The 51,159-nt window shown below is 42.9% G+C and carries 48 protein-coding genes, 16 tRNA genes and 1 rRNA gene (1 of these 65 cut by a window edge); 55 read left to right on the top strand and 10 right to left on the bottom strand.

What is annotated here, in order from left to right; all coding sequences use genetic code 11:
• Positions 1–143: 143 nt before the first annotated feature.
• The 26 genes from rrf to ACXAFV_RS21425 all read left to right on the top strand — a co-directional run bounded on the left by rrf (position 144) and on the right by ACXAFV_RS21425 (position 13,340).
• Positions 144–260: ribosomal RNA gene (gene rrf, locus ACXAFV_RS21550) — 5S ribosomal RNA — on the top strand.
• A 9-nt stretch (positions 261–269) separates the two neighbouring features.
• Positions 270–344 (top strand) — tRNA-Asn (locus tag ACXAFV_RS21545).
• A 3-nt stretch (positions 345–347) separates the two neighbouring features.
• Positions 348–439, top strand: a tRNA-Ser gene (locus ACXAFV_RS21540).
• Between the two features lie 14 nt (positions 440–453).
• Positions 454–528, top strand: a tRNA-Glu gene (locus ACXAFV_RS21535).
• Between the two features lie 44 nt (positions 529–572).
• Positions 573–648 (top strand) — tRNA-Val (locus ACXAFV_RS21530).
• Between the two features lie 111 nt (positions 649–759).
• A tRNA-Met gene (locus ACXAFV_RS21525) sits at positions 760–833 on the top strand.
• 7 nt (positions 834–840) lie between these two features.
• Positions 841–917: transfer RNA gene (locus ACXAFV_RS21520), tRNA-Asp, on the top strand.
• A gap of 176 nt (positions 918–1,093) precedes the next feature.
• Positions 1,094–1,169, top strand: a tRNA-Phe gene (locus ACXAFV_RS21515).
• Positions 1,170–1,270: 101 nt separating this feature from the next.
• Positions 1,271–1,346 (top strand) — tRNA-Thr (locus tag ACXAFV_RS21510).
• A 10-nt stretch (positions 1,347–1,356) separates the two neighbouring features.
• A tRNA-Tyr gene (locus tag ACXAFV_RS21505) sits at positions 1,357–1,440 on the top strand.
• Positions 1,441–1,536: 96 nt separating this feature from the next.
• Positions 1,537–1,610, top strand: a tRNA-Trp gene (locus ACXAFV_RS21500).
• Between the two features lie 11 nt (positions 1,611–1,621).
• Positions 1,622–1,697: transfer RNA gene (locus ACXAFV_RS21495), tRNA-His, on the top strand.
• A 39-nt stretch (positions 1,698–1,736) separates the two neighbouring features.
• Positions 1,737–1,808, top strand: a tRNA-Gln gene (locus ACXAFV_RS21490).
• A 7-nt stretch (positions 1,809–1,815) separates the two neighbouring features.
• A tRNA-Gly gene (locus ACXAFV_RS21485) sits at positions 1,816–1,890 on the top strand.
• 7 nt (positions 1,891–1,897) lie between these two features.
• Positions 1,898–1,971, top strand: a tRNA-Cys gene (locus tag ACXAFV_RS21480).
• Between the two features lie 7 nt (positions 1,972–1,978).
• Positions 1,979–2,063 (top strand) — tRNA-Leu (locus ACXAFV_RS21475).
• 3 nt (positions 2,064–2,066) lie between these two features.
• Positions 2,067–2,140, top strand: a tRNA-Gly gene (locus tag ACXAFV_RS21470).
• 643 nt (positions 2,141–2,783) lie between these two features.
• Positions 2,784–3,731, top strand: coding sequence for a carbohydrate ABC transporter permease (locus tag ACXAFV_RS21465; protein ID WP_475129484.1), 948 nt, complete (start codon positions 2,784–2,786; stop codon positions 3,729–3,731).
• Positions 3,731–4,558 (top strand): carbohydrate ABC transporter permease, encoded by an 828-nt coding sequence (locus tag ACXAFV_RS21460; protein WP_475129483.1) that lies wholly within the window; start codon positions 3,731–3,733, stop codon positions 4,556–4,558. The genes ACXAFV_RS21465 and ACXAFV_RS21460 overlap by 1 nt, the downstream gene beginning before the upstream one ends.
• A 70-nt stretch (positions 4,559–4,628) precedes the next feature.
• The gene (locus tag ACXAFV_RS21455; protein ID WP_475129482.1) at positions 4,629–5,906 is read left to right on the top strand and encodes an ABC transporter substrate-binding protein; all 1,278 of its coding nucleotides are present in this window, start codon (positions 4,629–4,631) and stop codon (positions 5,904–5,906) included.
• Between the two features lie 250 nt (positions 5,907–6,156).
• Positions 6,157–7,968: a sensor histidine kinase gene (locus ACXAFV_RS21450; RefSeq protein WP_475129480.1), complete on the top strand. Its 1,812-nt coding sequence runs from the start codon at positions 6,157–6,159 to the stop codon at positions 7,966–7,968.
• Positions 7,949–9,523 (top strand): response regulator, encoded by a 1,575-nt coding sequence (locus tag ACXAFV_RS21445; RefSeq protein WP_475129479.1) that lies wholly within the window; start codon positions 7,949–7,951, stop codon positions 9,521–9,523. Before ACXAFV_RS21450 ends, ACXAFV_RS21445 begins: the two co-directional genes overlap by 20 nt.
• 13 nt (positions 9,524–9,536) lie before the next feature.
• A complete protein-coding gene (locus ACXAFV_RS21440; protein ID WP_475129477.1) occupies positions 9,537–10,262 on the top strand; it encodes a ThuA domain-containing protein in 726 nt (241 codons plus the stop codon).
• 13 nt (positions 10,263–10,275) lie between these two features.
• Complete coding sequence (locus ACXAFV_RS21435) at positions 10,276–11,301, top strand: Gfo/Idh/MocA family protein (RefSeq protein WP_475129476.1); 1,026 nt, start codon at positions 10,276–10,278, stop codon at positions 11,299–11,301.
• 17 nt (positions 11,302–11,318) lie between these two features.
• Positions 11,319–12,371 carry a Gfo/Idh/MocA family protein gene (locus ACXAFV_RS21430; RefSeq protein ID WP_475129475.1) on the top strand — a complete coding sequence of 351 codons (1,053 nt, stop codon included), beginning with the start codon at positions 11,319–11,321 and terminating at the stop codon, positions 12,369–12,371.
• Entirely contained in the window at positions 12,372–13,340 is a 969-nt protein-coding gene (locus tag ACXAFV_RS21425) for a sugar phosphate isomerase/epimerase family protein (protein WP_475129473.1), read from the top strand.
• A gap of 286 nt (positions 13,341–13,626) precedes the next feature.
• On the opposite strand, the gene ACXAFV_RS21420 is transcribed toward ACXAFV_RS21425, so the two are convergent.
• Complete coding sequence (locus tag ACXAFV_RS21420; protein ID WP_475129471.1) at positions 13,627–14,298, bottom strand: B3/B4 domain-containing protein; 672 nt, start codon at positions 14,296–14,298, stop codon at positions 13,627–13,629.
• Positions 14,299–14,404: 106 nt separating this feature from the next.
• Here ACXAFV_RS21420 and queG point away from each other — a divergent pair, with 106 nt between their 5' ends.
• The 13 genes from queG (at position 14,405) to proC (ending at position 25,833) form a co-directional block, all read left to right on the top strand.
• Positions 14,405–15,547: a tRNA epoxyqueuosine(34) reductase QueG gene (gene queG, locus ACXAFV_RS21415; protein ID WP_475129469.1), complete on the top strand. Its 1,143-nt coding sequence runs from the start codon at positions 14,405–14,407 to the stop codon at positions 15,545–15,547.
• Between the two features lie 90 nt (positions 15,548–15,637).
• On the top strand, positions 15,638–16,510 hold the full coding sequence (locus tag ACXAFV_RS21410; protein WP_475129499.1) for an amidase domain-containing protein: 873 nt from the start codon (positions 15,638–15,640) through the stop codon (positions 16,508–16,510).
• A gap of 64 nt (positions 16,511–16,574) precedes the next feature.
• Entirely contained in the window at positions 16,575–17,063 is a 489-nt protein-coding gene (trmL, locus tag ACXAFV_RS21405; protein WP_475129467.1) for a tRNA (uridine(34)/cytosine(34)/5-carboxymethylaminomethyluridine(34)-2'-O)-methyltransferase TrmL, read from the top strand.
• Positions 17,064–17,154: 91 nt separating this feature from the next.
• On the top strand, positions 17,155–17,904 hold the full coding sequence (gene nfsA / locus ACXAFV_RS21400) for an oxygen-insensitive NADPH nitroreductase (protein ID WP_475129465.1): 750 nt from the start codon (positions 17,155–17,157) through the stop codon (positions 17,902–17,904).
• Between the two features lie 583 nt (positions 17,905–18,487).
• Complete coding sequence (locus tag ACXAFV_RS21395) at positions 18,488–20,383, top strand: PrkA family serine protein kinase (protein WP_446245841.1); 1,896 nt, start codon at positions 18,488–18,490, stop codon at positions 20,381–20,383.
• A 99-nt stretch (positions 20,384–20,482) separates the two neighbouring features.
• The gene (locus ACXAFV_RS21390) at positions 20,483–20,677 is read left to right on the top strand and encodes a hypothetical protein (RefSeq protein WP_475129464.1); all 195 of its coding nucleotides are present in this window, start codon (positions 20,483–20,485) and stop codon (positions 20,675–20,677) included.
• Positions 20,678–20,764: 87 nt separating this feature from the next.
• Positions 20,765–20,935 (top strand): multidrug ABC transporter ATPase, encoded by a 171-nt coding sequence (locus tag ACXAFV_RS21385; RefSeq protein WP_475129463.1) that lies wholly within the window; start codon positions 20,765–20,767, stop codon positions 20,933–20,935.
• Positions 20,936–21,301: 366 nt separating this feature from the next.
• The gene (gene yhbH, locus ACXAFV_RS21380; RefSeq protein ID WP_475129496.1) at positions 21,302–22,462 is read left to right on the top strand and encodes a sporulation protein YhbH; all 1,161 of its coding nucleotides are present in this window, start codon (positions 21,302–21,304) and stop codon (positions 22,460–22,462) included.
• 150 nt (positions 22,463–22,612) lie between these two features.
• Positions 22,613–23,104: an STAS domain-containing protein gene (locus ACXAFV_RS21375; RefSeq protein ID WP_475129461.1), complete on the top strand. Its 492-nt coding sequence runs from the start codon at positions 22,613–22,615 to the stop codon at positions 23,102–23,104.
• A gap of 151 nt (positions 23,105–23,255) precedes the next feature.
• Entirely contained in the window at positions 23,256–23,555 is a 300-nt protein-coding gene (locus ACXAFV_RS21370) for a YciI family protein (protein WP_475129460.1), read from the top strand.
• A 22-nt stretch (positions 23,556–23,577) separates the two neighbouring features.
• Positions 23,578–24,594, top strand: a complete 1,017-nt coding sequence (locus ACXAFV_RS21365; RefSeq protein WP_475129458.1) for a phosphotransferase enzyme family protein — start codon at positions 23,578–23,580, stop codon at positions 24,592–24,594.
• Between the two features lie 6 nt (positions 24,595–24,600).
• Complete coding sequence (locus ACXAFV_RS21360; protein ID WP_475129456.1) at positions 24,601–24,804, top strand: hypothetical protein; 204 nt, start codon at positions 24,601–24,603, stop codon at positions 24,802–24,804.
• 222 nt (positions 24,805–25,026) lie between these two features.
• Positions 25,027–25,833, top strand: coding sequence for a pyrroline-5-carboxylate reductase (gene proC, locus ACXAFV_RS21355; protein ID WP_475129454.1), 807 nt, complete (start codon positions 25,027–25,029; stop codon positions 25,831–25,833).
• 57 nt (positions 25,834–25,890) lie between these two features.
• Here proC and ACXAFV_RS21350 read toward each other — a convergent pair whose 3' ends face one another.
• From ACXAFV_RS21350 to ACXAFV_RS21340, 3 genes are all read right to left on the bottom strand, one after another.
• Positions 25,891–26,550: an SIMPL domain-containing protein gene (locus ACXAFV_RS21350; RefSeq protein ID WP_475129494.1), complete on the bottom strand. Its 660-nt coding sequence runs from the start codon at positions 26,548–26,550 to the stop codon at positions 25,891–25,893.
• Positions 26,551–26,559: 9 nt separating this feature from the next.
• Complete coding sequence (locus ACXAFV_RS21345; RefSeq protein ID WP_475129453.1) at positions 26,560–26,925, bottom strand: hypothetical protein; 366 nt, start codon at positions 26,923–26,925, stop codon at positions 26,560–26,562.
• Between the two features lie 93 nt (positions 26,926–27,018).
• Complete coding sequence (locus ACXAFV_RS21340; protein ID WP_475129451.1) at positions 27,019–27,969, bottom strand: L-lactate dehydrogenase; 951 nt, start codon at positions 27,967–27,969, stop codon at positions 27,019–27,021.
• Positions 27,970–28,313: 344 nt separating this feature from the next.
• Here ACXAFV_RS21340 and ACXAFV_RS21335 point away from each other — a divergent pair, with 344 nt between their 5' ends.
• Both ACXAFV_RS21335 and ACXAFV_RS21330 read left to right on the top strand, forming a co-directional pair.
• On the top strand, positions 28,314–28,853 hold the full coding sequence (locus ACXAFV_RS21335) for a GNAT family N-acetyltransferase (RefSeq protein WP_475129493.1): 540 nt from the start codon (positions 28,314–28,316) through the stop codon (positions 28,851–28,853).
• Between the two features lie 298 nt (positions 28,854–29,151).
• Positions 29,152–29,706: a histidine phosphatase family protein gene (locus tag ACXAFV_RS21330; RefSeq protein WP_475129449.1), complete on the top strand. Its 555-nt coding sequence runs from the start codon at positions 29,152–29,154 to the stop codon at positions 29,704–29,706.
• A 229-nt stretch (positions 29,707–29,935) separates the two neighbouring features.
• Here ACXAFV_RS21330 and ACXAFV_RS21325 read toward each other — a convergent pair whose 3' ends face one another.
• Positions 29,936–31,237, bottom strand: coding sequence for an NCS2 family permease (locus tag ACXAFV_RS21325; protein ID WP_475129447.1), 1,302 nt, complete (start codon positions 31,235–31,237; stop codon positions 29,936–29,938).
• A gap of 192 nt (positions 31,238–31,429) precedes the next feature.
• Between ACXAFV_RS21325 and ACXAFV_RS21320 the strand changes: the two genes are divergently transcribed.
• Positions 31,430–33,076, top strand: a complete 1,647-nt coding sequence (locus ACXAFV_RS21320; RefSeq protein WP_475129445.1) for a M20/M25/M40 family metallo-hydrolase — start codon at positions 31,430–31,432, stop codon at positions 33,074–33,076.
• A 49-nt stretch (positions 33,077–33,125) separates the two neighbouring features.
• On the opposite strand, the gene ACXAFV_RS21315 is transcribed toward ACXAFV_RS21320, so the two are convergent.
• Entirely contained in the window at positions 33,126–33,737 is a 612-nt protein-coding gene (locus ACXAFV_RS21315) for a nitroreductase family protein (protein ID WP_475129443.1), read from the bottom strand.
• A 149-nt stretch (positions 33,738–33,886) separates the two neighbouring features.
• Between ACXAFV_RS21315 and ACXAFV_RS21310 the strand changes: the two genes are divergently transcribed.
• The gene (locus ACXAFV_RS21310) at positions 33,887–34,207 is read left to right on the top strand and encodes a winged helix-turn-helix transcriptional regulator (protein WP_475129441.1); all 321 of its coding nucleotides are present in this window, start codon (positions 33,887–33,889) and stop codon (positions 34,205–34,207) included.
• A gap of 43 nt (positions 34,208–34,250) precedes the next feature.
• Here ACXAFV_RS21310 and ACXAFV_RS21305 read toward each other — a convergent pair whose 3' ends face one another.
• Complete coding sequence (locus ACXAFV_RS21305) at positions 34,251–34,388, bottom strand: hypothetical protein (protein ID WP_475129438.1); 138 nt, start codon at positions 34,386–34,388, stop codon at positions 34,251–34,253.
• Positions 34,389–34,515: 127 nt separating this feature from the next.
• Here ACXAFV_RS21305 and ACXAFV_RS21300 point away from each other — a divergent pair, with 127 nt between their 5' ends.
• The 7 genes from ACXAFV_RS21300 (at position 34,516) to wrbA (ending at position 43,403) form a co-directional block, all read left to right on the top strand.
• Positions 34,516–35,475 (top strand): LacI family DNA-binding transcriptional regulator, encoded by a 960-nt coding sequence (locus tag ACXAFV_RS21300; RefSeq protein WP_475129436.1) that lies wholly within the window; start codon positions 34,516–34,518, stop codon positions 35,473–35,475.
• 315 nt (positions 35,476–35,790) lie between these two features.
• Entirely contained in the window at positions 35,791–36,252 is a 462-nt protein-coding gene (gene mscL, locus ACXAFV_RS21295) for a large conductance mechanosensitive channel protein MscL (RefSeq protein ID WP_475129434.1), read from the top strand.
• 91 nt (positions 36,253–36,343) lie between these two features.
• On the top strand, positions 36,344–37,276 hold the full coding sequence (locus ACXAFV_RS21290) for an ATP-grasp domain-containing protein (RefSeq protein WP_475129432.1): 933 nt from the start codon (positions 36,344–36,346) through the stop codon (positions 37,274–37,276).
• A gap of 727 nt (positions 37,277–38,003) precedes the next feature.
• On the top strand, positions 38,004–40,274 hold the full coding sequence (helD, locus tag ACXAFV_RS21285) for an RNA polymerase recycling motor HelD (RefSeq protein WP_475129430.1): 2,271 nt from the start codon (positions 38,004–38,006) through the stop codon (positions 40,272–40,274).
• Positions 40,275–40,421: 147 nt separating this feature from the next.
• Positions 40,422–41,393: a sensor domain-containing diguanylate cyclase gene (locus ACXAFV_RS21280; protein ID WP_475129428.1), complete on the top strand. Its 972-nt coding sequence runs from the start codon at positions 40,422–40,424 to the stop codon at positions 41,391–41,393.
• Between the two features lie 142 nt (positions 41,394–41,535).
• A complete protein-coding gene (locus ACXAFV_RS21275) occupies positions 41,536–42,366 on the top strand; it encodes an aldo/keto reductase (protein ID WP_475129426.1) in 831 nt (276 codons plus the stop codon).
• 422 nt (positions 42,367–42,788) lie between these two features.
• Positions 42,789–43,403, top strand: coding sequence for an NAD(P)H:quinone oxidoreductase (gene wrbA / locus ACXAFV_RS21270; protein ID WP_475129425.1), 615 nt, complete (start codon positions 42,789–42,791; stop codon positions 43,401–43,403).
• Between the two features lie 78 nt (positions 43,404–43,481).
• Here the strand turns inward: wrbA and ACXAFV_RS21265 are convergent, their stop codons facing one another.
• Positions 43,482–44,366 carry an RluA family pseudouridine synthase gene (locus ACXAFV_RS21265; protein WP_475129423.1) on the bottom strand — a complete coding sequence of 295 codons (885 nt, stop codon included), beginning with the start codon at positions 44,364–44,366 and terminating at the stop codon, positions 43,482–43,484.
• 176 nt (positions 44,367–44,542) lie between these two features.
• Between ACXAFV_RS21265 and ACXAFV_RS21260 the strand changes: the two genes are divergently transcribed.
• The gene (locus tag ACXAFV_RS21260; RefSeq protein ID WP_475129421.1) at positions 44,543–44,938 is read left to right on the top strand and encodes a YhcU family protein; all 396 of its coding nucleotides are present in this window, start codon (positions 44,543–44,545) and stop codon (positions 44,936–44,938) included.
• Between the two features lie 560 nt (positions 44,939–45,498).
• Here ACXAFV_RS21260 and ACXAFV_RS21255 read toward each other — a convergent pair.
• Both ACXAFV_RS21255 and ACXAFV_RS21250 read right to left on the bottom strand, forming a co-directional pair.
• A complete protein-coding gene (locus tag ACXAFV_RS21255) occupies positions 45,499–45,966 on the bottom strand; it encodes a thioredoxin family protein (protein ID WP_475129419.1) in 468 nt (155 codons plus the stop codon).
• 1 nt (position 45,967) lies between these two features.
• On the bottom strand, positions 45,968–46,393 hold the full coding sequence (locus ACXAFV_RS21250) for a disulfide oxidoreductase (protein WP_475129416.1): 426 nt from the start codon (positions 46,391–46,393) through the stop codon (positions 45,968–45,970).
• Between the two features lie 313 nt (positions 46,394–46,706).
• Between ACXAFV_RS21250 and ACXAFV_RS21245 the strand changes: the two genes are divergently transcribed.
• The 4 genes from ACXAFV_RS21245 to ACXAFV_RS21230 all read left to right on the top strand — a co-directional run.
• Positions 46,707–48,248, top strand: a complete 1,542-nt coding sequence (locus ACXAFV_RS21245) for a GNAT family N-acetyltransferase (RefSeq protein WP_475129414.1) — start codon at positions 46,707–46,709, stop codon at positions 48,246–48,248.
• Positions 48,249–48,393: 145 nt separating this feature from the next.
• Positions 48,394–48,867, top strand: coding sequence for a hypothetical protein (locus ACXAFV_RS21240; protein ID WP_475129412.1), 474 nt, complete (start codon positions 48,394–48,396; stop codon positions 48,865–48,867).
• 161 nt (positions 48,868–49,028) lie between these two features.
• Positions 49,029–50,762 carry a phospho-sugar mutase gene (locus ACXAFV_RS21235; protein ID WP_475129410.1) on the top strand — a complete coding sequence of 578 codons (1,734 nt, stop codon included), beginning with the start codon at positions 49,029–49,031 and terminating at the stop codon, positions 50,760–50,762.
• 124 nt (positions 50,763–50,886) lie between these two features.
• Positions 50,887–51,159 carry the 5' portion of an SDR family oxidoreductase gene (locus ACXAFV_RS21230; RefSeq protein ID WP_475129409.1) on the top strand. 450 nt of this gene lie beyond the right edge of the window, so the window shows 273 of its 723 coding nt (coding positions 1–273); it begins with the start codon at positions 50,887–50,889; its stop codon lies off the right edge, out of view.

The following is a 51,159-nucleotide window of genomic DNA, read 5'->3' as shown; positions in this document are numbered from 1 at the left end:
ACGGCAATACCGGTAATCTTGACATCAATCTTTATCTAGTTTTCAGAGAATAAAATTCTCTTTAAAAGTACAAAAAAAGTCTTGAAAAATATTTGAAAGACGATATAATAGTACTTGTCCCTAAAAAAGACATCATACATATGTCTGGTGATTATGGCGAAGAGGTCACACCCGTTCCCATGCCGAACACGGAAGTTAAGCTCTTCAGCGCCGATGGTAGTTGGGGGATCTCCCCCTGTGAGAGTAGGACGTCGCCAGGCTAAAATCGTTCCGCAGTAGCTCAGTGGTAGAGCTATCGGCTGTTAACCGATCGGTCGCAAGTTCGAATCTTGCCTGCGGAGCCATATGGAGAGCTGTCCGAGTGGTCGAAGGAGCACGATTGGAAATCGTGTAGACGGTCAACGCTGTCTCAAGGGTTCAAATCCCTTGCTCTCCGCCATAACATATTTACCTGGCCCGTTGGTCAAGCGGTTAAGACACCGCCCTTTCACGGCGGTAACACGGGTTCGAATCCCGTACGGGTCACCAAAGAAGATTTTTCGCCTAAGTGAAAAAAACTTACCATACAAATTGGAGGATTAGCTCAGCTGGGAGAGCATCTGCCTTACAAGCAGAGGGTCGGCGGTTCGATCCCGTCATCCTCCACCATGCTTTTTTACGAAGCGAAGCGGAGTAAAATAAGCGTCCACAATCTTTGCGTAGCGTAGTGAAAACTTCTTTCCTTACTACAAGGAAAACGCTTAATAAAATTATTATCGTCGCGGGGTGGAGCAGTTCGGTAGCTCGTCGGGCTCATAACCCGAAGGTCGCAGGTTCAAATCCTGTCCCCGCAATACCATTGGTCTGGTAGTTCAGTTGGTTAGAATGCCTGCCTGTCACGCAGGAGGTCGCGGGTTCGAGTCCCGTCCAGACCGCCATTTTTCTTGAAATGTTTTAAAATGTTATAGCTCAGTAGCTCAGTTGGAAGAGCACGGTGAAAAATCTTCATCCGATTAATCATCAGCGTACAGCTCGAGCAGCAACTTGAATAATCCTTCTGAGAGCTGGACGATGGACAATTGGATGCTCACTTTAGGAACGAAAAAATTATTATGGCTCAGTAGCTCAGTTGGTAGAGCAATGGACTGAAAATCCATGTGTCGGCGGTTCGATTCCGTCCTGAGCCACCATGTTTTTTTACGAAGCATAGCGGAGTAAAATAAACGTCTTTAATGTTTACCATCTATACAATGATAAGTTTTTTAGCCGAAACTTGATCAGCATTTTACGTGCCGGTGTAGCTCAACTGGTAGAGCAACTGACTTGTAATCAGTAGGTTGGGGGTTCAAGTCCTCTTGCCGGCACCACTGAACAGATGGAGGGGTAGCGAAGTGGCTAAACGCGGCGGACTGTAAATCCGCTCCTTCGGGTTCGGCAGTTCGAATCTGCCCCCCTCCACCAAGCTTTTTTACGAAGCGTCAGCGGAGTAAAATAAGCATCCTTAAAAATTGCGTAGCGAAGCATTAAGCTTTCAAGCGAAGAGAAACAAATTTTCATAGGGGCATAGTTTAACGGTAGAACGAAGGTCTCCAAAACCTTTGGTGTGGGTTCGATTCCTACTGCCCCTGCCAATATGATCATGGCGATTGTGGCGAAGTGGTTAACGCACCGGATTGTGGTTCCGGCATTCGTGGGTTCGATTCCCATCAGTCGCCCCATAAAAGTCACACTATAAAATTCGTGACATATACTAACAATGGGCTATAGCCAAGCGGTAAGGCATCGCACTTTGACTGCGACATGCGTTGGTTCGAATCCAGCTAGCCCAGTAGTATTGCGGAAGTAGTTCAGTGGTAGAACACCACCTTGCCAAGGTGGGGGTCGCGGGTTCGAATCCCGTCTTCCGCTCCATTCATATGGCGCCATAGCCAAGTGGTAAGGCAGAGGTCTGCAAAACCTTTATCACCGGTTCAAATCCGGTTGGCGCCTCCATATGAATGCCGGTGTGGCGGAATAGGCAGACGCGCACGACTCAAAATCGTGTTCCTCACGGAGTGCCGGTTCGACCCCGGCCACCGGTACCATCTGCGGGTGTAGTTTAATGGTAAAACCTCAGCCTTCCAAGCTGATGTCGTGGGTTCGATTCCCATCACCCGCTCCAATCATACATACGATAGACTTTCTCTTTGTGAGGAAGTCTTTTTTGTTTTTCATGATATTGTAAAGAAGCGGTCTGTGATTCTTGGGAAGAAAGCTGCTGGGCTCCATTTCTTTTTATAAAAATTCTAAGTAGCGCAATAAACAGGAATTTGGCGCAATAAATAGAATTTCTGCGCGATTATCGAAAAAGTGGCGCAATAAATGAGATTCCTGCGCAATTATTAGGAAACCTGCGCAATTATTTATGTACCAAGAGAATCCTGTCTGGCAGCAGGCCGAATTTTCACTCTGACACATCGAAACTATAGAATGTTGTTCCTCTATTGTTACGATTCAGACGTTTTCAACTACTTTTTAACAAAAAATCTTTATTCTTCGTCCCTCAACATTAACGATCTACCATCTAATTCGAAAACAACCATCTTCAACTCGACACCACCTATACTCCTCCAAAGCCATCAATAAACCAGTCCACTTCACACCACAAATTCCAGATAACCAAAAACCCTAATAACGAATCCTTACAATAACCAATAAAATCATATAGTCAAAATATTGCACCATCTTTGTCAATTTTGTTGACCTATTTAAAATTAAAACCCCTTTATACTATAAGAAAGCGGTTACATAACAAAGGGGTGGTGATGCGTGTGGAACCAACGTTAAAGACTGGACCAGTAAGTACCCAAGCACAGATCAAGGCAGTGTCAAAGAAGAAGTTTAAATATAAGAGTTTGTTGACGTACGCTGCCTTTGTAGGGCCCGCACTACTCTTTTTCCTAGTGATTCAGATTCTTCCCTTTTTAATGGGAGTCTATTATTCTTTCACTTCCTGGAATGGAGTCAGTTCTGTAGTAGAGTGGGTAGGGTTTGACAATTATAAGCAGATTTTCACGAATGACAAAACGTTTTTTAATTCTTTTATGTTTACGACGAAATTTATGTTTGCTGCCGTTATCATCAGTAATTTAATCGGTTTTGGGTTTGCTTTGCTTTTAAATGCGGCACTTAAAACACGTAATATCCTGAGAACGGTGTTTTTTATTCCAAATGTCATCGGCGGGTTATTATTAGGGTTCATCTGGCAGTTCATCTTTGTTAAAGGATTTGCTTCTGTTGGGAACATGACGGATATCGCATTCTTCAAAATGCCATGGCTTGGTGATGAGAAGACGGCATTCTGGGGAATTGTTATCGTGTTTGCCTGGCAGATCAGCGGTTATATGATGGTCATTTACGTAGCAGCCTTGCAAGGGGTGGATAACTCCCTGTTGGAAGCTGCCAAGATGGACGGTGCATCGAATTGGACGCTCCTGACAAAGATTATTATTCCATTGATCCTTCCGGCATTCACAATTTGCTTCTTCCTGACGATTTCGATGGCCTTCAAGATATTTGATTTGAATATCTCGCTGACCGGGGGAGGGCCATTTAATTCCACTCAGTCTGTAGCGATCAACATTTATCAGGAAGCATTCCAGAATAACCGTTATGGTCTTGGAACGGCGAAGTCCATTTTATTCTTTGTTGTCGTAGCAATCTTTACGACGTTCCAAGTCATGCTGACGAAGAAGAAGGAGGTTGAGGCTTAATGGGCAATCGCTATACAAAGAAGACATTTGTACTTGAGATTATCGGGATATTGCTTGGTCTCATCTTCTTGATTCCCTTTTACTTTGTTTTTATCAATTCTGTTAAGCCGTTTGCAGCCATCCTCATTGATGCAGCAGCATGGCCGAAGGAATTTATGTTTTCGAACTATGCAAAGGTGTGGGACGTCATCAACTTCCCTAGGGCATTCTGGAATTCACTTGTCATCACTGTAGCAAGCAACATCGGCTTAGTGGTGATCAGTTCAATGGCTGCCTGGAAAATGGTCCGGACTCCGGGCAAGTTCAGTAAGATTCTATTTGTTATTTTTGTATCAGCGATGGTCATCCCTTTCCAGACGGTGATGATTCCGCTTATGAAACTCGGAGGTGCTTTGAACCTGACGAACAGCATACCAGGGTTGATTATCATGTACTTTGGTTTTGGAGTACCATTATCCCTGTTCTTGTTTCATGGTTTTGTGAAGACAGTGCCTGTTGAGATTGAAGAGTCGGCCATGATTGATGGATGCAGCCAGTTTGGTGTGTTTTGGAGAATTGTATTTCCTCTCCTTAAGCCGATAACCGTTACAGTCATCATACTTAATACGCTTTGGATATGGAATGATTACCTGCTGCCGCTCCTTGTTTTACAGGATGCTGAGCTGCGTACGATTCCACTTGCTGCAAGTTCATTCTTTGCACAATATACAAAGCAGTGGGATATGGGGCTTGCGGCATTGGTGCTGGGCATTGCACCGATCATCGTATTCTTCCTGTTTTTACAAAAACATATCATTAAAGGAATTGCTTCAGGTTCTATTAAGTAGATATAAAGGTTCTGTTATTCCTACAGGACTTTATATACAATAAATTTATATCAGGGAGGTCAAACCAATTATGAAACGCATTCTTTTACTTCTTACATCTTTCGTTCTTGTATTTGGTATCATCGCAGGGTGTTCTTCAAAAGATACGTCATCAGGAGGTGACGGTGATTCTAAGTCAGGCGATGACGTAGTCACTCTTAACTTGTTCCAATTCAAAGTGGAAATTGCTGATCAGCTTCAAGAGATGATCAAGGAATTCGAAGCAGAACATCCAAACATCAAGGTGAAGCTTGAAACAGTCGGAGGCGGTGCCGATTACGGTGCTGCACTTAAAGCGAAGTTTGCTTCCGGGGAAGAGCCGGATATTTTCAACAACGGTGGTTTTAAAGAGTTAGAACTTTGGCAGGAGAAGTTAGCGGATCTTTCAGGTGAGCCATGGGTGGAGCATGTTCTGCCTATCGGTAAAGTTCCAATGACGGCTGAAGACGGCAAGCTTTATGGTATGCCGGTCAATCTTGAAGGATACGGATTTGTGTACAATAAAGATTTGTTTGAAAAAGCAGGCATCAAAGAAGCTCCAAAGACAATTGATGAATTGAAAGACGCTTCCAAGAAGCTTGAAAAAGCAGGAATCACTCCATTCTCGGCTGGATACGGAGAGTGGTGGGTAATCGGTCAGCATTTACTGAACATTCCTTTCGCTCAGCAGGAAGATCCTGAAGCATTCATCGCAGGATTATACGATGGTTCTGAAAAAATCGTCGGTAATGAAAAGTTCAAGCAATTCAAGGAAGTACTTGATACTGAGCTTAAATATGCAAATGATAATCCACTAACAACAGATTACAACACTCAGGTAACGCTTTTCGCTTCTGGTGAAACAGCGATGCTTCAACAAGGTAACTGGACAGAGAATATGATCACGGAAATCAATCCAGAAATCAATATGGGCTTCCTTCCTATTGCCTTGAACAATGAAGAAAGTGCAAACAGTCTACCAGTTGGTGTTCCGAATAACTGGGTATTAAACAAAAACTCAGAGCACCTTGAAGAAGCAAAAACATTCTTGAACTGGATGGTGTCTTCTGAAACAGGAAAACGTTATATCACAGAAGAATTCGCGTTCATCCCGGCATTTGATAACATCGAGCCTGCTGGACTTGGTGACCTTGGTACGTCAATCCTTGACTACTCTAAAGAAGAGAAAACAATTCCTTGGACTTGGTTCAGATGGCCGGATGGAGCAAATAAAGAATTTGCTGCTGCCATCCAGGAATATGCTGCAGGAAAAATCGACTATGATACTTTACTAGAGAGATTCCAGCAATCCTGGGATAACTTGAAGTAAAACAGAATAAACGGAAGCATGTCTGTAAAGGCATGCTTTCTGTTTATTCTAAAAAGTACTTTACGGGAGGTACGATCGAGGAGGCTCACAGATCACCACCAAAATGCGAAGTCCTGCTTGCACGGAAATCAACTGCGATGGTCAAAGAGCTTTCTTGTTTGAAATATTTCATTATTTTGAAAAAACACTTCATGTATGTACAAGTTGGTATTATACTAAGGATAAGCAAAAAGTGGAGGTACCTTTCCTCATGTTAAAGAACAGTATCCGGAATAAGCTGATTGTGCTCCTTATGATCACCACCATTGTACCTTTCGGCAGCTCCATTGTGATTACATATTTGTACACCAAGAATTCGATAGAAGATCAGGTGGTGGCGGAGAGCAGGAACTTGTTATATCAGGGGAAGATTAATCTAGAGAGCTATATTAATGAATTAAATGATTTGACTTTATCCCTCTATAATAATCCTGATTTTATCAACTACATGAGAAACCCGGGTCAGGGGGATGATTACCTGACGATCGGGATTGTGAAAAATGTTGTGCAAACGATTTTATACACTGCGGATACGATCAACGGGGTAAGGATTTCGTTTGCGGAAGAGGACAGAGTCATCTCAGCTACTAAACGTTCAAACGTCGTTTTTTCAAGTGAAAAGAACGAGACAGACCAAGAAGCATTTCTAAGTGCGGAACGCAGTCCGTACAATATGTATATTGAACCGGCTTTTCCTCAGCAGGAGAATGAAATCAAGCGTACAAGAAATATCATCACGATCCACAGGGCGTTCAGGAATATTCCTGATGATGAGGTTCTCGCCTACATATCCCTTGAGATATCCCCGGAGAAAATCATTGATTTAAGCCGGAATTTATATACGGAAGAGACCGAAGAATTTTATCTTCTGACACCTCAGGGTGAAATGATATACAGCTCCGACCTTGATGTGTCGGATGATCAAAATAACCAGAAGTGGATCAAACGCATCGTTGAGGGTAAAGAACTTGCAGGGACGCTTGAATGGAAAGAAGATGATTTCAACGGGGTGATCATGTATGATCAGCTGCCTGTATCGGCAGGGGGGTGGATCCTTGCGAAGCGGGTCAGTTATTTGAACCTTTACGAAAGCGCCTTCAGTGTCGCGAAAATCAATATTCTATTTGGTATCCTTGGATTGACGCTGGTCGTGCTTGCCACATTGTTCGTGTCATTCAAGATCACATCGCCGATCCGGGTTCTTCTAAAGAATATCCAGCAAGTGGAAAAAGGGAATATGAATGTACAGTTCCCGTCGTTCGGTCCAGATGAAATCGGTTTGCTGGGATTCAGGTTCCAACAGATGATCGAACGGATCAATACGTTGATCAATCGTGAATATAAGCTCGAGCTTGAGAATAAGAACAACCAATTAAAAGTGCTGCAATCCCAAATAAACCCTCACTTTTTATATAATGCACTTCAATCCATCGGAACGGTGGCGTTGAAGAATAAAGTGCCGCAAGTTTATACCCTCATTACCTATCTCTCGAAAATCATGAGGTACGGAATGAATATGGAAGAAGATATGGTTCCGCTCGATAAGGAAATCAGTTATACAAAGGCATTTCTTCTTCTTCAAAAAGAGCGGTTCGGGGAGAATCTTGACTATACTATAAAAGTGGATGAACGGGTAACGGACGCTGCCGTCCCTAAGATGATCCTCCAGCCGATCATTGAAAACTATTTCAAGCATGGTTTTGATATCCGTGATGGGATAGGCAGGATCGAGCTTGTCTGCATGAGTGAAGATGATCAGCTCGTCATCACCATAAAGGACAATGGCATTGGGGTGACCCAAGAACGATTAGAGGAAGTATATGCACATTTCAGAGCTGCTGCCTTAAATAAAATCGGGGATGCCACGAATATCGGATTAAAGAACGTATTTGTACGCTTGAAGCTTTATTATGATGATAACGCAGTGTTACTCCTTGAAAATCCTGACGAAGGAGGCTTTAAGGTCACCATGAAGCTGCCAATAAAGATGGAAGGTGAAGCGGATGAAAGCAATCATCATTGACGACGAAAAACATGTGCGTGAAGGGTTACTTTTATTAGCTGAGTGGGATCAATACGGAATTCATACTATCCTTGAAGCAGAAGATGGCGAGCAGGCAAAGAAACTGATCACCGAGCACCGGCCGGAAATTATCTTCACGGATATGAGGATGCCGAAGCTTGATGGTATCAGTCTCTTAAAGTGGCTGCATTCTTCCGATATCAAAAGCAAAACGATTGTCGTGAGCGGATATGATGATTTTGAGTATATGCGAAATGCGATTTTTTATAAAAGCTTTGATTATATCCTCAAGCCGATTGAACCGGATGTGTTGAATGACACATTGGAGAAAGCGGTCAATGAATGGAAGGAACAGGTGCGCTCGAGAAAATACCTGGTGGAAGAAAACAGGGTAATAAATGAAGTGAAGCCGCTTTATTGGGACCGGTTGTTTTCAAACCTGTGCAATGCTGAAGTCATTCCTGAAGCAGCGGAGGAAAAGATTGAAAATGAATTCGGTGTTGTATTCAGTAAACTGCAAAAGACAGCTGCACTCATTCCGATCAAGCCGATTGTCATGAAATCATTTCAGGGAGACAAAGATCTTGCCTTCTTCACGTTGACGAATATTTGCAATGAGCTGCTGAGAAAACATAATGACGGAGTTTGTTTCAGGAACATCCATAAAGATGAAGAGCTCGTCATTCTCTTTTGGAACGATAAGAACGTTACATTTCTACTGGATGAACTTTATTCGTTGATTTATCAATTCAGCAAAATCTGCATCACGATCTCTTTAGGGGAGAAATCATTGAACCTGAAGGAAACTTATACTTCCTCTCTGGAAGTGTATATGAAACATGATTTAAGAAAGTCGGATAAAATCATCACGTCTGGTGGAAAAACTAAACCGCTGCTGCACTTATTAGACTATTCCAATGACTTGAAATGGACGATCCGTACAGGCAGTCCTGCTGCGGTTGAATCCTCACTCCAGCAAATCTTTCAGACTTTGGAAAACAGGCATACGCTTTCCCTGGAGCAGATTGAGATTTGGGAAAATCAATTTGAACTGCTCCGGAATAATTGGTTGAAAGAATATGAGATTGAGAGTCGGTCCTCTTTTTACAACGGAGTGGATTATTGGAGTGAAGAGGGGGCATTTTCACTTCAGAAATTCAAAGAAGAAAAAATGAAAGAATTTAACGAATTGGTCGAAACCTTAACTACGAAGAAATATCAGAAAGAGAAAAACAATATGCAGAGAATCGAAGAGTATTTGCAGCAGCATTATCAGGAAGATGTGACCCTGCAGGAAATAGCCGATACATTCTTCCTGAGCAGGGAATACATTTCAAGGAAATTCAAACAGGAATACAAGCTGACGATCACGGATTATTTAACGAATATCCGCCTGGAAAAAGCTATGAAACTATTAGAAAACCCTTATCTCAAAATATATGAAGTTGCCTATGGGGTTGGGTATGTAAATGAAAAATACTTCAGCAAGGTGTTCAAAAAGCAAGTAGGGATTACGCCAAATGAATTCAGGCAGTCCCTGCTAAAACATAACTGATGGAGGTCAAATCATGATAAACGTTACAGTATGGAATGAGAATCGTCATGAACAAAAAAGCGAAAAGGTGCGCGAAGTGTATCCGGAGGGAATTCACGGAACGATTGCGTCATTCCTTGGTGAGGAATCCTTCAACGTCAGGACCGCAACATTGGATGAAGAGCAGCACGGGCTGACAGATGAGGTATTGAATTCAACGGATGTCCTCCTTTGGTGGGGGCACATCGCCCATGATGAGGTCTCGGATGATGTAGTTGAAAAAGTGAAGCAGCGCGTCCTTGACGGGATGGGACTGATTGTCCTCCATTCCGGCCATTTCTCTAAAATTTTCAAAGAGCTGATGGGAACATCCTGTGACCTGAAATGGAGAGAAGCCGATGAAAAAGAACGCATCTGGATTGTCGACCCGAGTCATCCGATCACAGCCGGTCTGGGGGAATACATCGAGCTTGAAAAAGAAGAGATGTACGGGGAGCATTTTGATATCCCGGCACCCGATCAATTGGTGATGGTGAGCTGGTTCGAAGGCGGGGAAGTGTTCAGAAGCGGATGTACCTATCAGCGCGGGAACGGGAAGATCTTCTACTTCCGTCCAGGCCATGAAACATATCCTACTTATTACAACCGGGAAGTCCAAAAAGTGATCATCAATGCAGTGGAATGGGCAAAGCCTGTAGAACGTAACAGGCCCGTTTACGGGAATGCAAAGCCGCTTGAAGAAATTAAAGGAGCTAACTAAAGGAGGAAGTAACATGAGCAAATTAAAAATTGGTGTAATTGGTTGTGGAAGTATCGCCCAGCATCGTCATCTGCCTGAATATGCAAGCAACAAAGATGTTGAAATAGTGGCTGTGTGTGACATTGTGGAAGAACGAGTTAAGAAGACAGCTGAAAAATATGGCGCTGAAGCGTATACCAGTTATAAAGAACTTTTTTCTAATCATGAAGTGGAAGCAGTAAGTGTTTGTACGCCGAATTATTTGCATGCACCGATTTCGATTGCCGCACTGAATGCAGGAAAACATGTTCTATGTGAGAAGCCAATGGCGACGTCGGTTGAAGAAGCGGAGAGTATGATTGCAGCTGCTGAAAAAAACGGCAGAAAATTGATGATTGCCCATAACCAGCGCTTTGTTCCTTCGCATCAAAAAGCAAAAGAGCTGATTGAAAAAGGTGAAGTCGGCAAGATTTACAGCTTCCGTTCTGCATTTGGCCACGGCGGCCCTGAAGGATGGAGTGCCGATGGCAAGGACAGCTGGTTCTTTAAGAAAGATGAAGCATTCATCGGGGCGATGGGGGATCTTGGAGTACATAAGACCGACTTGCTTCGTTATGTGCTTGGTGAAGAATTCGTGGAAGTGGGCGCGTTTGTGGAAACAAGTGCAAAGGAAAATGCCGATGTTGATGATACAGCTGTTTGTGTGCTGAAAACAGAAAACGGGACGATCGGGACTCTTGCTGCCAGCTGGTCATATGTGTCAAAAGAGGATAACTCAACGATTATCTACGGAGAGAAAGCGATTCTACGCTTAGAGGATGATCCGGTACATTCATTAGTTGTTCAATATGCGACTGGTGAAGTGGTCAGATATGAACTTGGCGGCATTCAAACGAATGAAGACGGAGGCCAGACGAACTCGCGCGTGATTGATCAGTTTGTTCAGTCCGTGCTCGGGGATACCGAACCGCCTGTCAGCGGAAGTGAAGGAATGAAGTCTCTGCAGGTCGTGTTATCTGCGCTTGAGTCAAATGAAACGAAAACAATTGTAAAACTGTAACTTGAGGTGAATGCAGCATGTCAAAACTTCGAATGGGGATCATCGGGGTTGGCGGGATTGCACAAAACCGGCATATCCCTACGTTCAAGAAACTGTCAGAAACGGTCACACTGGAAGCGGTCAGTGATATAAACGCATTGACGGCCCAAAACGTGGCAAAAGAATTTAATATCCCTAGAGTATTCAGTGACTACCGCGACATGTTCGAGCATGTTGATGCCGTCACGATCTGTACTCCGAATAAATTTCACGCGGAAATCACGATTGCGGCCCTAAATGCGGGTATCCACGTATTCTGTGAAAAACCAATGGCGATGTCACCTGAAGAATGTCAGGCGATGATCGATGCAGCAAATGAATCAGGAAAAGTATTGGCGATCGCTTATCACTATCGGTTCATGAAAGATTCCCGTGCTGCAAAACGATTCATCACTGCAAACGAAATCGGCGAGCCGATCGTCGCAAGGGCAAGAGCAATCCGCCGGCGCAAGGTGCCAGGCTGGGGCGTATTCACGAATAAGGAGCTGCAGGGAGGTGGAAGTCTTATTGATTACGGCTGTCACTTCCTGGACCTGTCGCTTTGGCTGCTCGGGAATCCAAAGCCTGTCGTGGTGACTGGCACAGCTTATAACAAGCTCAGCAGAATGCCTGGAGAAGTCAATCAATGGGGAGACTTCGACCGTGAAAACTTTGAGGTCGATGACCATGTGACGGCTTATATCAAGTTTGATAACGGTGCATCGATGCTTTTTGAAACATCCTGGTCCGCCAATGTGAAAAGCGATGAAGAAAGCTTGAGTATATCGGGGGAAACAGGCGGTGTCGATCTGTTTCCGCTGCACATCAATCAAATGAAGCACGGAATGCTCTTAAACAGCGGGGCTGACTGGATTCCCGGTGAAGACGATCCGAGCCTTCCTCAAGCCGAGAATTTCATCAACAGTTGTCTCGGGCTTGAAGAGCTGATTGTAAAACCGGAAGAAGCGATGGCTGTTTCCATGATCGTCGATGCGATTTATAAAAGCAGCGAAACACGCCAAAGCATCACATTGAAATTGGGGGAAGCATAGATGAAATTAGGTGTATTTACAGTATTATTTTCTCAGAAGAATCTAGATGAAATGCTTGATTATGTGAAAGAATCAGGCTTGCATGCGGTCGAAATCGGAACCGGCGGCTATCCAGGAAATGCTCATTGCGACCTCGAAGCCCTATTGGAAAGTGATGAAAAGCGAAATGAATACTTACAGAAAGTGACATCGCGCGGCCTTGAAATCAGTGCCTTCAGCTGTCATGGCAACCCGATTTCACCGGATTCTGCGTTTGCGGAAGAATCGCATGCAGCTCTTGAGAAGACCATCAAGCTCGCTGGTTTGATGAACGTGCCCGTTGTAAACTGCTTCTCGGGAACAGCAGGCGATCATGAAGGTGCCAAGCATCCAAACTGGCCAGTATCTCCATGGCCGAATGAGTATGGCGATATTTTGAAATGGCAATGGGAAGAGAAGTTGATTCCTTATTGGAAGAAGATGGGGCAGATTGCTGAGGAGCATGGAGTGAAAATCGGCCTGGAGCTGCACGGCGGGTTCCTGGTTCACACTCCATATACGTTGCTGAAGCTCCGTGAAGAAACATGTGACGCAATCGGTGCCAATCTTGATCCAAGTCACCTCTGGTGGCAGGGGATCGACCCGGTGGCTGCGATCAAGATTCTTGGAAAAGAAAATGCCATCCATCACTTCCATGCAAAAGACACGTACATCGATCAGGATAACGTCAACATGTATGGTTTGACGGATATGCAGCCGTATGGGAACATCCAGACCCGTGCGTGGTCTTTCCGTTCGGTAGGATGCGGCCACAGCCTCCAGGAATGGTCAGATATGATGAGTGCACTGCGCACATTCGGATACGATTATGTGGTAAGTATTGAACATGAAGATCCGCTCATGTCGATCGAAGAAGGATTCGGGCGTGCTGTCAAGAATCTGAAATCGATTTTGATCGAGGAGCAGCCGTCGGATATGTGGTGGGTGTAAAGACCTTGTTAGTCGGAGAGGATCCTTTAGGGTCCTTTTTTTATTGAAGAGTTGATGCCGTTTGCAATATTTGTTAAAACGAGAGATTAATTCTGGTTTCTCATAGATTGTTGCCGATTTCTCATAGTATAATGGCCTTTTCTCGTAGATTATTGCGTAAAACTCATAAATTAATCACCATTTCTCATAGAATAAAAAGTTTTCGTCCATCCTCATCACTCTTTTTAGCCAAATAAAGCCGGAATCCCTGCTTTCTGACAGAGATTCCGGCTTTCAATTTCAAAAATCATCCGCTTACCACTTCACAAGTGCTCTCGCCGCCATGAATCCCGATAAACATATCCATTAATGACTTCGTCAGCTTCTCACCTTCCTCTATAGGAATCGAAGGCTTCAAGAAAATGATCTGAACTGCATTTTTTGTTGCATTTCCGACAGGTGCGCGGTTGGAATCAACGAAAGGGCTGCCGAAAGGACCATTTTCATCTTCTGCAATGATCAAGTTCTCCAATGAGTTTTCACGTCCGTTCAGTCCTGTATAGGTATCTCCGTGCTCACCAATTCTTAAGCTGATAGTTTCACCTGCCAGCCTATCCAGATCATAAATCCCGATCGGTACTTCATACTGTAGTGAAAAAAAGTTATTCAAATCAATAGCCGAGTTGATAGTGGTAAGATAATTCTGCTTTTTTATACGGCGGTAAAGGGCTTCAGCCGAATGACGGTAGCGGTTAGGGTCTTTGCCCGTTTTCTTGAATACATCCCGCCACTCTCTCACCCCATCGATATCGGTCACATTTTTTTCCTGAAGATCGAAGAAAATGGACTCTTGAAATAACTGAAGCCTGCCTTTCAGCATTTGAGGGGATTCCCCGACTTCGATATCATGGTAATGAATGACGCCTATTTTAAAATTGGGAATGGTTGAAGTGATTGAAGAATCAATTGTTATTTCCATTTTTTTTCCTCCACATTTTGTTTAAAATAGTTTATCATAATACTCGTCTGTAATCATTTTTAACGTATTTACTAGTTTTTATATATACGGAAAGGAGGCGGTTGCTTTGGATTTCGATCAATTAAAACAGGATATCATCGACTACAGTAAAGAAATTGGGATTGATAAGATAGGCTTCACTACAGCAGACACTTTCTCTGAAATGAAGAACAGGCTGCTTCGGCAAGAGATGCTTGGATATCAATCAGGTTTTGAAGAAAAGGACATAGAGAAGCGGGTCAATCCTTCACTCATTTTCGACGGACCTAAATCGATTATCGCCATTGCTCTTGCCTACCCTTCCAGAATGAAGGATGCACCACAAAGCAAAAGGGGTGAAAGACGGGGCATTTTCTGCAGGGCTTCATGGGGTACCGATTATCATCATGTGCTGCGGGACCGTCTTGCTAAATTAGAAGAGTATATTGTTTCACGTGTTCCTGAGGCACGTTTTAAATCGATGGTGGACACAGGTGAACTTGTTGACCGGGCGGTTGCTGAGCGTGCGGGGATCGGCTGGAGTGGTAAAAATTGTTCCATCATTACACCGGAGTTTGGATCATATGTGTATCTGGGTGAAATGGTTACAAACCTTCCTTTTGCACAGGATGAACCGATGGAGGATCAGTGCGGGACATGCAATATATGTGTGGACGTGTGTCCTACAGGGGCTTTGATCGAAGGCGGCCAGCTGGATGCGCAGAAATGCATCGCATTTTTAACACAGACAAAAGGTTTCCTCGCTGATGAATACCGGGTGAAGCTTGGAAATCGATTATACGGTTGTGATACCTGTCAAACTGTCTGTCCCGAAAATAAAGGGAAGGATTTTCATTTTCATGAAGAAATGGAGCCGGACCCGGAAATTGCGAAGCCATTGTTAAAACCGCTGCTCACAATCAGTAACCGTGAATTTAAGGATAAGTACGGGCATGTATCTGGTTCATGGAGAGGCAAGAAGCCGATTCAGCGGAATGCAATCATTGCGCTTGCTCATTACAAAGACGAGACAGCGATTGAAGATTTAATTAAAGTAATGGAAAACGATGTGAGGCCGGTGATGCGTGGAACTTCCGCCTGGGCACTTGGGAAAATTGGTGGAAGAGAAGCTGAAAAAGCATTATTGAAACAAAAAACAATTGAAAGAGACGAAGACGTTCTTGATGAAATCGAAAAAGGTCTTCGACTGTTTGCCCCGGATGCGGGATAAGGATAAATCCATTTAAGAAATGGATTTATCCTTTTTTGTTGTGAACAGAGTGTTTCCCTCATAGATATGAAAAGAGGAGGGAAGGCGATGATCAGAAAACTTCTGATGGATAATATCAATCATGTGATCAGTGAGTACACAACTCGAGGACAAACAGAATTTCAGCATGATAAAGTGAAAAAAAAGAAAGAATCGTGTGAGAAACGGCATGCTGAAATCGTCAAAGTGGAAGCGGCCGGCAAAATAAATGAGCTTTCCATGATGTCCGATGAGACCCAGACAGTCCTCTATGATGTTCATTATAAATACTTAGTGAAACAAGGGTCATTTATATATTTAGAAGAGGAAGTGGAAAATCGGAGAGCGGTCTATTATGACGGCAGACTATATAATGATGGGGAAGTTCCCGCTGCGGTTGACGTCACAAGTACTGAAGAAGAATTTCCTGAAGGAAAGGATGAAAATAGGTTTTCGTATCAATATGACAGATTGAAGGCTGTTCAATACGCAGAGAAATGGTGGAACACGTTCAACCCGGAATATCGGAAGTTTGAGAATGACTGTACGAATTATATTTCTCAATGCCTTCATGCAGGCAATGCACCAATGAGAGGGTACCCGACACAGGGAAAGGGATGGTGGATGAGAAATAATAGCTGGAGCTATAGCTGGACGGTTGCGAATGCGATGAGGCTGCATCTGCCTGCATCAACCGTCGGACTTCGTGCAAGAGAAGTGGAAGGTCCGCATAAGCTGAAGCTGGGCGATGTCATTTGCTATGATTTCGAGGGAGACGGCCGCTTCGACCATACGACGATTGTGACAGGCAGGGATGCCGACGCCATGCCATTGGTGAATGCACACACCTTCAACAGCAGAATGAGATATTGGAAGTATGAAGATTCGACTGCTTATACCCCGAACATCAAATATAAGTTTTATACGATTGTTGATGACCGTTAAGTATTGTCCTCCCGTGGATAAATGGTATAATGTCACATAGAGTTTTATGAATGAGGTGACATACATGGGAGTACATGTTGTATTATATCAACCAGAAATTCCAGCCAATACAGGAAATATCGCCAGAACGTGTGCAGCGACTGACACTACGCTGCATTTGATCCGTCCACTGGGTTTTTCGACGGACGATAAAATGCTGAAGCGGGCAGGGCTAGATTACTGGCAGTTTGTGAACATCGTATATTATGATTCACTCGATGAATTTTTTGAGAAAAACGAAGGCGGAGAATTCTTCTATCTAACCAAATACGGGAAAACACCGCATTCCGATTTTGACTACAGTATCGAGGAGAAGGACTACTTTTTTATATTCGGGCGTGAAACAACCGGACTGCCGGATGATGTAATCCAAAATAATCTGGACCGGGCACTCCGGATCCCGATGAATGAGAATGTCCGTTCACTGAACCTGTCCAATACGGCAGCCATTTTAATCTACGAAGCGCTCAGGCAGCGTAACTATCCCGGCCTCCACAGAGAATTGCCGAAGTAATAAGCAAGGAATGAGAATCATATGATTTTCATTCCTTTTTTCATTTGGCTTATACTATAGGAAAACCCAAATGAAAAGGAGATTTACATATATGAACCAGACAATTGAAACCATCTTGAATCACCGCTCGATCCGAACGTTTAAAGATCAACCATTGACTGACGAACAGATTCGTACCATCGTTCAAAGTGCACAAGCAGCAAGTACTTCGAGTTATATCCAGGCGTACACCATCATCGGAGTGAAGGATTCCGTTAAAAAGATAAAACTTGCCGAACTAGCGGGGAATCAAAACTATGTTGAAGAAAATGGACACTTCTTCGTGTTCTGCGCTGACTTGCATCGTCACGAGAATATTGGTAAATGGGAGAACGCTGATGTGATTCCTTCTTTGGAAAGCACGGAAAAATTCATGGTCGCACTCATCGATGCTTCATTGGCAGCCCAGAACGCTTCGATTGCAGCCGAATCAATGGGGTTGGGCATCTGCTATATAGGAGGAATCCGAAATGACTTGGAAACAGTGAGCGAAGTGCTTGAGCTGCCGCATCGCGTGATTCCGTTATTCGGGCTGGCCGTGGGATATCCGGCTGCAGATACTGACGTCAAGCCGCGTCTGCCGATGAATGCCGTGTATCATGAGGATGCATATATGTATGATGAAGCAGGGATGAAGGCGGAATTGGACCGCTATGATGAGACGATCTCTTCCTACTATCATGAACGTACGGGCGGCAAACGTTCCGACCGCTGGACCGAACAGATGGCCAAAATGCTGTCCGGGAAGAAAAGGATGTACATGAAGGAGTTTGTGGAGAAGCGCGGGTTTGATAAGAGGTAATCTGTAATTTAGGGTTGTGAACTCCGCCGGTAATTTAGCTGAGGGGTGCCTTCTAAAAAGGGGTTTTGATAATAAAACCAGTGAATGTATGAGACGGAGTTAATTCTCCATGTGCTCCATGTGATTTAAATGTTTTATGTTTAAAAAGAAGTAAATAATCCAAAACACCCCGGAAAGCAATTGCTTTCCGGGGTGTTTTCGCAACTATTTAGTTAGAACCTGGCTTGTCGTTATAACCAGCAGTGAAGATTGCTGTTAAAAACGCCGCACTAACACCTAAAATCATTAAAGTACCCATAGTTGGTAACCTCCAGTTTCATATTCCACAGTCTGTCTTTAGTATAGCCTATTTTCTCAAAGTTGTGAATGAGAGAGGAATATTTTTGTGACAAATTCATTAACTTCCATTGCGATTGGGTTCTCTAATGGGCATCCTCTGCCTTCAATCAGGACGAGGAACAGTGGAAATCCAGACGGCACCTTCAAGTAAATAAGAACGAAATACATCTTCTTAACATGTTAGAGTGAACAAGCGCATACAGTATATTAATCGTCTCTCATTAAGCGACAGGGGGAGGTCCATATGGATATTTTAAAAAAAGTTGAACATTACCGCGAAGAAGAAGTAAAACTGAAATGGGAAGGGACGTTTGCTCAGTATCTGGAGTTGTTGAAGGAAAAGCCTTGGATTGGTCAATCAGCTCACTCTAGAGTCTATAATATGATCAAGGATGCTGGAGTCGAAGAAGTAGATGGGAAACGACGATATAAATTCTTCAGCAATCAATTATTTGGCTTGGAAGAGGCGCTTGAAAGACTTGTGGAAGAGTATTTTCATCCTGCTGCTAAACGATTAGACGTGAGAAAGAGAATCCTTTTGTTGATGGGGCCGGTCAGTGGAGGTAAATCGACGCTTGTGGCGATGCTGAAACGCGGTTTGGAACAGTATTCACGCACAGATCGTGGAGCCATTTTTGCCATAAAAGGCTGTCCGATGCATGAGGATCCGCTTCATTTGATTCCACAGCATTTGCGTGAGGATTTCCATCAGGAATACGGAATCCGGATTGAAGGAAATCTTTCACCGTTAACGACGATGAGGCTTGAAAAAGAGTACCAGGGCAGAATTGAAGATGTCCAGGTGGAAAGAGTCTTTTTCTCAGAAGATAAACGTGTCGGAATCGGAACATTCAGTCCATCCGATCCGAAGTCACAGGATATTGCGGATTTGACGGGAAGCATCGACTTCTCGACGATAGCCGAATATGGTTCGGAATCCGATCCGCGTGCTTACCGTTTTGACGGCGAGCTGAACAAAGCGAACCGCGGCTTGATGGAATTCCAGGAGATGCTGAAATGTGATGAGAAGTTCTTATGGCATTTATTATCTCTCACGCAGGAAGGCAACTTCAAAGCCGGCCGATTTGCTCTGATTTCGGCAGATGAACTGATTGTGGCGCATACGAATGAAACGGAGTACCGCTCTTTTATATCCAATAAGAAAAATGAGGCATTGCACTCGCGTATTATCGTGATGCCGGTTCCATATAATCTGAAAGTGACTCAAGAAGAGAAGATTTATGAAAAGATGATCGGGGAAAGTGATGTATCCAATGTGCATGTTGCGCCTCATACACTGCGTGTCGCAGCGATGTTCACCATCTTGACCCGGATGAAAGAACCGAAGCGGGGCGACATCGATCTGATCAAGAAGATGCGCCTGTATGATGGAGAAAGTGTGGAAGGCTTCAACTCAGCCGATGTGGATGAAATGAAAAAAGAGTATCAGGATGAAGGTATGAGCGGTATCGATCCGCGTTATGTGATCAATCGGATTTCATCTACGATCATTCGTAAAGAGATACCGACCATTAACGCGCTTGATGTTCTCAGGGCCCTTAAGGAAGGTCTAGATCAACATCCATCGATCACTAATGAGCTTCGCGAAAGATATCTGAATTTCATATCGCTTGCCCGTAAAGAATATGATGATATCGCGAAAAAAGAAGTCCAAAAAGCTTTTGTGTATTCGTACGAAGAGTCGGCTAAAACGCTTATGGATAATTATCTGGATAATGTAGAAGCATATTGCAACAAAGCAAAACTGCATGATCCATTGACTGGTGAAGAAATCAATCCTGATGAAAAGCTGATGCGGTCGATTGAAGAGCAGATCGGCATATCTGAAAATGCGAAGAAAGCATTCCGCGAAGAAATTCTGATTCGTATCTCAGCCTATGCCCGCAAAGGGAAGCGGTTCGATTACAACTCACATGACCGCCTGCGTGAAGCAATCCAGAAGAAGCTGTTTGCCGACCTGAAGGATGTCGTAAAAATCACGACCTCCACAAAAACGCCGGATGAGCAGCAGCTTAAGAAAGTCAACGAAGTCGTTGCCCGCCTCATTGATGAGCACGGTTATAACTCCACTTCGGCCAATGAACTGCTGCGTTATGTAGGCAGCTTGTTAAATCGTTAATATTGATACCAGGAACGGGATGTGCTGCCGCATCCCGTTCTTTTTTCTGTTTACATATGAAAAGAAAGGGGAATTGTAAAAGCAAGAGGTGATGACAGAATGAACAAGAAGAATGAAGTTAATAAAAAGCAAGAGCTCGATAAAAACTATGAGCCTGACAACGGTTCGATGGCACACGACATAGAAGAGATGGAGCAGCTCGGAAAGCAGATGGACAGGCTCCGTACAAACGAGGAACTAAAAGAGGATGACAAGCAGCCGGATCCTGTTCAATATAAAGAAAGGGATAAATAATGAATATATTGACAGAAAAATCAGAATATAATACTCTATAGATACAGAGAGCCGGACCCATATCTCAAATGAAAGTGGGTGAAGGGGATGCCTTCTAAACCTCAGCCTCGAGAAGAAGCAGAACCCTTTAACGGAAGCATGGCCTCCAATATGGAGGAACTGATCAAGCTAGGCAAGCAAATGGAGAAGCTGCGTTCCAGCGGAGAGTTAAAGAACCACAATCGAGTACAAGATCCGGCTCAATATGAAGAAGAGTAGATAATCAGGTGAATTCGCCTGGTTATTTTTTTTTCAAAAAAACGAACCCCCATAGGAGATACTCCCTCGACAGATTTACAGATATGTAATAAACATTCTCCTTCCAAACTTACATATTGTGAGACATAACTGTATACATATCATAGTATTCATTTTTTCGAAAAAAATAGGCTCGTCCAAATCTGAAAAGATTGTTTAATTGTCGAAATTATTTGTAAATTTATCAATACTTCTGCATAGGATAGAGTAATCCCCGATTCATTCCTTCTAGGGGAAGAAGACAGTAGATTAGGCAGTCAACATAGTGTATGCAGCGTGAAAAAAAAGTGTGAAAAAATTTTTAAGGAGGGGAATAGTTTGAGTCAAATGGAAAATCATCAATTTGTCATTTCCAAGGAAGATTGGGCCCTCCACCGCAAAGGTCACGATGATCAGCAAAGACATCAAGAAAAAGTACAGGATGCGATAAGAAATAATTTACCTGATCTGATCACTGAAGAAAACATCATTATGTCAAATGGCCGTGATGTCGTCAAAATCCCGATTCGCTCATTAGATGAATATAAAATCCGATACAACTATGATAAAAATAAACATGCAGGGCAAGGAGATGGCGACAGTCAGGTTGGAGATGTAATTGCGAGAGATGGCTCTCAGCAGCAGAAAGGTCCCGGAAAAGGTCAAGGAGCAGGAGATAAAGCAGGCGAAGATTATTATGAAGCAGAAGTGTCTCTCATGGAAATTGAAGAGGCATTATTTAGTCAGTTGGAACTTCCGAACCTGAAAAGGAAAGAGCAGGATGTTCAAACCGTGGAACACATTGAATTCAATGATATTCGAAAAACGGGACTTATGGGTAACATAGATAAGAAGAAAACGATGATGTCTGCATTTAAGAGGAATGCCATGAAAGGCGCCCCGAGCTTTCATCCGATCATAACCGAAGATCTCAAATTCAGAACCTGGAATGAAGTGTTGAAGCCTGAATCCAAAGCCGTTGTGTTAGCGATGATGGATACAAGCGGAAGTATGGGAGTATGGGAGAAGTATATGGCAAGAAGCTTCTTCTTCTGGATGACACGATTCTTAAGAACAAAATATGAGACCGTGGAAATTGAATTCATCGCTCATCATACTGAAGCCAAAGTCGTTTCGGAAGAACATTTCTTCTCAAAAGGAGAAAGCGGAGGGACGATTTGTTCATCTGCTTATCGTAAAGCGTTGGAACTCATTGATGAGAAATACAATCCGACACGATACAACATTTATCCGTTTCATTTCTCTGACGGCGACAATTTAACATCAGACAATGTACGCTGCGTCAAGCTTGTTGAAGAATTAATGAAGGTATCCAGCATGTTTGGATACGGTGAAGTAAATCAATATAACCGTCACTCGACCCTCATGTCCGCTTACAAAAACATCAAGAATGAAGACTTCCGTTACTATATCCTCAAGCAAAAAGCCGATGTATTCCATGCCATGAGAAGCTTCTTCAAAAAAGAAGAAGAAAAAGCATATGCATGATAAAACCAGCCGATAAGGCTGGTTTTTTCTGTTTTTCCGGGAATATGCCATTACCATGAAAAAATAGTACTCAATCAGAGAAGATTGGTGCTAAAATAAGGATACATGTGTTTTCCCATTTTTAAATAATTTGATATGGTGAGGTTTAGAATGACAAACGAATCAACGCAAATACATGAGCTTAAAGAGGAAATTGCTCAACTTAAAAAACAACTGGCAGAGTCTGAGGAATTAATCAGAGATATCTCAGTACCGATCATACCTTCAATTGTTCCTGAAACCATTCTTGTGCCGATTACAGGTCGCCTTTCACCTGAGCGTTTCGAGATGATCATCTCTAGAATCCTGAATGTATCTTATCAAGAAGATATCCATACAATCATCATAGACTTCTCGGCTATTTCAGAAAAAGAAATTTGTGAATTGGACGTATTCGGTACGTATATTGAAAATATGGCAAAAGCTATCTCGTTGATGGGGGTAGAAGTTATTTTTGTTGGATTTACGCCCTCTCTTACCCAGATTATCGTTAATTCAGGATTACAGCAGATTTTGGAAGTAAAAAGCTTTCTTACATTTAGAACGGCTCTTCAATATTTAATGCAGCAAAGAGGAATACAATTTCAGAGTATCAATGAATAATAGACCAGCCTGAATGGGTTGGTTTTTTTTATTTGGATTATTAATGATCTTGATAAACACTAAATGTCTCAGAACCTTTTGAAAGGGTTTCCCGGATGAAGGTCGTATATATATAAGTGAGTGTGAAAAATATAGAGAAGAGAGGGCCATCATGGAATATATCTATGTACTGAGACTGATACCCCGCTTACATAAAGAAGAAAACTGGACTGCAGAAGATGAAAAAACCGTGGCAGAACATTTTGAGAGATTGAAGGAATATAGAGATCGCGGTGTCGTCATATTGGCGGGAAGAACACTGAATGAAGAAGAAAATGCATTTGGAATCGTTGTGTTTGAAGCGGAAAGTGAAGCAAAGGCAGAGGAATTCATGAGGGAAGATCCGTCTGTAATGGAGGGTATAATGACAGCGGAGCTATTCCCATACCGTGTAGCTTTGCTGAAGGAATAATAGCAGGTTAGGAGAATGAAAGATGGAAAAATGGATAGAAGAGCTGTTCAGTGAGGAGCTGCTGCAATCAGCAGCAAAGAGATTTGGCTGCGATGCTTCCCGCGCAAGAAAGCTTGGTGATTTTGAAAACTACGTATTTGAAGTGCATAAGGAAGAAACGCCGTACATATTAAGGTTGACCCATAGTTCCCACCGTTCTAAAAAAGATGTGGAAGCTGAACTCAGGTGGGTAAATTATTTACATGAGAATGGAGTGAACGTGTCGCTGGTCAACCACTCGGAAGACGAGAGATTGGTTGAAGTACTGGAAGCTGGTGATACCTATTTTTATGTATGCTTATTTGATAAAGCTCCAGGCAAGCCGGTGAGCATCAAGGATGCCCTTTTTAATGAAGAGCTCTTTAAAAAATGGGGAAAAGTCACGGGCAAAATGCACAGGGTTACAAAGGATTATCATGCTTTAGAATATGTAAGGGATCGCTGGGATGAAGATGATATCTTGCAGTATTCAACCTATCTTCCTTCAGATGATGCTGACATTATCGAAAAAGCAGAGAGAAACAAGAAGAAGCTTCAGGCACTTGAGGAGTCTGCTGAAAACTTCGGTGTCATCCACTCTGATATTCATCCCGGTAACTTTTTTTATCATGAAGGTGAGATACACGTGTTTGATTTTGATGACAGCATGCAGTTTTTCTTCTTGAGTGATATTGCCATTCCTCTTTATTATTCTGTGTGGTGGAAGCTCAGAAAGGAGAAGCTTGAGGTGCGCTCGGCATTTGGAGAAACTTTTTTAACAGCGTTTTTGAGTGGCTATTTGGAGGAATATCCTCTGGAAGAAGAATGGATCGATCATATGCCTTCATTTTTATTATTGCGGGATCTCACTCTTTATACGGTTTTCCACAAAAAATGGGATCTGAACAATTTGTCAGAAATCGAAGAGTCGCTACTCTCCGGCTTAAAAGACAGGCTGATGAACGATGAACCTATCGTCAGTCTTGATTTCAAAGCGATTCTTGAGCGGGCTAAAGGGTAAGAAGGGGTGATCTGGGCCCTGTTGGTGACGGGAGCGGTCATCGGGCTGCTGGTGCGTCTGACAAAGAAAACGTTTAAAAGCGGTTATGGATTGTCTCAGGATCTGTTCGATCAGCGGGAATATATAAAAACCTGTTTTCACTGCCATAAAAAACTTCCGAAAGATTATATGAAAACTCTATGTCCACATTGTGGAAAGTTGACGGAATAAAGTGAGTGTTAAAGACCTTGCAAAAGCTTGAGCTTGTGCAGGGTCTTTTTTGATGGATGTTTACTACCGGATTGTTTTTTTGTGCATTATAATAAGAAATTTGAATGAAGTACATATTTGGGATTAAAGCTTAAACTGGCTGTCAATTTCACTTTTATTCACGCGGCTTAAAAAGTTTGTTATGATTCTAAAGATGATAGTCAAAGACAGAGGTGAAGCGCTATGGAGAAAACCATTGGATTTATTGGATGCGGAAATATGGCTCAGGCCATTTTAGGCGGAATACTGCAGGCAGGGCTTGTGGATAAAAGTGCAGTGATGACCAGTGCAAAATCAGAAGCAACACGAATGAAAGTGAAAGAAGAATTTCGTGTTGAATGTACGGACGAAAACCTGGCTGTTGCCGCATTCTCGGATATATTGTTCCTCTCCGTTAAACCGGATCAATATCAAAACGTCATATCAGAAGTGAAGGATACCGTGAAAGAAAATGTGATTGTCGTGACAATTGCTGCCGGGATCACGTTGGAGTGGATGGAAGCTCAGTTTGGCAAAGGTATAAAGCTCGTTCGGACGATGCCGAATACTCCTTCATTAGTGAGGGAGGGAATGACGGCGTATTGTGTGAATAAACGATTAACGGATGAGGACTTGGAGGAAGTTTCAGTCATCCTGGGAAGCTTCGGTAAAGCTGAACAGGTGGAAGAAAGATTGATGGATGCGATCCCTGCAGTCAGCGGATCATCACCAGCTTATGTGTTTATGTTCATTGAAGCTCTTGCTGATGGAGCAGTTCTTCAGGGGGTACCAAGAAATCAAGCTTATGAAATGGCTGCTCAAGCTGTATTAGGTGCTGCCAAAATGGTACTCGAAACAGGTAAGCACCCAGGAGAACTGAAAGATGCTGTCTGCTCTCCGGGAGGTGCCACCATCGAAGCAGTGGCAGCACTTGAGAAAAATGGATTCAAAGGAGCCATCTTAACCGCCATGGAAGCATGCGGAAGAAAAACGAAGTCTTTGGGTGAATAATTGGAAATGAAAAAGGTCCGTCCCTCAGTGTTCGAGCACTGGGGACGGACTTTTTTGTCAGTAGATTCGGTATTCTGCGGTAAGTGAAGCGGTTACGCCGATTTGGCCGGGCTGAAGGGTTGTGCTTTCTTCTGCTGCTTTAACGAAGGCAGTGGGAGCATATGGAATCACGGCAGTACCGGAATGTTCTGTAATGGATTTGGGGTACGGGTTCAATTGTTGACCGGATTGATTGGAAAGGGTGAGAGCTTTTTCATATGCCTCTTGATAAGCTGCAGCAAGGGCCTGTTGGTAGGTCTCCGCAGGGTCAGAGTTGACAAATTGAATATTCTCTACACGATTCGCTCCGCTTTTTACTGCATCGTCAATTATTTTCCCTAAGGAATCAATGTCGTTCACAGTGACCCGGAAAACATGCCTTACTTCATAGCCGGTAAAGGTCTGCTTTCCGTCTTCATAACTATATTGCGGGAAAATTTGATAGGTGGACGTTTGGATGTCTTTTTTCGAAATATCATTCTCCAACAATGATTGCACAACACGGTCTGAAATCTCCCTGTTTTGACTCTGAGCTTCTTCAAGATCTTCATTTTTTGTAACGACTCCAAGAGAAACAATTGCCTGATCAGGATCTACATACATGGTATGTTCCCCTGTAACTTTGATTGTTCCAGTGCGTACTTCAGTAGTTCGATAATAAGATGGGTACGAGTACATATTCATCGCCTATACACATGTAAAGGATCGGATTCTATCTAAATCAATACCGAAATATACCCATCTCCAGCCGATCCATCTCCAACCCGCAACCGAACTGCGGCCTACAAATGTCGGATAGAACCAAAACGAATCTCTTCTCAGCCAAACATACGTGTAACGGTATAGGCAGCGCCTGATTGAACCTGGGTCCACCGCATAGGTGCTTGGTCCCCCCGGTCCGCCTTGCATGGACGTCATCTGTGGTGTGTAGTTCGGCGGCGGTCCAGGTGGCGGCTGATTACCGGCTCCTTGCGGTCCTCCAGGTGGAGGTGAGCTTGGCGGCCCGCCACCTGGAAAACCTCCTCCAGGAAATAACTGTCTCTCATCGTACATAGAAGAACCTCCTCATAAACGAATTCTCAATAGTTTATGAGGAGGCTGCCTGGGCGTGCGTGTCTATCTAGTTCTCATGTACAATCTCATCGATTATTCCTCGAATGCTGTTTTCATTATCCCTTTTAACGTCTTAACAGAATGGTTGAATTGCCCTTGTTCTTTTTCATTTAAAGGAAGCTCTACCACTTGACGGATTCCTTCTCGGTTAATAATTGCAGGAACCCCGATATAAATATCATTCTGTCCATATTCGCCTTCAAGCAGTGAAGAAACGGTCAAAATACTGTTTTCATTGTTGAAAATGGCTTTCGTGATCCGGGCAAGTCCCATGGCGATCCCATAGTAGGTAGCTCCTTTTCGTTCAATGATCTGATAAGCGGCATCCCTTACATTGATGAAGATTTCATCCAGTTTGTTCTGTACGTCTTCTTTGCTCATATCAACTAATTCACTAAGGTGACTGGCTCCGATGGTCGTATGGCTCCATACAGGGAATTCTGTATCACCGTGTTCACCCATTATATAGGCATGTATGTTACGGGTATCAATGTCAAAGTGCTCCCCGACCAAATAGCGTAGTCTTGCTGTATCTAAAATGGTACCTGATCCGATGACTCTTTCTTTCGGCAAGCCTGAGAATTTCCATGTTGCGTACGTCAAAATATCGACAGGATTGGTAGCGACCAGGAAGATGCCATTGAATCCGCTAGCCATGACTTGTTCGACGATGCTTTTAAATATTTTTATGTTTTTACCCACCAAGTCGAGACGGGTTTCACCAGGCTTTTGATTCGCCCCGGCAGTGATCACCACGATGTCAGCGTCCCGACAATCACTGTAGTCCCCGGCGTGAATTTTCATAGGGGAAGCAAATGCAAGACCATGATTGAGGTCGCGTGCATCTCCATCCGCTTTTTCTTTATTCATATCTATTAGTACCAGTTCATGGGCAATTCCCTGATTCAAAAGGGAAAAGGCATAGCTTGAGCCGACAAATCCAGTTCCGATTAGGGCCACTTTGTTTGTGCATTTGATTGTCATTCTTCATCACACACCTAACGTTAAGGAAGTTTTTAATTGTACTTGTTTGATATATGTTATATTGTGAAATTTTTCACAAAATAATAATAACATGAATTCTTAGCTTATTCTACTTCTTTCCACTTAAGAAAATACCTAAACACCCCAAAATACATACACTTTCACATTATTGTCATATAGGTGCGGTTGGAAAAGTAGAGCAGCTTCTTCTTTATCACACTCCAGTACTAAAAGCCCGTCCCTCGCTCCACTGCAGTGTTAAAGGATTTTTCTATTTGGTTGGCTGAAGGATTTTTGTTTGTGCGGAGTGAATTTATATTATAGAAGGAAGAGGTGTGTGAGTGATGGAATTCAAAAATGGAGATATAGAGATTCGACCTATTAAAAAGGATGATAAATATATTGTAGCGAAATGGCTTTCTGATCCGGAAGTGCTTCAATTCTATGAGGGAAGGGATTGTCCATTTACACTGGAAATGGTGGAAGAAAAATTTCTAATTCGAGACCACGAAGTAGTCAGATGCATCATGATTTATAAAGGAAAGAAGATTGGCTATCTTCAGTATTATCCCATTGATGAAGTAGAGAGAAATAAGTATGGTTACGGTCATACAGATGAGGTGATTTACGGAACCGATCAGTTTATTGGTGAGCCTGACTATTGGAATAAGGGAGCCGGAACCATGATCATCAATGCGGTGAAGAGATATTTAATCGACACAGCGGGTGTTGACCGCCTTGTCATGGACCCCATGGTATGGAATGAGAGAGCGATAAAATGCTATGAAAAATGCGGCTACAAAAAGATGAAAATCCTGCCTCGAAACGAACTGCACGAGGGAGTCTGGCATGATTCATGGCTGGTTGAGTATAGAGTGGAGTAGAGAAATGAGTAACAAAAATTGAAACCTTTCTGTCGTTAAACCCGTAAAGAAATTCAAAGGAATAGGGAGGGTGGACGAGTGGATCTTGCGCTACTATTACTTATCATCGGTACTATGCTCGGCTTTACCATTTACCTGATAAATAAATCTTACCTAAGATGGCTCCACGGCAATAATGGGCTGGATCTACATTCAAAAGAGGTTGAATGTCCCAGGTGCCACAGGCATACAAAAAGGCAGAAATCAGCCCAGCAGTGCTCACATTGTTATACAAGTTTTTAAGAAAAGAAGTGAAAGTATGAAAACCAATATCTATTTAGTACGGCACGCCCATTCAGTTTATACCCCTGAAGAGCTGAAGAGGCCGCTTTCAGAAAAGGGCACATACGATGCTGAACGTGTCGAATCCCTTTTAAAAGATAAGAACATTCACGCTGTATGCTCTAGTCCTTATAAAAGAGCGATGGATACAGTAAGAGGCACGGCCACAATTTTCAAGAAAGAAATTGAAATCTATGAAGATATGAAGGAAAGGAAGCTTTCGGGTGAACCTGTTGAAGACTTCCCCCAAGCAATCATGAAAGTGTGGAAAGACCCTGGTTTTTCTTTTGATGGAGGCGAATCGAACAGGGAAGCCCAAAAAAGGGGGGTTCAGAGCTTTCTGGAAATCTTAGAAAAATATGAAGGAAAGAATGTAGCGATCGGGACTCACGGAAACATCATGGTCCTGATCATGAATCATTTTGATGAACGTTATGGATATGATTTTTGGAAGGAACTTGAGATGCCTGATATTTATAACATGACTTTTGAAGGAAAATCGCTGGTTGGAGTTGAGAGGGTATGGGAGTGAGGTGCACCTATTTGGCAGACTTCAAGCTAAAACCCATAAAGAAAATCGCCCGGAAATAGTCCGGGCGATTTTTTTAAAAGTTATAAGAAATAAAGTTGAAATTGAGAAATGTCCAGCTCCAGCGCCTAGCCCCTCGAGACGTTTTGCTCCGCCCATTGAAGTCAAAGAGCGACTTCACCGGACGGAACTCCAACGCTTTTCGAGGCTGAACAGGCGCTTCCGCTTTTCTTTAGTGAGGCAAAAATGCCAGCTGATAGAAGAATAATACCGCAAAGATGTATACAAGCGGATGTACCTGTTTCCACTCACCTTTGACCACTTTCAATAACGGGTAAGAAATGAATCCCAGCGCAATTCCTGTTGCGATGCTTGATGTCAGAGGCATGCTCAGGATGATCAGGAATGCAGGGAAGGCTTCATCGAGCTGATCCCATTTAATATGAGAGATGCTGCCCATCATTAAGCTTCCGACAATGATCAGCGCAGGAGCTGTGATTGCTGAGATCCCGGAAACCGCACTTACCAGAGGCCCGAAAAAGGCGGCTGCAATAAATAGAATAGACACTGTCAAGGTCGTTAATCCTGTTCTGCCGCCTGCAGACACACCAGCAGAAGACTCGATGTAAGCAGATGTAGGACTTGTACCGAACATTGCTCCGATTGTCGTCGCAACTGAGTCTGCCAAAAGTGCTTCACGTGCTCTTGGCATTTGGTTGCCCTTCATCAATCCTGCTTGTTGAGCAACTCCGATCATCGTACCGGTCGTATCGAAAATGGTCACGAGCAAGAAGGAGAATACGACTGCAAAGAGACCGTATTGAACCACATCTGCAAAAGCGGTAAGCGGATTGCTGATGATGATGCCTTCAGGGAGATGAGGGATGGCAAAAATTCCTTTATCAAAAGAAAGCTCACCTGTAAAATATGCAATCAATGCGGTCACTATCATTCCGATGAATAGTGCCCCATGGACATTCATCACCATAAGCACAAGTGTCACTGCCAATCCGGCAAGTGCCAGTAGTGCAGATGGTGAATGGAGATCCCCAAGCTTCACCAAATTGGTCGGATGAGCTTCGATCAAACCCGTCAAACGCAGTCCGATAAATGCGATGAATAATCCGATTCCTGCCGTGATCCCGTGCTTTAAATTTTGTGGGATCGCTTCGATCAATTTTGCCCGGAATGGTGTAAGTGAAAGAATAACAAATATGATACCTGCTACGAATACCGCTGAAAATGCCACTACATACGAGATATCTTCATTCGCGCCAACCACCGAGTAGGTAAAGTAAGCATTCAATCCCATACCTGGTGCAATCGCAATTGGGTAGTTTGCGAATAAGGCCATCCATAATGTACCTACAACGGCTGATATAATGGTTGCCAGGAATACCTGATCAAATGGTACACCGGCATCCGCCAGAATGATCGGGTTGACGATCACGATATATACCATCGTTAAGAAAGTCGTCAAACCAGCCAGTAACTCAGTTTTTGGAGTAGTGCCGTTCTCTTGTAATTTAAACATTGTCATACCTCCATAAAAAACGAACATTAAAAACGCACAAATTATATAATATTCGGTATTAGGACGGAATTCAATAGTTAATCCAAAAAATAATAAAAAAATAATTTTGAAACCCCTTCCAAATGCTGTGCTTTTTCGTTAAGATGTTATCAATTATAGAGAATATTTTAGAGGGAAAGGAGCGGTACTAACGTGTATTCACAGCTGAAAGACAAACCGATCTCCGAGCAGATTGAACTCATCACACGATCCTTAGTCGCTCTGAAAAGTTACAATGGTACAGACGGTGAAGGCCGTAAAGCTCATTATATATATGAAATCATCCGGTCATTTCCGTATTTTCAAAAGCATCCCGATAAAGTGTGGATGCAAGAAGTTCCAAACGATGTGGTCGGTCGTCAGAATGTATTTGCTCTTCTGGACGGTGAAGCGTCAAAAACATTATTGTTCCATGCCCATTATGATACGGTAGGCACGGATGATTACGGTGCCTTGCAGGAAATGGCCCATGATCCCGATTTTCTTCAGAAATTCTTTATGGACTATGAAGGAGAAGAGAAAGTAAGGGAGGATGCCCTATCAGGGAATTGGCTATTTGGAAGGGGTTCCCTTGATATGCAAAGCGGAATCGCTGTTCATCTTGCAAATCTGCTTCATTTTTCCGAACAAAACAACCCTCTGCAGGGGAATCTTTTGTTTTTGTTCAATGGGGATGAAGAAAGTGAGCACGCGGGGCTGATTGCAGCTTTAACAGAGCTTGACCGCTTAAAGACTGAAGGGTTAGACTACTTGGCAGCCGTTAATAACGATTTTATTTCCCCCATTTATGACGGGGACTGTAAGAGATATATTTACACGGGAGCAGCCGGAAAATTTCTTCCCGGTTTTTACATTTATGGGAGGGAAGCACATGTTGGCGACGTGTTGACGTCCATAGACCCGACTGCGATTGCTTCTAAAATCAATTTGGAGATCAATCAGAATCTTGACTTTGTAGAAAAAATACCAGGTGAATTCACCCTGCCGCCGTCATGCCTTTATTTTAAAGACGATAAGACGGCGTATAATGTACAGACACCTCTCTCAACGTCGATCTATTTTAACTATTTTGTGTATGAAAAGACGGCCCGCGATGTGTTATACCAAATGAAGAAAACAGCAATGAAGGCGGTGGCACAGCTCGAACAACGTAGTAAAGAACAGTACGAAAGCTACCGTAATTATCACAATTTTCCCGAGCGGGAGCTGTCTTGGCAGGTTGATGTTCTTACATTAAGAGAATACATCTTTTGGCTGAAAGAAAGGGGTCTTGATCCGGAGCCTGTCATGGAAAAAGTGTTTCGTGATCATGAGGGTGAGGACAGGCGCACGGTTGCCTATAAAATGGTAGAAGCCCTTCAGCATCTCGATCCTGACAGAACGCCAAGAGTCATTATTTTCTTCGCACCGCCATTTCTGCCGCATAACTATTTGAATGAAGAGAATGAATATGGAAAGAAAGTGAAGGAAGTACTGAACAGCTGTCTGAATGAAATTTCCACGGAGACAGGAGAAGAGTTCGTAGTGAAACGCTTTTTTCCGTATCTAGCAGATGGAAGCTTTCTGTCCTTACATGAAGAAGATGAAGACATCGAAGTGATAAAAAAGAATTTGCCGATGATTAACAACCTATATCCGGTCCCGATTGATACGATTCGAAAACTTAATATTCCTTCCATTAATATCGGTGTCTATGGAAAAGACGGCCACCAGTGGACGGAACGGGTATATAAGCCTTATACGTTTTCTGTTCTGCCAGAAATCATTCAAAGGGTAACAAAGGACTTATTGAATATCTAACATTCATTCAAACCAAAAGCCACATCGATAAAAACGATGTGGCTTTCTGTTATTCTGCCCAATCAATTAAATTACGGATATCCAGTCGGTCAGTTTTTCGTGCTTCTTTAAGTGGCTTACCGATCGTGATAAGCATGATCGGCAAGTAACGGCCGGAAATATTGAATTCTGAAATAAGTCCCGAAGGATTGAAGCCTCCGATTGGACATGTGTCCCAGCCTTTTGCCTTGGCTGCCAGCATTAACTGCATGGCTGCCAGTGATGCGTTGCTGAATGCGGCATCCCTTGGATATTGGTCGCGGCTGTATGCCCCTTTGATCTGTTTTGTCAGGATTTCTTTTAATTCAGGTGTCATTTCACCTTTTTCGACTGAAGGATCGAGTACAGGGTCGATATTTTTATCTGCTTCAAGATCACCGAGTACTGCAACGACTGCTGACGCATCAACGACTTGCTGCTGATTATATGCAATAGGCAGCAGGCGATTCTGAATCTCTTTTTGATCAAACACAAGAAATTGCCAATGCTGCAGGTTCCATGCAGAGGGAGCTTTACCGGCGATCTCAAGAATCTCTACCAATTCTTCACGAGGGATTTCCACCTCTGGATTGTATACTTTCGTAGAGCGGCGTTCTTCTGCCACCTGAAAGAAGTTTGTCATGATTATGCCTCCTTGATGTGAGAAAAGTGCTATAATATAGGGTATATCTGGATGTTGCTTACTTTTTGTAAGTAGTTTATAACATGACCACTATAACGGACGTATTTTTTTGCGTCAAGCAATGAGTCTTTAAGGAAGTGTGAACCATCATGAATTCAACTATATGCCCTAAATACGAAGCTGCCTTTTCGCTATTGGGAAAACGCTGGGTCGGAATGATTATAAGAGTATTATTTGACGGAAGCTGCCGTTTTAAAGATATAAATGATCAAATCCCGAATATCAGTCAAAAAGTTCTGGCGGAGAGATTGAAAGAACTGGAAGGGTGCGGTCTTGTCCAGCGTGAATGTATGGAGGAAAAGCCGGTGAAAATCTTGTACAGTCTTACCGAAAAAGGAAGGGACCTTCAACAGGTGCTTGAGTCGGTACACACATGGGCGGAAAAATGGATGAATCCATCCTTCCAATAGTGAAAAACTGCTCCCCCTATAGAGGAAAGCAGCTCATTCAGCATTACATTTGTCTTTTAAACAATGAATCAAACGGGTCATTAACATCTGCCTGAGTGAAAAAATCAATGGGCTCCATTGCCAAGTAGCTGCCCCCGACAATGATGATACAAAGAATAGGGAGATATAAAATACCAAGCATACCGCATCCTCCTTGCCATTCATTATTTTCATGCGTTAACCTTATCTTGACTATAATCTATGAAACGCGTTTCAGAGCAAGCGCTTATGGCAAAAAAATTAACGATCCTTAAAAGAGGGGAAGCCTCATGACGAATATCCGAAAAATAGCCCATCTTGCCGGTGTCTCGGTTTCAACCGTTTCAAGGGTATTGAATGATCACCCTTATGTAAAAGAAGAAAAGAGACGGAAAGTAATGGCCGCTGTTAAAGAACTGAAATACATAAAAAATGCAAATGCTGTTCACTTATCCAAAGGGAAAACCTATAGTGTAGGCGTCGTCCTTCCTTTCTTGAACCTGCCTTACTTTGGGGAAGTACTGCAGGGCATTGCCGGAGAGGCATTGAAACATGGATACCACCTGCAGATTTTTCAGACCGATTATGAAAAAGAGGCAGAACTCGATGCGTTTCACCGCCTTCAGATGAAAGAGGTGGATGGCCTTATCATCACTTCCAGGGCGAACTCCCTCGATACACTGCATCCATTGATGGAGGGGCTGAATGTCGTTTTCTGTGAAAACCTTTATGGGGTAGAGAAAAAAGTGTTCATCAACCATTATGAAGCGATCCGGACAGCGATGGATCATTTGCATTCAAAGGGCCATACTGACATTGGATTGTGCCTGCATAGGACTTTCGGTACCAATAGTGAGGATCGGGTCCGCGGGTTCTTCGATGGGGCCGAAGCTGCCGGCTATGAAGTACGTCAAGAGTGGATCTTCAATGAATGCATTCACCTTCAGGATGGAAGGGATGTCGTTGAACAATGGGAGGCTTTGAAAGATAAGCCTTCTGCTCTAATCGTTACAAGTGATCAAGTGTCGGCCGGAATCGTATCCCAAGCTGGGAGGAAGGGAATCACCATACCAGATGAACTGGCAATTTTAAGCTTTGATAATCATCCCCTATCGGATGCCTTTGGTATCACTTCGTTCGAAGTACCCATCAGACAGATGGGGGCAGAGGCCTTTAAGCTTTTTTTGGAAGAGAATCCTTCATCCCCGGTCATTCTTGGAACCACTTTGTACGACCGTGATACGGATTGAAAAGTGTTGGGAGCTGAATTAGAAGAAAAACTATATTACACTAGGTAATGGGTACATCACAGGGAGGCGAATCATTATGCTTGGTAATAAAGAGGAAAAAATCCTGGTCATCGTCATGTTTGTTGTTGCCTTATTCCTTCTTTTTGCGATTATACGAAAGTATATTATGTAGAATATCGATAGCGAGCCGATCCGGAAACGGGTCGGCTTATATTTTTGTAAGTAGCCAGGCGTCGGGCGAATAAATACGATTGTCCTCATACACTACAAATTTATGCCATATGATTTAATAATGAAACGGCAGGTGAAGGGATGATGTGGAGAGAATTTAAGCAGTTCATTTCCAGGGGGAATGTAGTTGATCTTGCCATTGCGGTGATTATCGGGGCAGCATTCGGGAAGATCGTAGAATCTCTCGTGCAGGATATCATGATGCCCATTGTTGGCATATTATTCGGAGGCATTAATTTTGAAGGTCTGACCTTGAAAGTGAAAGCTGAGGTGATTGAAATAGGAAAGTTCATTCAGACGACAGTCGATTTTCTCCTCGTTGCTGCCAGTATATTTTTTATGATCAAGCTCTTCAACCGCTTAAAGGGAGGGGAGGAGCAATATAAAGTCAAGCAGACGACCAATCTCGAAGTGCTCCAGGAAATCAGGGACCTGTTGAAGGTGGAAAGGACGAGTGAGCCCATTCAGCTGAAAAGTCCTGTCGAGCCCACCCTCACCAAAAGCGGTATGAAAATACACATTAAAAAGAGACGGAATGTGAAATGAACATCCTATTTTGACTGTAATCCTACTTTTATAGTAGGATTACTTTGTATTGTGATCATCTTCTTGATCTTAAAAAAATGGGGTGTTCTTTATGAAAAAAATTTATGTAATTCATGAAAACAGTGAATGGACCGATCATTTGACAGCTCGTTTGAATGAACTGGAACTTCCATACGAGGAATGGTTTCTCGATCAAGGAGTTGTCGATTTAACAGAAATCCCTCCAATTGGCGTATTCTATAATAGGATCAGCGCGTCATCTCATACAAGGGATCATCGCTTTGCTCCGGAACTGACAGAAAGTGTTTTGTCCTGGCTGGAACGTCATGATCGAAGGGTTTTGAATGGTACACGTGCTCTCCGGCTGGAAGTCAGTAAAGTGAATCAATATATGGCTCTGAATGCGGCGGGCATCAAAACCCCAAAAACCATCGCTGCTGTCGGAAAAGAACAAATTGTTGAAGCTGCCGAAAAACTTGGAAAGAAGTCCTTTATCACTAAACATAACCGTGCCGGAAAAGGGTTGGGCGTACAATTATTCCATTCTGTTCAAGCGTTGAAGGAATATGTTTATAGTGACTCTTTCGAGGAACCATTGGACGGTACAACGTTGATTCAGGAATATATTCAATCACCTGATTCTTCCATCACACGATGTGAGTTTGTAGGCGGGAAGTTTGTATATGCCGTTCGCGTGGATACATCCGAAGGTTTTGAACTATGTCCGGCGGATGCCTGTCAGATTGATGACTTATTTTGTCCGGTCGGAGAGAAAGAAGAGACACCTAAGTTTCAGGTGATCGATGGTTTCGAAGATGGAATCATTGCTGATTATCGGACCTTCCTTTTGGAGAACAAAATAGATGTCGCAGGCATTGAATTCATCAGAGATGCTGAAGGAACAATTTATACGTATGACGTGAACACAAATACGAACTACAACAAAGATGCAGAAGATGCTGCCGGGAAGTACGGAATGCTTGAACTTGCTAAGTATTTGGGCGGCGAATTGGACAAGCTTTGATTATAGGATGGATTGGGAGCCCCTCTTGGATGGAGGGGTTTTTTGTGTGGTCGGTTTTTTACGGGGGGTGTGAAGTTTGTGGGTTTATTTTCCAATTGGAGGAATTAATGTTCAAATCGAAAGAATATCGTGTGGAACTCGAAGAATTTAGGGTGAAACTGAAAGATTAATGGAGGAAATTAAAAGATTATTGACCAAAACTCGAAGATTCCGGCTTCGTGACCAATAATGTCCCAATTACGGCCGCTTCGTCTTATGCCCCCCCGCCTCTGACCGAAGCCCTTCCGCTTTTCTTATTGTCCAGCTCCGGCGTCCTAGAGGCTCGAGGTCATAAGCTAAATGGTCCAAGAAGGCAAAAAACGCCTTCCCGGCCCATTCATCTTATGCTTGTCGCCTCTGACCAAGCCGCCTCCGCATTTCGTGTTGTCCAGCTCCAGGGCTTAGAGGCACATGTCATAAGCCAAACCGGCCACGAAGGCAAAGAACGCCTTCATGGCCGCTTCGTCTTATGCCCCCCCGCCTCTGACCGAAGCCCTTCCGCTTTTCTTATTGAAACTTTACCAATTATCTGATAATATATATTTCTGCTCCCAAACGCCTACATAATTTTTACAGATTTCGATGTGTCTCATTTAACGTGTTAGACCGCACGGGAGTCGTTACCCCGGCGGCGTGATTAAGACGTTTTTTTCTCCATTGCGGCAACCATATTTGAAAGGAGAAAGGTATGACGAAGGAATCAGCATTACACCCCGATTTTTCAAATGAATCAGAACGCCTGGAATTCACAAAGAGGTATATTGATGTGGTGATTGAAACATCACAGTCAAGCAAAGAGAAGTACAAAGAGAATATGGAAAAAGCTTTTGGAGATGTCGACTGGGGAGAGTCCAGTGCTGCCTACATAGATATCCTCACTAACTCGAGCTTTTTCGAAATGTCTAAAGAAGAATTGGAATCCCTTCTGAAAGCGAAGAACAAGCCCTATTTTGCCCGAATTGATTTTAAAAATGACGGTTCGGACAGGACCGAAAAGCATTACATCGGAAAGACTTCTTTGTATCAACGTGAAAACCAGGAGCAAATCATTGTCGACTGGCGTTCCCCAATCGCGAATCTCTACTACGAAGGAAGGATTGGCGATGTCTCGTATGAAGCGGAGGGTGAAACGTATGAGGGTGATCTTTCCTTAAAGCGCCAGTATATGATTGAAGACGGTTTTCTTGAAGAAATCAGGGACATCGACCTCACTACCACAGACGAACTCCTGCAGGATTCTTTGGCAAAGAGTTCGAGCAATCGATTGACCGAAATCATTTCCACCATTCAAGAAGAACAGAACAGGATCATCCGGGCCGACCTGAACAAGCCGATTATCGTTCAGGGAGCGGCAGGAAGCGGAAAAACGACGATAGCACTTCACAGGATTTCCTACTTTATTTATAACTACAAACAGCATTTTGATCCGAGACAGCTGATGATCCTTGCTCCGAGTAATCTGTTCATCGATTACATCTCAGAAGCATTGCCCGAGCTCGGAGTGGAGAGAGTTAGACAGACGACGTTTTCTGATTATGTCATGACATGTCTTGAAAAGAAATTGAAGCTCGTTGAGGATGACAAACTGATCAGGCTGATTGAGAGGAATCATGATGTTGAGGTCAAAAAGGCTTCGTGGATTTCTGGATTCAAGGGATCAAAGACTTTCAGGAAAATCCTTGATCACTATATTGAAGAAATCGAAAAAAGGTTTTATCCATCCGAAGATTTCTATGTGGATAAATATAAACTTTACTCCGCAAAGAAATTCACGTATCTATTTAAAAATGAATACACCTATATGCCGATTTACCGCAGGCTTGAAAAGTTGAAGTCTTTATTGCAGAGCTATGTTCGGACAAACAAGAAGCAAATGATCGAGAAAGTTGAAACGTTCTTTGACGGGAAAATTGAAAAGGCACTCTATCAGCGGGCAAATGCCGGCAACCGTAAAGAGTATATTTCAAAGGCACTGGATAAGAAGGCTGAGAGGCTTGAGGAAGTGAAGAAGGCTGTAAGGACAAGTGTTTCCCAGTATATGAAGCAATTTGAAAAAAAGAACCTGGAACAGTACTATTCAGAGCTCTTTTCCGATCCTGAACGGCTTGTGAAGTTTTCTAAAGGCGAGCTGAATTTAGTACAAGCACAGGATCTATGCTTCTACACGTTGAACCTCTTGATGAAGAAGAAATACGAAGTGGAAGACCTCGCCCCCCTTCTGTACCTGCAGACGCACCTGTTCGGGATCGATAAGTTTTATAAAGCTAAAAACATTGTGATAGATGAAGCGCAGGATTACAGTTATATGCAGCTTTATGCGCTGAAAAGGGCATTGGAAACCGATATGTTTACCCTGGTAGGAGATCTTGCCCAGGGCATCCATTCCTACAGGGGTCTTCAAGCGTGGGACCCGGTCTATAGGGAAGTGCTTCCGAGGGCCACATATACAGAGCTTCAAAAAAGCTACCGTACCACGATTGAAATAATGGAAGAAGCGAATAAACTTTTGAGCCTCCTGCCATATGAGTTTCCAAAGGTGAATCCGGTGGTAAGGCATGGCGAAGCACCGGATTCACATACGTATACAGAGAATGAGGAGCTTGCCGGCATCATTGCGGAGAACGTTGCTCGAGGAAAAGAAGAAGGCTTTCAAACATTCGCGGTCATCGGAAAGAGCATGAAGGATTGTAAAATGATTTATAAAATCATGGAAGAACATATGCCCGGTAAAGTGAAGCTATTGGAAGAACAGGAATCGATTCCTAAGGACAAAATCGTCGTTGTGCCTTCCTATTTATCGAAAGGATTGGAGTTTGACGTTGTCATGATTACCGTCATTAACGAAGTATTCAGCAGTCAAAACGAACTGGACATCAAGCTGCAATACGTTTCCATGACGCGGCCTCTTCACCAACTTACCTTCATAGGAAAAGACCTGAATCAATTCATCAATAGATAGGATGGTTAAGATTAAAGCCCGTCCCTCAGTGCTTTAACGCATTGATGGGCGGGTTTTAAAAATTATAGGTAATTTGTCATAGTTTTGTAGTATAATAGTCTTGAATAATTTGGTTATATTTGACTTTGAGTGAAGGAGCTTGCTTCTATGTTCTCTGCGAATTCGATCATACTGCTTGCAGCATCAGCAGTGACCGTCTTGATTCTGATGGTCTTCGTCTGGAAAGTCGTTATGTACTATAAAGAAAAGGCTGCAAGTTTTGAAAAGATCTTTCAGCTGGTAGAACGTTCTCAAGATATTATCTATCATTTTGAAATTAAGCCGGGTTTCGAGTATAAATACATAAGTCCTGCCATTGAAAGAGTATTAGGGGCCAATTTAATAGAAGAAAGTAAGGAAAATCCTTTGATTGCCTTTGATAGAATACATCCCGATGATTACAATATACTGCTCAGAAAACTTTCCGGTAAGCTGGATTATACAAAGCCTGTAAGGCAGCGCTGGAAAAATGATGAAGGAACATACATCTGCTTCGAGGAATTTGTAACACCTATTTATGAAAATGGTGAACTGACAGCAGTACAGGGGATCATCCGGAATGTGGATGAAAAGGTTGCCCTTCAAAAGGAACTTGAATACAAGGCGACTCATGATTCGCTGACGGATCTATTCAATCGTGAATACTTTGAATCTCAAATGCAGAAATACAACGACTGTGAAGATATCTCTGCAGGTTTGATCATATGTGATCTTGATAACCTTAAATTGATAAATGACCGCTACGGCCATAAAATGGGGGATCGATTACTTGTAGAGACATCAGGCATCCTTAATCAGCAAATGACTGAAAATATTTCAGTCTCAAGAATTGGCGGAGATGAGTTTGCGATATTAATTGAGCACTGTTCGCCGGGATACCTTGATGAACTGATTCGTCTTCTTCATTCAGGTATTCATAGCTTTAATAAAACCTGTACTGATTTCAAAATAAGCATGTCGATCGGCCCTGCCTATACGGAATCATCATTGGGCATGATGGAAGAACTCTTCAAACAAGCCGATCAGCAAATGTACCGCGAAAAACATCACCACAACAAGGCCCGTCCCTCAATGCGATAACACATTAAGGACGGGCCTTGCTGCGTAGTGAAAGGGTATGGTTCTCCTTATTATTAAATTATTCACCTGAGAGAAACCTTCAGTCATAATATTCGCCTTATTGCTTATAGGTTTAGTAAAATATAGAAAGGAGGGATGCAATATGTTAAAGAATTTACAAAGCAAGAAGACGCTACATAATGGAATAGAAATTCCTTACGTTGGACTGGGAGTCTTCCAAATGAAAGATCCCCGTGAAACGGTTGAAGCTGTAAAGTCGGCTATCGACACAGGGTACCTTTCAATTGATACGGCGGCTGTTTATGAGAATGAAGAAAGCGTCGGAGAAGGTGTAAAAGAAAGCGGTGCAAATAGGGAAGATTTATTCATTACGTCAAAGGTATGGAACAGTGATCAAGGCTACGATACTACGTTGAAAGCATTCGAAACGAGCTTAAAGAAACTGGATATGGATTATATGGATCTTTATTTGATCCACTGGCCGGTTGAAGGGAAATACAATGATACGTGGAAAGCCCTTGAAAGACTTTATAGTGAAGGCCTGGTAAAATCAATCGGAGTAAGTAACTTCCATCAGCATCATCTTGAAGACTTAATGAGAAACAGCAATGAGAAACCTGTGATCAACCAAATCGAATGCCATCCCCGTTTGAATCAGGAAAAGCTTAAGGCTTTTTGTGAGGATCAACATATTGCAGTAGAAGCATGGTCTCCGATTGCACAAGGTAGAGTACTTGATGAGCCAACTTTAAAACAAATCGCCGAAAAGCATGGAAAGTCCCCAGCACAAGTCATCTTGCGCTGGCACTTGCAAAACGATGTCGTGATCATTCCGAAATCGGTTCATGCAAACCGCATTAAAGAGAACGCTGATTTATTCAATTTCGAACTGTCCACAGACGAACTGAACCAAATCAATGACCTGAACCAAGACGAACGTTTCGGCCCGGATCCGGACAATTTCGACTTTTAATTTGTAGGCCCGTCCCACCGCTTTAAGCGATGAGGGACGGGCCTTTGTCTATGGAATCAATTTTTTTATGTTGACAGGAGAGGAGGTGGTGATATACAATTATCTCGAAATCAAAATAAATACAACTGAGAAATTTGATGAATTTTTTTAATATTAAATCTCAAATTCAAGATATTCAATTAAAGGATAAATGAATTTGAAACGTTTTGTTTGTGATTTCATTGGGAAGACAGTAATGAGGAAGTTTTTAGTGTATGAAGAAGCATCTGCCTTTTTAAAACAGCAATGTCGATTGTGATTTATCAGATGCTTAGGATGAGGAATGAATATGCAGGTTTATGCTTGATGGAATACCTGCATACTAACTTATGTGTATTACCCCATTTACTATATATTTTAGAAAAAAGGAGAGATTTTTTATTATGTCTAACGTGAAATTAGCGATCATGTACTACAGTTCTACAGGAACGAACTACCAAATGGCAAAATGGGCAGAAGAAGCAGCAAAGGAATCAGGAGCGGAAGTGAAAGTACTTCGTTTTGAAGAAACGGCTCCTGAAGCAGCTATATCTTCGAACCCGGCATGGGAAAAGCATTATAATGAAACAAAAGACAGTGTTCCGGTAGTTACTCTTGACGATTTAGAGTGGGCAGATGCATACCTTTTCAATGTACCGACGCGTTTCGGGAATGTTCCGTCTCAGGTGAAATCCTTCCTGGATACTACAGGCGGACTTTGGTTCCAAGGGAAACTGGCTAACAAAGTTGTGAGTGCAACATCTTCTGCAAGTAACTCACATGGCGGTCAGGAGCAGACTGTTCTGGCACTCTACACTACAATGATGCACTGGGGTGCGATCATTGCTGCACCTGGATACACGGATGAATCATCATTTGCTACTGGAGGAAACCCATACGGTACAAGTGTAACGGTTGATCAGGAAGGGAATATGGTAGAAAGCGTAGAGCCTGCTGTTAAACATCAAACCCGCCGTACGATCCAGGTAGCTGAAGCGATTAAAAACGGATTGAAATAATCATGTGAAAAGGAGTACCCGGCTGAAAGCAGCCTGGGTACTCCTTTTTTTGATATAGACTCTTTCAAAACTCCCTTTTTACAATCCGATCTCATCCAAACACTCAGCCTCGCACTCAATTCTCTCCCCCGTCAATGGATGAGGAAAGGCAATCCTTGCAGCGTGCAGAGCCTGGCGCTTAAATAGAGGCTTGCCTCCATATAAAGTATCGCCTGCCAATGGGTGTCCGATATGACTCATATGGACGCGGATCTGGTGGGTCCGCCCTGTATCCAGTTCCACTTCAGCAAGAGTCATATTTCCTCTGACTTCTAATACGTTATAATGAGTGACTGCGTTCTGACCGGAAGGAGAGACCCTTCTTCTTGTGTTGTGATGACGGTCGCGGCCGATTGGCTCGGAAATGGTGCCTTTCTTCTGCTTGAGCCTGCCGTGGAGGAGTGCCAGGTATGTTCTTTTCACTTTACGCTCGATAAGCAGCCGGTCGAGAATCGCTTTGCTTAATGGATGTTTGGCAAAAATGACTGTTCCGGAAGTGTCGCGGTCGAGCCTGTGTATATGCATCACCCGGCAGCTTTCGCCTCTTGTCTGAAAATGAAAAGCGATCAGGTTCGCAAGGGTATTCCTTTCACCAGTCTGGTTGGGATGGGTATCTATGCCGGCTGGTTTATTTACGACGATCAGATGATCATCTTCAAACAGGACATTCAATTCACCATAAGAAGGAGGGACATCATAATCCGTTTCTTTGAATAGGGCAATTTGGAGAAGATCACCGTGGGATAACGCCTTATCCCATGGAAAATACTCTCCGTTTACTTTAATATCCTTATCCATTCTCATGGAATGAATGAGTTTTTTGGGGGCCTGCCAATGATTCTTAAGGATGTGATCTATCGTTACATTTTTCCAATTCGCTGGTATCACCACTTGATAGAGTGAACCTTTTCTCATTGTTTTCATCAAAAAGCTCCTTTAAATGACAAAAATCTTATACATTAATGGGTATTTCGTACCATTTGAGCACCTGTTTTACCAAATTCATGGGTATAATTACCACACTTGAGGGTGCATATCTATGTTATTCTAAGTGTATCTATTACAGAGAGATTACAACCATTACAAAGGTGGGTTATTTGGTGAAGGTATTACTAGCTGCAACACATGAACAGGACAAAAAAATACAGGAATTAATCAGTCATATGTATTGTACTATTTTCCCCGATTATTTCACAGACGATGAGATTGAGCAATTTGAAGATATGGAAATCTTACATACGACGAATAGAAACTTTGAATATTGCGGTACATTGAAGGAAGCTTTCCAAGTGATCTCCAGTCTGCAGACGCTGATTTCGATTGTGGAATGCGGAGAGAGGGATGAGGTTTATGAGGATATGTTCTATCATAATGTTCAAATCCTGCAAGGGTTCGGACTCTTCTTCCCGCTGTCTTTTGATCAATTTACAGATGAATCGGATTGCAAACACTCGCTAAGCGTTTATTCAAAGGCTGCCAATCAGCTGTTAATTTAATGATTGTTTAGAAAATTGGATTAATACGTTTATCTTTGATCGGACGGGGAATATATCAAGTAATCAATTTTAATTTGAGGATACAGTGTATCTTCTCTTGAAATTCCTCCTCATTGATAGGGGCTGACGAATGATTCGTCGGCCCCTCTTTTTAATGACGAACAATTTCAGTGTAGACTCTTAATACCGCTAATGATTTCCGTGCAAGACTTCGCTTTCCGCGGGTAGCCCGTGAGCCTCCTCGGCAAGCCTGCGGGAAGAAAAGCGGAAGGGCTTTGTTTAGAGGCGGTTGGCATAAGACGAATCGGCCTGGAAGGCGCTCTTTGCCTTCTTGGTCGGTTTGGCTTATGACATGTGCCTCTAAGCCCTGGAGCTGGACAAGTCTCACATAAGCTACTCTTCCCGCAGGAGTCTTCGTCTTGCACTCCAATCAACCGCTGGGAAGCGCTAAATCTAAAGGTCCATTTTATCAAAATAAAAGCCCGAACTAATTAGGGAAATTAGTTCGGGTTTTACTTAGACTAAAACACTTTTGTCTCAGCCTCCTTATACATTCCAAGTTATTTCACATTCTCCTCAAAGAAGCTTCTGAATTCTTCTTCAGGCTGGCTTCCGACAACCCGGTCGACTTCTTCACCGTTTTTGAAGTGAACAAGGGTAGGGGTGGCTTCGATTTGATAGTCCGTCCAGCCCTGCTCGAATTCAAGCACATTGTACTGGACCATGTCCACTCCCATTTCTTCAGCAAGGGGAGCCAGGACAGGGGTCGTTTCTTTACAGTGAGGACAAGTGGAACTGTAGAAATACACAGTCACATCTTCTTTATTTTCAAGCTTCTTATCAAGTTCTTCCGGAAGGATGACATTTTGATAGTTGGGGTCGTCCAATAATTCTACGGTAGCAGGGTGAAGCTCGTCTTTTTTGAACTTATTTCCTTCTGCTTTTTGGCTGTTCTGCATGTTGGTAACGATGGCGATTGCCGCAAACAGTCCGATGACAACGGCTAAAAAGATAATGATTTTCTTCAACTTAATGGTCCTCCTTTAATGCTTTAAGCGTTAACAGACTTGCAATGAAGATGATAATGAATCCTGAAAGTGCCAGGAACGGAATCGTCATGAATCCCATCCAATTTATATATTCGCCTGTACACGGCACACGGCCGCATGACGGGGCGCTTTCGGATAGAAATGAGATCTTTTGTAGGGAATAATGATAAAGGGAGATAGCAAGTCCGATTCCGGATAAAATCAAAGAGTATAAAGCAACTTTGAAATCTTTACGGACATAAGCAACCCCCAGCAGGATGACCATGGGATACATCAGGATCCGCTGATACCAGCATAACTCGCATGGCTCATATTTCATCACTTCCGAAAAAAACAAGCTGCCCAGAGTAGCGATTAGTGAGGCTGCCCATCCAGTGAACAGGAGGGAATCTGCTTTTTTATTCATAATGAAATCCTTTCTTGACTTATTTTCTCTTACTATTATAAAGGTAAACCGTTCAAATCTGTTAAGAAAAGGTGATGGTTTTTCAACATTTTTTGTTCTGGCTATCATGCCCCATTGCTATATAGTATATATTAATGCATTTTTGAGCAAATCATCTGCGCCTTCCCAGGTTCAAAATGCTTCAAAAATGATTCTTTCTTTTGGTAAAATGATATAGATTACTAACCGAACTTTGTTTCTATGCACTCATGAACTTCGTTTCACAAGTGCATGATAAGGGTATAACAACAGCGTATAGAGGAGTGAATGATAGATGGCAGAAAAACTGGATTTATCTCAATTCGAGAAGAAAATGATCATACGTCCAATGGAACATAAGGACATCAAACATATAATCAGCATGCAGGAGGTCTGCTTTCCCGGTATGGAGCCTTGGAAGGTTGAACACCTGGAAAGTCATTTGGATGTGTTCCCGGAAGGCCAGCTGGTCGCAGAACTTGATGGAGATATTATCGCATCCTGTTCAAGTTTGATCATTAACTTTGACGAGTACGATGATCGTCATACCTGGGATGATGTCACGGACAACGGATACATAACCAACCACAATCCCGATGGCTATAACCTTTATGGGATCGAAGTGATGGTACACCCGGATTACCGCCGCATGAAGGTGGGGCATCGTCTGTATGAAGCCCGTAAAGATCTTGCACGCCAATGGAATTTAAAGAGTATCATCATCGGGGGAAGGATACCGAATTATTATAAACATTCAGATGAAATGTCACCGAGGGAATACGTGGATGCGGTAGGACGCCACAAAATTTATGACCCTGTTCTGTCCTTCCAATTACTGAACGGATTTACACTGATGCGTATAAATCCGAATTACCTGCCGGATGACAAACGGTCGCAAAAATATGCGACATTGATGGAATGGAACAATGTTGATTACCGTCCTTCAAGCAAGCGTCATTTCAAAACGAGTTACCCTGTCAGGATTTGCGTCGTGCAATATATGATGCGGAAGATCAACTCGTTTGAAGAATTTGCGAATCAGGTTGAATATTTTACAGATGTGGCATCTGATGCAAAATCTGATTTTGTTGTGTTCCCGGAGATTTTTACAACTCAGTTGATGTCATTCCTTAACATCAAATCACCAAGCCTTGCAGTGAGGAAGCTGACTGACTTTACAGAAGAATATATCGAACTCTTCACAGACTTGGCTGTCCGTTACAACGTCAATATCATTGGGGGATCCCACTTTGTAAAGGAAGAGGATGACGAAATCTATAATATCGCATACTTGTTCCGCCGGGATGGCACCATCGAGAAGCAATATAAGATTCATATCACGCCAAATGAACGGAAATGGTGGGGAATCAGCCCTGGCGATTCAGTCAGGGTGTTCGATACAGATTGCGGAAAGATTGCCATTCAAATCTGTTACGATATCGAATTTCCTGAGCTTGCACGCATTGCAACGGACAAAGGGGCAAAGATCATCTTTACCCCATTCTGTACGGAAGACCGACAAGGCTATCTGCGCGTCCGTTACTGTGCGCAGGCACGTGCGGTTGAAAACCAGATCTACACGGTCATTTCCGGTACTGTTGGAAATCTGCCGCAAACAGAGAACATGGATATCCAATACGCGCAATCGGGGATCTTTGCACCGTCTGACTTCGAATTTGCCCGCGATGGTATTGTCGGTGAAACAAACCCGAACATCGAGATGGTCATGATCGGGGATGTCGATTTAGAAGTGCTGCGCCGCCAGAGGCAATCAGGAACTGTTCGTCAGCTTAAAGACCGCCGCCATGACGTATATGGTGTAAACTATAAGAAATAGTACACATTGAAAGACTCAAGGAATCTGTCTTATTCCTTGGGTCTTTTTTTGTTTGCGGGGCGCATCATTTATCATGGAATGTTGAATAATTCGCAAACACCTGAAAAACAATAAACTAATCAGTAGAGTAGAAGGAGGGTCTATGATGGTCAACAAATTTATCCTATGGTTCATTCTTATTGCACCTTGGTTTTCACTGATATTTTTGAAAAAAGAAGTCATCAAGCGATTTATATCAGTTTCACTCCTTGCCTCGTTCATCATGCTCGTGTATAACCTCGTAGCCGAAAATCAGAACCATTGGGTCATACATGTTTCGATCATCCCTTCCTTGGAGCCTGCTTTTGTCTCTGGAGTTTTTGGCGCATTTCCTGTCATCACTTTGTGGATATTCCATTTCACTTTCGGACGTTTCTGGAGATATGCAGTGACAAATGTGATTGCAGATTTTATGTTTACCTTTTTTCCCATTCATTATTTTTTACAAGATGTTTTGGGGATTTATAAGCTGGTCAATATCACCCCGGTTGAAAGGTTCATTCTATTTGTTACATTTGCCATGATTCTTTATGGTTTTCAAGCATGGATGGATAAGGATCATGATGCCCTGCCGAGGTAACCCTCAAAGAATCAAAACAACTTAATACTTCCCCTCCCACTAATGAAATTATGCTAAAATAAGAACGGTTACATCGTGTCGGAATGTGACGGAAGGTTTTAAAAGGAATGCGGGTAACTATGATAGAATTAATTATTATACAGCATTAGGAGGGGATCGTTATGAGTTGGCAAACAGCTTGGAAAAAGTGGAGTGACTATGTACATATCGATCGTGAAATAAACGATCATTTATCTTCAATGAAGGATGATGAAAAAGCTTTGGAGGACGCTTTCTATAAAAACCTCGAATTCGGAACTGGCGGAATGAGAGGCGAAATCGGTCCTGGAACCAATCGCATGAACATATACACAGTTCGTAAAGCATCCGAGGGCTTGGCCCGTTATATTGAGAAAGAAGGGGATGAAGCTAAAAGGAGAGGTGTGGCAATCGCCTATGATTCCCGTCATAAATCTCCGGAGTTCGCAATGGAAGCAGCCAAAACACTTGCGACTCATGGCATTCAAACCTATGTATTCGATGAACTCGCCCCTACCCCGGAGCTGTCATTTGCTCTCCGGTATTTACACGCGTTCTCTGGTATTGTGGTGACAGCAAGTCATAACCCTCCTGAGTATAACGGATATAAAGTATACGGTGAAGATGGGGCACAGCTGCCCCCGCATATTGCAGACGCCGTAATCGATAAAGTGAATGAAGTGGAAAACGAACTTGAAATTGAAGTCAAATCCGAAGAGGAATTGAAATCACAAGGTTTGATCAAGATGATTGGAGAAGAGATCCACCAATCTTATCTTGATCACCTGATTTCGATTTCAGAAACGCCTCAAATCAGCAAAGAAGTAGAATTGAAAATTGTGTTCTCGCCTTTACACGGAACGGCTTTGAAAATGGCTGAAAGAGGATTGAAGGCCCTCGGTTATGAACAAGTCCATATTGTAAAAGAACAGGCAAAACCCGATCCAGAGTTTTCGACTGTAAAATCTCCGAATCCAGAGGATAAAGAAGCTTTCGAACTGGCAATCCGTGATGGTAAAGAAATGGATGCCGATATTTTAATTGCAACAGATCCAGATGCTGACCGCTTAGGGGTTGCCGTTAAAGGGGAAGACGGAGAGTATGTGCTTCTTACCGGAAACCAGACAGGTGCCGTGCTCATGAATTACATTCTTTCCCGGAAGCAGGAGAAAGACATGATTCCTGCTAACGGCCGTGTCTTCAAAACGATCGTTACCTCCGAGTTAGGAAGGAAAGTGGCCGAACATTACGGTGCTTCGGTTGAAGACGTCCTCACAGGCTTCAAGTTCATCGGTGAAAAAATCAAGAAGTATGAAGAATCAGGTGAATTTACATTCCTGTTCGGATATGAGGAAAGCTATGGCTATCTGATCGGAGACTTTGCACGTGATAAAGATGCGGTTCAAGCCGTATTAATGGCTGCAGAAGCGGCGGCTTATTATAAAGAGCAAGGCAAGACCCTGTATGATGTACTCAACGAATTATATGAGCTCCATGGCTATTACCAGGAAGGCTTAAAAAGCCTGACTCTGAAAGGGAAAGAAGGGGCAGAGCAGATTCAGGGGATCCTTAAGAAGTTCAGGGACGAGCCTCTTGACGAAGTGGCAGGTCTGAAAGTGGTGACAGCCGAAGATTATAAGACAGGCAAAAAAGTGGAACTCTCCACAGGAGAGGAAACTGCAATCACACTTCCGGCTTCGAATGTTTTAAAGTATTTCCTTGAAGACGGCTCATGGGTATGCCTCCGTCCATCAGGGACCGAGCCCAAAATTAAGTTCTACTTCAGCGTCATAGGTAAGACCCAGGAGGAAAGTGACAAGAAATTAGCTTCTCTGACTGAAGATTTAATGAACAAAGTAGAAAGCATCATCCAGTAAATTAAAGGTCCGTCCCTTATCATATGCAGTGAGGGACGGACTTCTCTTTTCAGGTAAATGATATGGATTAAATGAAGAGATGCTGGACAAATGAAAAAAGATAACACAGAAAAGGAGAATGAGGATGTTGAAAAATCAAGCAGCTATCATAACCGGGGCGACAAGAGGAATCGGACGTGAAATTGCACAGCAGTTTTCAAAAGAGAGCACGAAACTTTCATTGGTAGGGAGTTCTGAGGAAATACATAAAGCAGCTCAAGATTTGAAGGCGAGCGGCTTCGAACATGTGATCTCGATTCAAGCTGATGTGTCCAAAGAAGAGGACGTTCAAAAAGTGGTTGATGAAACCCTGTCTGCCTATGGAAAAATAGATATCCTCGTTAATAATGCGGGGGTA

This window comes from Rossellomorea sp. ABR4_012 (assembly GCF_056159545.1).
This window is presented reverse-complemented; position numbering and strand designations above follow the sequence as displayed.

Excerpts from the sequence above, each read along its gene's own strand:
- ACXAFV_RS21245 (WP_475129414.1), top strand. The coding sequence starts at position 46,707 with ATGGCAGAAAAACTGGATTTATCTCAATTCGAGAAGAAAATGATCATA.
- ACXAFV_RS21300 (WP_475129436.1), top strand. The coding sequence starts at position 34,516 with ATGACGAATATCCGAAAAATAGCCCATCTTGCCGGTGTCTCGGTTTCA.
- trmL (WP_475129467.1), top strand. The coding sequence starts at position 16,575 with ATGGGAGTACATGTTGTATTATATCAACCAGAAATTCCAGCCAATACA.
- ACXAFV_RS21330 (WP_475129449.1), top strand. The coding sequence starts at position 29,152 with ATGAAAACCAATATCTATTTAGTACGGCACGCCCATTCAGTTTATACC.
- ACXAFV_RS21305 (WP_475129438.1), bottom strand. The coding sequence starts at position 34,388 with ATGCTTGGTATTTTATATCTCCCTATTCTTTGTATCATCATTGTCGGG.
- ACXAFV_RS21290 (WP_475129432.1), top strand. The coding sequence starts at position 36,344 with ATGAAAAAAATTTATGTAATTCATGAAAACAGTGAATGGACCGATCAT.
- ACXAFV_RS21445 (WP_475129479.1), top strand. The coding sequence starts at position 7,949 with ATGAAAGCAATCATCATTGACGACGAAAAACATGTGCGTGAAGGGTTA.
- ACXAFV_RS21455 (WP_475129482.1), top strand. The coding sequence starts at position 4,629 with ATGAAACGCATTCTTTTACTTCTTACATCTTTCGTTCTTGTATTTGGT.
- nfsA (WP_475129465.1), top strand. The coding sequence starts at position 17,155 with ATGAACCAGACAATTGAAACCATCTTGAATCACCGCTCGATCCGAACG.
- ACXAFV_RS21240 (WP_475129412.1), top strand. The coding sequence starts at position 48,394 with ATGGTCAACAAATTTATCCTATGGTTCATTCTTATTGCACCTTGGTTT.
- ACXAFV_RS21450 (WP_475129480.1), top strand. The coding sequence starts at position 6,157 with ATGTTAAAGAACAGTATCCGGAATAAGCTGATTGTGCTCCTTATGATC.
- ACXAFV_RS21335 (WP_475129493.1), top strand. The coding sequence starts at position 28,314 with ATGGAATTCAAAAATGGAGATATAGAGATTCGACCTATTAAAAAGGAT.
- ACXAFV_RS21350 (WP_475129494.1), bottom strand. The coding sequence starts at position 26,550 with ATGTACTCGTACCCATCTTATTATCGAACTACTGAAGTACGCACTGGA.
- ACXAFV_RS21235 (WP_475129410.1), top strand. The coding sequence starts at position 49,029 with ATGAGTTGGCAAACAGCTTGGAAAAAGTGGAGTGACTATGTACATATC.
- ACXAFV_RS21280 (WP_475129428.1), top strand. The coding sequence starts at position 40,422 with ATGTTCTCTGCGAATTCGATCATACTGCTTGCAGCATCAGCAGTGACC.
- ACXAFV_RS21385 (WP_475129463.1), top strand. The coding sequence starts at position 20,765 with ATGCCTTCTAAACCTCAGCCTCGAGAAGAAGCAGAACCCTTTAACGGA.
- ACXAFV_RS21365 (WP_475129458.1), top strand. The coding sequence starts at position 23,578 with ATGGAAAAATGGATAGAAGAGCTGTTCAGTGAGGAGCTGCTGCAATCA.
- ACXAFV_RS21325 (WP_475129447.1), bottom strand. The coding sequence starts at position 31,237 with ATGTTTAAATTACAAGAGAACGGCACTACTCCAAAAACTGAGTTACTG.
- wrbA (WP_475129425.1), top strand. The coding sequence starts at position 42,789 with ATGTCTAACGTGAAATTAGCGATCATGTACTACAGTTCTACAGGAACG.
- yhbH (WP_475129496.1), top strand. The coding sequence starts at position 21,302 with ATGGAAAATCATCAATTTGTCATTTCCAAGGAAGATTGGGCCCTCCAC.
- helD (WP_475129430.1), top strand. The coding sequence starts at position 38,004 with ATGACGAAGGAATCAGCATTACACCCCGATTTTTCAAATGAATCAGAA.
- ACXAFV_RS21435 (WP_475129476.1), top strand. The coding sequence starts at position 10,276 with ATGAGCAAATTAAAAATTGGTGTAATTGGTTGTGGAAGTATCGCCCAG.
- mscL (WP_475129434.1), top strand. The coding sequence starts at position 35,791 with ATGTGGAGAGAATTTAAGCAGTTCATTTCCAGGGGGAATGTAGTTGAT.
- ACXAFV_RS21440 (WP_475129477.1), top strand. The coding sequence starts at position 9,537 with ATGATAAACGTTACAGTATGGAATGAGAATCGTCATGAACAAAAAAGC.
- ACXAFV_RS21315 (WP_475129443.1), bottom strand. The coding sequence starts at position 33,737 with ATGACAAACTTCTTTCAGGTGGCAGAAGAACGCCGCTCTACGAAAGTA.
- proC (WP_475129454.1), top strand. The coding sequence starts at position 25,027 with ATGGAGAAAACCATTGGATTTATTGGATGCGGAAATATGGCTCAGGCC.
- ACXAFV_RS21345 (WP_475129453.1), bottom strand. The coding sequence starts at position 26,925 with ATGTACGATGAGAGACAGTTATTTCCTGGAGGAGGTTTTCCAGGTGGC.
- ACXAFV_RS21375 (WP_475129461.1), top strand. The coding sequence starts at position 22,613 with ATGACAAACGAATCAACGCAAATACATGAGCTTAAAGAGGAAATTGCT.
- ACXAFV_RS21420 (WP_475129471.1), bottom strand. The coding sequence starts at position 14,298 with ATGGAAATAACAATTGATTCTTCAATCACTTCAACCATTCCCAATTTT.
- ACXAFV_RS21250 (WP_475129416.1), bottom strand. The coding sequence starts at position 46,393 with ATGAATAAAAAAGCAGATTCCCTCCTGTTCACTGGATGGGCAGCCTCA.
- ACXAFV_RS21310 (WP_475129441.1), top strand. The coding sequence starts at position 33,887 with ATGAATTCAACTATATGCCCTAAATACGAAGCTGCCTTTTCGCTATTG.
- ACXAFV_RS21395 (WP_446245841.1), top strand. The coding sequence starts at position 18,488 with ATGGATATTTTAAAAAAAGTTGAACATTACCGCGAAGAAGAAGTAAAA.
- ACXAFV_RS21275 (WP_475129426.1), top strand. The coding sequence starts at position 41,536 with ATGTTAAAGAATTTACAAAGCAAGAAGACGCTACATAATGGAATAGAA.
- ACXAFV_RS21460 (WP_475129483.1), top strand. The coding sequence starts at position 3,731 with ATGGGCAATCGCTATACAAAGAAGACATTTGTACTTGAGATTATCGGG.
- ACXAFV_RS21430 (WP_475129475.1), top strand. The coding sequence starts at position 11,319 with ATGTCAAAACTTCGAATGGGGATCATCGGGGTTGGCGGGATTGCACAA.
- ACXAFV_RS21265 (WP_475129423.1), bottom strand. The coding sequence starts at position 44,366 with ATGAAAACAATGAGAAAAGGTTCACTCTATCAAGTGGTGATACCAGCG.
- ACXAFV_RS21390 (WP_475129464.1), top strand. The coding sequence starts at position 20,483 with ATGAACAAGAAGAATGAAGTTAATAAAAAGCAAGAGCTCGATAAAAAC.
- ACXAFV_RS21465 (WP_475129484.1), top strand. The coding sequence starts at position 2,784 with ATGCGTGTGGAACCAACGTTAAAGACTGGACCAGTAAGTACCCAAGCA.
- ACXAFV_RS21425 (WP_475129473.1), top strand. The coding sequence starts at position 12,372 with ATGAAATTAGGTGTATTTACAGTATTATTTTCTCAGAAGAATCTAGAT.
- ACXAFV_RS21340 (WP_475129451.1), bottom strand. The coding sequence starts at position 27,969 with ATGACAATCAAATGCACAAACAAAGTGGCCCTAATCGGAACTGGATTT.
- ACXAFV_RS21370 (WP_475129460.1), top strand. The coding sequence starts at position 23,256 with ATGGAATATATCTATGTACTGAGACTGATACCCCGCTTACATAAAGAA.